Annotated in this window: 39 protein-coding genes; 26 read left to right on the top strand and 13 right to left on the bottom strand. The window is 71.0% G+C overall.

Translation table 11 applies throughout. The features are described 5' to 3' along the window. Nucleotides 1-1,398 (bottom strand): HAMP domain-containing protein (locus tag ACFY9I_RS03085; RefSeq protein WP_390995891.1); only part of this gene is annotated, 1,398 nt, incomplete at its 3' end. A gap of 133 nt (nt 1,399-1,531) precedes the next feature. Between ACFY9I_RS03085 and ACFY9I_RS03080 the strand changes: the two genes are divergently transcribed. From ACFY9I_RS03080 to ACFY9I_RS03070, 3 genes are all read left to right on the top strand, one after another. After that, nucleotides 1,532-4,027 carry a SpoIIE family protein phosphatase gene (locus tag ACFY9I_RS03080; RefSeq protein ID WP_390995888.1) on the top strand — a complete coding sequence of 832 codons (2,496 nt, stop codon included), beginning with the start codon at nt 1,532-1,534 and terminating at the stop codon, nt 4,025-4,027. Between the two features lie 52 nt (nt 4,028-4,079). Further along, nucleotides 4,080-5,312, top strand: a complete 1,233-nt coding sequence (gene hemW, locus ACFY9I_RS03075) for a radical SAM family heme chaperone HemW (RefSeq protein WP_390995885.1) — start codon at nt 4,080-4,082, stop codon at nt 5,310-5,312. Nucleotides 5,313-5,413: 101 nt separating this feature from the next. Then, nucleotides 5,414-5,992 carry a Uma2 family endonuclease gene (locus tag ACFY9I_RS03070; protein WP_390995882.1) on the top strand — a complete coding sequence of 193 codons (579 nt, stop codon included), beginning with the start codon at nt 5,414-5,416 and terminating at the stop codon, nt 5,990-5,992. On the opposite strand, the gene ACFY9I_RS03065 is transcribed toward ACFY9I_RS03070, so the two are convergent. Next, entirely contained in the window at nt 5,970-6,785 is an 816-nt protein-coding gene (locus ACFY9I_RS03065; RefSeq protein WP_390995879.1) for a DUF3097 family protein, read from the bottom strand. The two genes, ACFY9I_RS03070 and ACFY9I_RS03065, sit on opposite strands and share 23 nt — an antisense overlap. Nucleotides 6,786-6,827: 42 nt before the next feature. Further along, the gene (locus tag ACFY9I_RS03060) at nt 6,828-7,583 is read right to left on the bottom strand and encodes an MBL fold metallo-hydrolase (RefSeq protein WP_390995876.1); all 756 of its coding nucleotides are present in this window, start codon (nt 7,581-7,583) and stop codon (nt 6,828-6,830) included. 306 nt (nt 7,584-7,889) lie between these two features. Between ACFY9I_RS03060 and hrcA the strand changes: the two genes are divergently transcribed. The 9 genes from hrcA (at nt 7,890) to ACFY9I_RS03015 (ending at nt 18,823) form a co-directional block, all read left to right on the top strand. Beyond that, complete coding sequence (hrcA, locus tag ACFY9I_RS03055) at nt 7,890-8,906, top strand: heat-inducible transcriptional repressor HrcA (protein WP_184894198.1); 1,017 nt, start codon at nt 7,890-7,892, stop codon at nt 8,904-8,906. Then, on the top strand, nt 8,907-10,040 hold the full coding sequence (gene dnaJ / locus ACFY9I_RS03050; RefSeq protein WP_390995871.1) for a molecular chaperone DnaJ: 1,134 nt from the start codon (nt 8,907-8,909) through the stop codon (nt 10,038-10,040). A 214-nt stretch (nt 10,041-10,254) separates the two neighbouring features. Further along, nucleotides 10,255-11,364, top strand: a complete 1,110-nt coding sequence (locus ACFY9I_RS03045; protein WP_390995868.1) for a nitronate monooxygenase — start codon at nt 10,255-10,257, stop codon at nt 11,362-11,364. Then, on the top strand, nt 11,364-12,113 hold the full coding sequence (locus ACFY9I_RS03040) for a 16S rRNA (uracil(1498)-N(3))-methyltransferase (RefSeq protein WP_390995865.1): 750 nt from the start codon (nt 11,364-11,366) through the stop codon (nt 12,111-12,113). Before ACFY9I_RS03045 ends, ACFY9I_RS03040 begins: the two co-directional genes overlap by 1 nt. 225 nt (nt 12,114-12,338) lie before the next feature. Then, nucleotides 12,339-12,908, top strand: a complete 570-nt coding sequence (locus ACFY9I_RS03035) for a hypothetical protein (RefSeq protein ID WP_390995862.1) — start codon at nt 12,339-12,341, stop codon at nt 12,906-12,908. A gap of 102 nt (nt 12,909-13,010) precedes the next feature. Further along, nucleotides 13,011-16,223 carry a S41 family peptidase gene (locus ACFY9I_RS03030; protein ID WP_390995859.1) on the top strand — a complete coding sequence of 1,071 codons (3,213 nt, stop codon included), beginning with the start codon at nt 13,011-13,013 and terminating at the stop codon, nt 16,221-16,223. 318 nt (nt 16,224-16,541) lie between these two features. Further along, nucleotides 16,542-16,895 carry an HIT domain-containing protein gene (locus tag ACFY9I_RS03025; protein ID WP_390995856.1) on the top strand — a complete coding sequence of 118 codons (354 nt, stop codon included), beginning with the start codon at nt 16,542-16,544 and terminating at the stop codon, nt 16,893-16,895. 6 nt (nt 16,896-16,901) lie between these two features. Continuing rightward, nucleotides 16,902-17,810: a ribonuclease Z gene (locus ACFY9I_RS03020; protein WP_390995853.1), complete on the top strand. Its 909-nt coding sequence runs from the start codon at nt 16,902-16,904 to the stop codon at nt 17,808-17,810. A gap of 20 nt (nt 17,811-17,830) precedes the next feature. Next, nucleotides 17,831-18,823, top strand: a complete 993-nt coding sequence (locus tag ACFY9I_RS03015) for an adenosine deaminase (protein ID WP_390995850.1) — start codon at nt 17,831-17,833, stop codon at nt 18,821-18,823. A gap of 130 nt (nt 18,824-18,953) precedes the next feature. On the opposite strand, the gene ACFY9I_RS03010 is transcribed toward ACFY9I_RS03015, so the two are convergent. Next, nucleotides 18,954-20,066 (bottom strand): PfkB family carbohydrate kinase, encoded by a 1,113-nt coding sequence (locus ACFY9I_RS03010; RefSeq protein WP_390995847.1) that lies wholly within the window; start codon nt 20,064-20,066, stop codon nt 18,954-18,956. A gap of 201 nt (nt 20,067-20,267) precedes the next feature. Next, entirely contained in the window at nt 20,268-21,587 is a 1,320-nt protein-coding gene (locus ACFY9I_RS03005) for an enolase C-terminal domain-like protein (RefSeq protein ID WP_390995844.1), read from the bottom strand. Between the two features lie 214 nt (nt 21,588-21,801). Here ACFY9I_RS03005 and ACFY9I_RS03000 point away from each other — a divergent pair, with 214 nt between their 5' ends. Genes ACFY9I_RS03000 through ACFY9I_RS02980 form a run of 5 tightly spaced genes read left to right on the top strand, consistent with a single transcriptional unit; the run spans nt 21,802 to nt 25,451 of the window. Then, nucleotides 21,802-22,872: a PhoH family protein gene (locus ACFY9I_RS03000; protein ID WP_390995841.1), complete on the top strand. Its 1,071-nt coding sequence runs from the start codon at nt 21,802-21,804 to the stop codon at nt 22,870-22,872. Between the two features lie 14 nt (nt 22,873-22,886). Then, nucleotides 22,887-23,384: an rRNA maturation RNase YbeY gene (gene ybeY, locus ACFY9I_RS02995; RefSeq protein WP_390995838.1), complete on the top strand. Its 498-nt coding sequence runs from the start codon at nt 22,887-22,889 to the stop codon at nt 23,382-23,384. Next, nucleotides 23,381-24,688 carry a CNNM domain-containing protein gene (locus ACFY9I_RS02990; RefSeq protein WP_390995835.1) on the top strand — a complete coding sequence of 436 codons (1,308 nt, stop codon included), beginning with the start codon at nt 23,381-23,383 and terminating at the stop codon, nt 24,686-24,688. Before ybeY ends, ACFY9I_RS02990 begins: the two co-directional genes overlap by 4 nt. Then, nucleotides 24,685-25,044, top strand: a complete 360-nt coding sequence (locus ACFY9I_RS02985; protein WP_390995832.1) for an MmcQ/YjbR family DNA-binding protein — start codon at nt 24,685-24,687, stop codon at nt 25,042-25,044. Before ACFY9I_RS02990 ends, ACFY9I_RS02985 begins: the two co-directional genes overlap by 4 nt. A gap of 53 nt (nt 25,045-25,097) precedes the next feature. Continuing rightward, nucleotides 25,098-25,451 (top strand): cytidine deaminase, encoded by a 354-nt coding sequence (locus ACFY9I_RS02980; protein WP_390995828.1) that lies wholly within the window; start codon nt 25,098-25,100, stop codon nt 25,449-25,451. 30 nt (nt 25,452-25,481) lie between these two features. Here ACFY9I_RS02980 and ACFY9I_RS02975 read toward each other — a convergent pair whose 3' ends face one another. Then, nucleotides 25,482-27,059: an oxidoreductase gene (locus ACFY9I_RS02975; RefSeq protein ID WP_390995825.1), complete on the bottom strand. Its 1,578-nt coding sequence runs from the start codon at nt 27,057-27,059 to the stop codon at nt 25,482-25,484. A 427-nt stretch (nt 27,060-27,486) separates the two neighbouring features. Here ACFY9I_RS02975 and ACFY9I_RS02970 point away from each other — a divergent pair, with 427 nt between their 5' ends. After that, nucleotides 27,487-27,963, top strand: a complete 477-nt coding sequence (locus ACFY9I_RS02970) for a hypothetical protein (protein WP_390995822.1) — start codon at nt 27,487-27,489, stop codon at nt 27,961-27,963. Between the two features lie 83 nt (nt 27,964-28,046). Here ACFY9I_RS02970 and ACFY9I_RS02965 read toward each other — a convergent pair whose 3' ends face one another. Both ACFY9I_RS02965 and ACFY9I_RS02960 read right to left on the bottom strand, forming a co-directional pair. Beyond that, entirely contained in the window at nt 28,047-28,385 is a 339-nt protein-coding gene (locus ACFY9I_RS02965; RefSeq protein ID WP_390995819.1) for a P-II family nitrogen regulator, read from the bottom strand. After that, nucleotides 28,382-29,725 carry an ammonium transporter gene (locus ACFY9I_RS02960; protein ID WP_390995816.1) on the bottom strand — a complete coding sequence of 448 codons (1,344 nt, stop codon included), beginning with the start codon at nt 29,723-29,725 and terminating at the stop codon, nt 28,382-28,384. The genes ACFY9I_RS02965 and ACFY9I_RS02960 overlap by 4 nt, the downstream gene beginning before the upstream one ends. 154 nt (nt 29,726-29,879) lie before the next feature. On the opposite strand from ACFY9I_RS02960, the gene era reads away from it, so the two are divergent. Beyond that, a complete protein-coding gene (gene era / locus ACFY9I_RS02955) occupies nt 29,880-30,842 on the top strand; it encodes a GTPase Era (protein ID WP_390995813.1) in 963 nt (320 codons plus the stop codon). A gap of 362 nt (nt 30,843-31,204) precedes the next feature. Here era and ACFY9I_RS02950 read toward each other — a convergent pair whose 3' ends face one another. After that, entirely contained in the window at nt 31,205-31,969 is a 765-nt protein-coding gene (locus ACFY9I_RS02950) for an SDR family oxidoreductase (protein WP_390995810.1), read from the bottom strand. Nucleotides 31,970-32,154: 185 nt separating this feature from the next. Between ACFY9I_RS02950 and ACFY9I_RS02945 the strand changes: the two genes are divergently transcribed. Beyond that, nucleotides 32,155-32,877, top strand: coding sequence for an HAD family phosphatase (locus ACFY9I_RS02945; RefSeq protein WP_390995807.1), 723 nt, complete (start codon nt 32,155-32,157; stop codon nt 32,875-32,877). Nucleotides 32,878-33,170: 293 nt separating this feature from the next. After that, nucleotides 33,171-33,818, top strand: a complete 648-nt coding sequence (locus ACFY9I_RS02940) for a ScbR family autoregulator-binding transcription factor (protein WP_390995804.1) — start codon at nt 33,171-33,173, stop codon at nt 33,816-33,818. A gap of 621 nt (nt 33,819-34,439) precedes the next feature. Here ACFY9I_RS02940 and ACFY9I_RS02935 read toward each other — a convergent pair. Both ACFY9I_RS02935 and ACFY9I_RS02930 read right to left on the bottom strand, forming a co-directional pair. Continuing rightward, nucleotides 34,440-35,432: a ScbA/BarX family gamma-butyrolactone biosynthesis protein gene (locus ACFY9I_RS02935; RefSeq protein ID WP_390995801.1), complete on the bottom strand. Its 993-nt coding sequence runs from the start codon at nt 35,430-35,432 to the stop codon at nt 34,440-34,442. A 593-nt stretch (nt 35,433-36,025) separates the two neighbouring features. After that, nucleotides 36,026-37,486: a trehalose-6-phosphate synthase gene (locus ACFY9I_RS02930; protein WP_390995798.1), complete on the bottom strand. Its 1,461-nt coding sequence runs from the start codon at nt 37,484-37,486 to the stop codon at nt 36,026-36,028. Between the two features lie 328 nt (nt 37,487-37,814). Between ACFY9I_RS02930 and ACFY9I_RS02925 the strand changes: the two genes are divergently transcribed. Genes ACFY9I_RS02925 through ACFY9I_RS02915 form a run of 3 tightly spaced genes read left to right on the top strand, consistent with a single transcriptional unit; the run spans nt 37,815 to nt 41,103 of the window. Further along, entirely contained in the window at nt 37,815-39,065 is a 1,251-nt protein-coding gene (locus tag ACFY9I_RS02925) for an NAD-dependent epimerase/dehydratase family protein (RefSeq protein ID WP_390995795.1), read from the top strand. Then, nucleotides 39,062-40,381 (top strand): MFS transporter, encoded by a 1,320-nt coding sequence (locus ACFY9I_RS02920; RefSeq protein WP_390995792.1) that lies wholly within the window; start codon nt 39,062-39,064, stop codon nt 40,379-40,381. Before ACFY9I_RS02925 ends, ACFY9I_RS02920 begins: the two co-directional genes overlap by 4 nt. After that, nucleotides 40,378-41,103, top strand: coding sequence for an HAD-IA family hydrolase (locus ACFY9I_RS02915; protein WP_390995789.1), 726 nt, complete (start codon nt 40,378-40,380; stop codon nt 41,101-41,103). Before ACFY9I_RS02920 ends, ACFY9I_RS02915 begins: the two co-directional genes overlap by 4 nt. 58 nt (nt 41,104-41,161) lie before the next feature. On the opposite strand, the gene ACFY9I_RS02910 is transcribed toward ACFY9I_RS02915, so the two are convergent. Next, entirely contained in the window at nt 41,162-42,451 is a 1,290-nt protein-coding gene (locus ACFY9I_RS02910; RefSeq protein ID WP_390995786.1) for an ATP-binding protein, read from the bottom strand. Nucleotides 42,452-42,879: 428 nt separating this feature from the next. After that, nucleotides 42,880-43,560 (bottom strand): ScbR family autoregulator-binding transcription factor, encoded by a 681-nt coding sequence (locus ACFY9I_RS02905; protein ID WP_390995783.1) that lies wholly within the window; start codon nt 43,558-43,560, stop codon nt 42,880-42,882. A 364-nt stretch (nt 43,561-43,924) separates the two neighbouring features. Between ACFY9I_RS02905 and ACFY9I_RS02900 the strand changes: the two genes are divergently transcribed. Both ACFY9I_RS02900 and ACFY9I_RS02895 read left to right on the top strand, forming a co-directional pair. After that, nucleotides 43,925-44,707 (top strand): response regulator, encoded by a 783-nt coding sequence (locus ACFY9I_RS02900; protein ID WP_390995780.1) that lies wholly within the window; start codon nt 43,925-43,927, stop codon nt 44,705-44,707. A gap of 284 nt (nt 44,708-44,991) precedes the next feature. Next, nucleotides 44,992-45,072: biotin carboxylase N-terminal domain-containing protein (locus ACFY9I_RS02895; RefSeq protein ID WP_308434054.1), on the top strand; the 81-nt coding region annotated here is incomplete at its 3' end.

The following is a 45,072-nucleotide window of genomic DNA, read 5'->3' as shown; positions in this document are numbered from 1 at the left end:
CTGGGCGCGGCCGCCGAGGTTGCCTTCGGTGCCGACCTCGCGGGCGACGCGGGTGACCTCGTCGGCGAAGGCGGAGAGCTGGTCGACCATCGTGTTGATGGTGGACTTCAGCTCCAGGACCTCCCCCTTCGCCTCAACGGTGATCTTCTTGCCGAGGTCACCCTGGGCGACCGCCGTGGAGACGAGGGCGATGTTCCTGACCTGGGACGTCAGGTTGTCGGCCATGAAGTTGACGTTGTCGGTGAGGTCCTTCCAGACGCCGGAGACGCCCCGGACCTGGGCGCGGCCGCCGAGGTTGCCTTCGGTGCCGACCTCGCGGGCGACGCGGGTGACCTCGTCGGCGAAGGCGGAGAGCTGGTCGACCATCGTGTTGATGGTGGACTTCAGCTCCAGGATCTCGCCCTGCGCGTCGACCGTGATCTTCTGGCTGAGGTCGCCGTTGGCGACGGCGGTGGTGACCTGGGCGATGTTGCGGACCTGTGAGGTCAGGTTCGACGCCATGAAGTTGACGTTGTCGGTGAGGTCCTTCCAGACGCCGGAGACGCCCCGGACCTGGGCGCGGCCGCCGAGCCGGCCTTCGGTGCCGACCTCGCGGGCGACGCGGGTGACCTCGTCGGCGAAGGCGGAGAGCTGGTCGACCATCGTGTTCACGGTGAGCTTCAGTTCGAGCAACTCGCCGGTCGCCTCGACCGTCACCGTGCGGGTGAGGTCGCCGCGCGCCACCGAGGTGGTCACCAGGGCGATGTCCCGCACCTGCGCGGTCAGCCGGGCGGCCATGGTGTTGACCGCCTCGGTCACGTCCCGCCAACTTCCGGACAGGCCACGCACCTTGGCTCTGCCGCCGAGCCGCCCCTCCGTGCCGACCTCGCGGGCGACGCGGGTCACCTCGCCGGTGAACAGCGAGAGCTGGTCGACCATCTTGTTCACCGCGCGGCCCAACCGGCGCAGATCGCCGCGGAGTTGACGGTTGCCGTCGTGCAGGTCGACGCGTTGGGTGAGGTCGCCACCGGCCACCGCGTCCAGTACCCGGGTGGCGTTGGCGGCCGGAGCGACCAGGGCGTCCAGCGTCTGGTTCACTTCGTCGACCCGGGTCGCCCAGGCGCCCTGGCCGGGACTGGCCGAGATCCGTTCGTCCAGCCGCCCGTGCCGGACCAACTCCCGCCGCACGCGCCGCACTTCGCTGCCGAAGTGCGTACTGCGGTCGATGATCTGATTGAAGAGGGCGCACAGCTCCGCCACCGGCGCGGGGCCCGACTCCGGGACCTTCGTGAAGCTGCCGTCGCGCGCGGCGGTCATCGCCGCCGTCAGCGCACGGAGATCGGATGCCCGGATCAGTCCGTCCGTTCGGCTGCCTTTTTGACCGTCTTCGAGCAGCCGCGTAGCAGTGTTGTCACTCATGGTGGCCCACTTCGGTAACTCGGCGCTTATGGGCGGGGTCAGTCTGTCACTCTGTCCGTGCCGCCTGAGGCCCATTCGTCCGAACTTCTCAGGGAGCCGCTCAGTGGGGGCCATTCCGACACAACGGGAGATCGTGTCCCGTGCTCCTGACGCGCCGGCGCACGCGGGGGCCGGGGCCCTGGCGAGCGCGGGTGTCTGCGCGGGCGCCGACCGGCGCGCGGTGGCGCACGTATCGCTTCCCGGCGGGCCTCTCGCGCCGGGAGCCGCCCGGCGCTTCGTCCGAGCGGCGTTCGCCGAGTGGGCGGAACTGGAGCCGCCCGGCGCCGCCCTCTCCACCCGCCTCGTCGAGGACGCGCTCGTCGTGGTCAGCGAACTGGTCACCAACGCGGTCGTCCACGCCGGTACGGACGTCGACCTGCTGTGCCGGCTGGGCCACGACGATCCCACCGCCTCCGGCTGGCTGGTCGTCGAGGTCTCGGACCACCATCCCTCCCGGGCGGTACGGGACGAGGACGCCGAGCGGCCGTACCTCGTCGAACGGCCCTACGGCACAGCGGAGTACGGTCGCGGCCTGCGCCTTGTCGCCGCGCTCTCCGAAGCCTGGGGGATCACCTACCGGACGGGGATGAAGACCGTCTGGGCCCGGCTGTCGGTCGACGGGGCGATGGCGGTGGAGGACGCGCTCGAGGCGTACGGCGGCGATGAGGGGGGCGTGGGGGCGTACGCCGGTGCGGGGAGCGCCGGGGCATGCGCCGGAGGCGGGCAGGGCCCTGGGGCGGCGTTCGGGGCGTACGGGGGAGGAGCGGGCCGGGATGTGTGGGGCTCCGAGGGTGACGACGGTTGGGATGCGCGGGGCTCCGAGGGTGACGAGGGCTGGAATGCGCGGGCGTACGCCGGTGAGGCCGGCCTCGGACACGGAGAGGGCCATGTCGACCTGCTCGCCCCCGTGCCGCGCGACGGTGGGGAGCGCGACCGGCAGTGGCTGAACCGGGGCGCCCTCTCCTTCCTCGCCGAGGCGTCCGACCTGCTCGCCGGGCAACTGGACGAGGACCTGGTCGCCGCGCTCGCCGGACAACTGCTGGTGCCCAGGCTCGCCGACTGGTGCGCGGTGTGGCTGGAGGACGAGGGGATGGGCTGGCGCGGCGGCGACGGCTCACTCGGGCCCGCCCCGCGTCTCGCCCGCGTCTGGCACGGCAGCGAGAACCGCATCGAGGAACTCCGCCGAGCCCTGGAGAAGACCCCACCCAGACTGCCCGAGTCGGTGCGCTCGCGGCCGGTGCCTGTGCCGTGGCCGTGGGCTGGGGCGGAAACGGGGGCGAGCGCGGCAGGCGGAACGCCTGAGAAGGGGAACGACGAAAGGTCGGCACGGGCCCCGGAGGGCGGGTCGACGGGGCCAGATGACAGGGGACGCCTGCGGCTAGGCGAAGCCGAGGCTGCGGCACCGGGCGACCGTACGACTCCGGAGCAAAGCGGAAGTACCCCGGCGGAGCAATGCGGAAGCGCCCCTCCGGAGCGAGAGGGAAGCGGATTCCCGGAGTGGGGCCGAGGCGGAGCGCCGGAGCAAGACCAAGGTGGAGACCCGGGCCGGGAGGGAAGCGGATCCCGGCAGCACGGTCGAGGCGGGGCGCCTGGGCAGGGGGACGACGCGCCGTCGGACGGTGGTGACGGCGGGGCCGCTCTCGCCTATCGGCTGATCGCCGGCGGGCGCCCGCTCGGGACGCTGGTCATCGGTCGGGCCGGGCTGCCGCGCTTCCCGGACGAGGTGACCGGGCTGGTCGAGGACCTCAGCCGACGGATCGCGCTGTCCATCGGCGCGGCCCGGCAGTACGCCCGCCAGGTCACCATCAGCCGCGTCCTGCAACGCGGACTGCTACCCGGCGCGGTCGCCGAGATCCCCGGAGTGTCGAGCGCGCTCGTGTACGAGCCGTGCGACAAGGGCGGACCCAGCGGCGACTTCTACGACCTGTTCCCGGCGGGCCGAGGCCGCTGGTGCTTCGCGATCGGCGACGTGCAGGGCAAGGGGCCCGAGGCGGCGGTGGTCATCGGCCTCGCCCGCCCCTGGCTGAGGCTGCTCGCCCGCGAGGGCTACGGCGTGGCGGACGTACTCGACCGCCTCAACCAGCTCCTCCTCGACGACGCCACCGAGGCGGCGGACGCCGCCGCACGCGCCCTGGTCACGGCCGGCGACCCCGGCCTCGTCGACCCCGACGGCCCCCAGACCCGCTTCCTCTCCCTCCTCTACGGCGAACTCGTCCCCTTCGACGGCGGCGTCCGCTGCACCCTCGCCTCCGCCGGACACCCGCTGCCGCTGCTGCTGGGCCCCGACGGCGACGTACGGGCCGTGGCCGAGCCGCAGACGCTGCTCGGAGTGATCGAGGACACCGAGTACGTCTCCGAGACGTTCGAGCTGCACCCCGGCGACACCCTGCTGTGCGTGACCGACGGGGTCACCGAGCGGCGCAGCGGCCCCCGCATGTTCGACGACGGGGACGGTCTCACCGGCGCGCTCGCCGGCTGCGCCGGACTCGACGCCCAGCTGATCGCCGAACGCATCCGACGCCTCGTCCACGAGTTCGGAGAACGGCCCCCGGACGACGATCTGGCGCTGCTCGTGCTGCAGGCGGAGTAGGGCGAAACGAGTGCGGAACGAGGACCGGCGGGCGTGCTGGACAATGGAAGGCATGCCTTCCGCACTCCCCGACGGTGAGCCCGTCCCTGACGACGGGGCGCTCCCCGCGCACGCCCTGGCCGACGCGGCCGAGCGTCCCCTCGGGTTCTATCTGCACGTCCCGTACTGCGCGACCCGCTGCGGCTACTGCGACTTCAACACCTACACCGCGACCGAGCTGCGCGGCACCGGCGGCGTCCTGGCCTCCCGCGACAACTACGCGGACACCGTGATCGACGAGATCCGCCTGGCCCGCAAGATCCTCGGCGACGATCAGAGGACCGTCGAGACCGTCTTCGTGGGCGGCGGTACGCCCACGCTGCTGTCCGCCGACGACCTCGTACGGATGCTGGGGGCGATCCGCGACGAGTTCGGCCTCGCGGCCGACGCCGAGGTGACGACGGAGGCGAACCCGGAGTCGGTCGACCCCGCCTACCTGGAGACCCTCCGCGCCGGCGGCTTCAACCGTCTCTCCTTCGGAATGCAGAGCGCGAAGCAGCACGTCCTGCGCGTGCTCGACCGTACGCACACGCCGGGGCGCCCGGAGGCGTGCGTTGCGGAGGCCCGCGCGGCCGGCTTCGACCACGTCAACCTCGACCTGATCTACGGCACGCCGGGGGAGTCCGACGACGACTGGCGGGCCTCCCTGGATGCCGCGCTCGGCGCCGGGCCGGATCACATCTCGGCGTACGCGCTGATCGTCGAGGAGGGCACCCAGCTCGCGCGGCGCATCCGCCGGGGCGAGGTACCCATGACGGACGACGACGTCCATGCCGACCGCTACCTCATCGCCGAGGAGACGCTCTCGGCGGCCGGCTTCGACTGGTACGAGGTCTCCAACTGGGCCACCTCCGACGCGGGCCGCTGCCTCCACAACGAGCTGTACTGGCGCGGTGCCGACTGGTGGGGAGCGGGGCCGGGGGCGCACAGCCACGTGGGCGGGGTGCGCTGGTGGAACGTCAAGCACCCGGGGGCGTACGCGGGGGCGCTGGCGGCGGGGAAGTCACCGGGAGCCGGGCGTGAGCTGCTGGCGGACGAGGACCGCCGGGTCGAGCGCATTCTGCTGGAGCTGAGGCTGCGGGAGGGGTGCCCGTTGTCCCTGCTGCGCGAAGAGGGGCTTGCTGCGGCGGCTCGGGCGCTGGCCGACGGGCTGCTGGAGGCGGGGCCGTACGAGGAGGGGCGGGCCGTGCTCACGCTGCGGGGGCGGTTGCTGGCGGACGCGGTGGTGCGGGACTTGGTGGACTGATCCTCTCCGGAGGGTGAACCGCTACGAAACGGCGGTTCGATCCCTAACCTGGTTCGTAGGCTGCCGCCGAAAAGTACGCGGCGGATATGGAGGCCACGGAGATGACCGCTGTGGACGAACGCGACATGACCAGGTACTTCGAGGAGCTTGAGCCTCCCGAGGGCGTCAAGGTGGAGCTTCTCCGGGGGGTAATCGTGATGATGGCCAGTCCTGACATCGTGCACAACAGGATCGTCGTCGATGTACAGGACCAGATTCCGCGGTCGCGCTGGTCTCGTCTTCAGACTCAGGACGTCGACATCCTGACTGAACCCAGTGAGCCGGTGCCGGATCTGGTGGTCGTCGCGCGAGACCTCTTGCCCGATTCGGGTCGGCTGCTGCCGTCTGAGCTGGTCACCATGGTCGTGGAGGTCGTCTCCAAGTTCAGCGTTCACCAGGACTACGAAGTCAAGAGGTCGATCTACGCAGCAGGCAAGGTGCCCGCGTATCTCATCCTCGATCCGATCATGGCGCAGTGTGTACTGCTGACGAGGCCTGAGGGGGCGGGAGAGGACGCCAACTACTTGACGCAGCAGATCACCAAGTTCGGTGACCCGGTGACGTTGGAGATCCTGGGAGTTGAACTGGACACGAGCGACTTCGGCACCTTGCCCGGCGTCAGGCCTCACCGCTACCCGTGACGAAGTCGATCAGCTCCTCCACCCGCCCCAGCAACTCCGGCTCCAGGTCCTTGTAAGACCCCACCCGCCCCAGAATCGCCTGCCACACCGCCCCCGTGTTCTCCGCGGGCCACCCCAGCGCCCGGCACACCCCCGTCTTCCAGTCCTGCCCGCGCGGCACGCGCGGCCACGCCGCGATACCCACCGCCGACGGCTTCACGGCCTCCCAGATGTCGATGTACGGGTGGCCCACGACGAGCGCGTGCTCGCTGGTCACCGACGTGGCGATCCGGGACTCCTTGCTGCCGGGGACCAGGTGGTCGACCAGGACCCCGAGGCGCGCGTCGGGCCCGGGGGCGAAGTCCGCGACGATCGACGGGAGGTCGTCCACGCCCTCCAGGTACTCCACCACCACGCCCTCGATGCGCAGATCGTCACCCCACACCTTCTCGACGAGTTCGGCGTCATGGCGGCCCTCGACGTAGATGCGGCCGGCGCGGGCCACACGGGCGCGGGCGCCGGGGACGGCGACCGAGCCCGAGGCCGTGCGGGAGGGGCGGGCGGGGGCCGACGACGAGGGGCGAACCAGCGTCACCACCCGGCCCTCCAGGAGGAAGCCACGGGGTTCCAGCGGGAACACCCGGTGCTTGCCGAAGCGGTCCTCCAACGTCACCGTGCCCGCCTCACAGCGGATGACCGCGCCGCAGAAGCCGGTCGTGGGCTCCTCGACGACCAGGCCGGGGTCGGCCGGGACCTCGGGGGCCGGCTTGGGCCTCTTCCACGGAGGGGTCAGATCGGGTGAGTACTGGCGCATTCGGATGACGATAGGAGAAGCGGCGCCCGGAAGCTCCCGGGGTCAGCGCGACACGCCGAAGCGGCGGGCCAGCGCGTCGCGTTGGCCCCGTACGAAGGCCGCGTCCACCACCGCCCCGTGACCGGGGACGTAGAGCGCGTCCTCGCCGCCCAGGGCCAGGAGGCGGTCCAGCGCCGCCGGCCAGCGGGCGGGGACGGCGTCGGGACCGGCCTGGGGTTCACCGGACTCCTCGACCAGGTCCCCGCAGAAGACGACCTCCGGCGAACCGGCGGATCTCGCGGTGGCCGGGGTGCCCGGGACCAGGACCACCAGGTCGTGTGCGGTGTGTCCCGGTCCCACGTTCGCCAGCAGCACCTGGTGACCGCCGCCCAGATCGAGGGTCCACTCGCCGGAGACATGGTGGCCGGGCGGGACGAGGAGTTCGGCGGCCTCGGAAGCCGCCGCCGGATCGAGACCGTGGCGTACGGCGTCCGCGCGGAGAACGTCACGTTCCCGGGTCAGGGCTGCGCCCAGTCCGACCGCACCGAACACCTCCACCCCGGCGAACGCCGCCGCCCCGAAGACATGGTCGAAGTGGGCGTGGGTGAGCGCGAGATGTGTCACACGGCCGCCGCCGAGCAGTCGACGCGCCTCGGCACGCAACCGCGCGCCCTCCCGCAGGCTGGAACCCGAGTCGATCAGCAGGGCCGCGCCGTCCCCGACCACCAGCCCGACCGTGCAGTCCCAGCCCGGCAGGCGGCACCGGCCGACACCGGGTGCCAATCCCTCCCACCCGAGCTCTTCCCAAGTCACCGTCATGCGCCGACGCTAGCTGTAGCGCTCCCCGGACCGCGTGGTCGGGGGAGGGCCCCGTCCCGTGAAAGAGCACCGGCACCTCCCCGCAGAGGTGTCACCACCTTCCCGTCCCGGCCCGTCGGCGCACCTACCCGTCGGTAGGAAGCGGCCCGACATCGCCGGACAGGTCGGTACACGTCGGCATGACATGGCTGGACCGGCCTTGCCGGGGGCGTACCCCACCGCCGTACACTGGGCGGGGAGTGTTGGCACTCGCCCGGGGCGAGTGCCAAGGGGGAGTCACAGGAGAGCGAGCTGGAGGTGTGCGCGGTGCTCAGTGAACGCAGGCTCCAGGTGCTGCGCGCCATCGTCCAGGACTATGTGGGCACCGAGGAACCGGTCGGTTCCAAGGCGCTCACGGAGCGGCACAACCTCGGTGTCTCCCCGGCGACCGTCCGCAACGACATGGCGGCGCTGGAGGACGAGGGCTTCATCGCCCAGCCCCACACCAGTGCGGGCCGCATCCCCACCGACAAGGGGTACCGGCTCTTCGTCGACAAGCTGGCCGGCGTCAAGCCCATGACCCCGCCCGAGCGGCGCGCCATCCAGAACTTCCTGGACGGCGCGGTCGATCTGGACGACGTGGTGGCCCGGACCGTGCGGCTGCTCGCGCAGCTCACGCGGCAGGTCGCCGTCGTGCAGTATCCGTCGCTCACACGGTCGACGGTGCGGCACGTCGAGCTGTTGTCGCTGGCCCCCGCCCGGCTGATGCTCGTGCTGATCACGGACACGGGACGGGTGGAGCAGCGGCTGGTGGACTGCCCGGCGCCCTTCGGGGAAACGTCACTCGCGGATCTGCGCGCCCGGCTCAACAGCAAGGTCGCGGGCCGCCGGTTCACCGACGTGCCCCGGCTGGTCGAGGACCTGCCGGAGGCGTTCGACGTCGAGGACCGGGGGACGGTCGCGACGGTGCTCTCCACCCTCCTCGAAGCACTCGTCGAGGAGAGCGAGGAGCGGCTGATGATCGGCGGCACCGCCAATCTCACCCGCTTCGGACATGACTTCCCCCTCACCATCCGGCCCGTGCTGGAAGCCTTGGAGGAGCAGGTCGTCCTCCTCAAGTTGCTTGGCGAGGCAGGGGATTCGGGCATGACCGTACGCATCGGTCATGAGAACGCCTATGAGGGACTCAACTCCACGTCCGTCGTCTCCGTCGGTTACGGTTCGGGCGGCGAGGCAGTAGCGAAGCTGGGCGTGGTCGGACCTACGCGCATGGACTATCCGGGAACGATGGGAGCGGTACGAGCGGTGGCACGGTACGTCGGACAGATCCTGGCGGAGTCTTAAGTGGCCACGGACTACTACGCCGTGCTCGGCGTGCGCCGCGACGCTTCCCAGGACGAGATCAAGAAGGCGTTCCGGAGGCTCGCGCGCGAGCTCCACCCGGACGTCAACCCCGATCCGAAGACCCAGGAGCGGTTCAAGGAGATCAACGCCGCCTACGAGGTGCTCTCGGACCCGCAGAAGAAGCAGGTCTACGACCTCGGCGGCGACCCGCTCTCCCAGGCGGGCGGCGGCGCGGGCGGCTTCGGCGCGGGCGGCTTCGGGAACTTCTCGGACATCATGGACGCCTTCTTCGGTACGGCGTCCCAGCGGGGTCCCCGGTCGCGCACGCGCCGTGGCCAGGACGCGATGATCCGGCTGGAGATCGACCTCGAGGAGGCGGCCTTCGGCACGACGAAGGACATCCAGGTCGACACCGCCATCGTCTGCGCCACGTGCAGCGGCGAGGGCGCGGCCCCGGGAACCACCGCCCAGACCTGTGACATGTGTCGCGGTCGTGGTGAGGTCTCCCAGGTCACCCGGTCCTTCCTCGGCCAGGTCATGACCTCCCGGCCCTGCCCGCAGTGCCAGGGCTTCGGCACGATCGTCCCCAACCCGTGCCCCGAGTGCGCGGGCGACGGGCGGGTGCGGTCGCGACGGACGCTCACGGTCAAGATCCCGGCCGGTGTCGACAACGGCACGCGGATCCAGCTCGCCGGTGAGGGCGAGGTCGGGCCCGGTGGCGGCCCCGCCGGTGACCTGTACGTCGAGATCCACGAGCTGCCGCACCCGACCTTCCAGCGGCGCGGCGACGATCTGCACTGCACGGTGACGATCCCGATGACGGCGGCGGCGCTGGGCACCAAGGTGCCGCTGGAGACGCTGGACGGTCTCGAGGAGGTCGACATCCGGCCCGGGACCCAGTCGGGACAGTCGATCCCGCTGCACGGGCGGGGTGTCACGCATCTGCGCGGTGGCGGGCGTGGGGATCTGATCGTCCACGTCGAGGTGCAGACGCCGACGAAGCTCGACCCCGAGCAGGAGGGGCTGCTGCGGCAGCTCGCCGTGCTGCGGGGCGAGGAGCGGCCGATGGGGCAGTTCCAGCCGGGGCAGCAAGGGTTGTTCTCGCGGCTGAAGGACGCGTTCAACGGGCGCTGACGGCTTGTTCGTCGGGTGCGGGTGAGTGGGGCTTCTCGCGCAGTTCCCCGCGCCCCTGAAAAGCACGGGCTGCGCCCCGTGCTTTTCAGGCCCGCAGGCCTGGTCTTTTCGGGGCGCGGGGAACTGCGCGACCAGCCCCCACTCACCCGCACCCGACCAACAACCCTCCGTCCCCGATTCGGCGATGTCCGGAGGACAGTGGCACCATGCCGTCATGTCCTCCGCGCTGACCGATCTCGTCCCGCTTCCGATCGTGCAGGCCCCCATGGCCGGCGGCGTCTCCGTGCCGCGACTGGCCGCCGCCGTGTCCGAGGCGGGCGGGCTGGGCTTCCTCGCCGCCGGGTACAAGACGGCCGACGGGATGTACCAGGAGATCAAGGCGCTACGGGCGCTGACCGCGCGGCCGTTCGGCGTGAACCTCTTCATGCCGCAGCCCGAGTATGCCGAGCCCGCCGCCGTCGAGGTGTACGCGGAGCAGTTGGCCGGTGAGGCCACCTGGTACGAGGCCGACCTGGGCGACCCCGACAGCGGACGCGACGACGGCTACGAGGCCAAGCTCGCCGTGCTGCTCGACAACCCGGTACCGGTGGTGTCGTTCCACTTCGGCTGCCCGACCCCCGAGGTCGTCGAGTCCCTCGCCCGCAAGGGCACGCTCACCCTGGTCACCGCGACCTCGGTGGAGGAGGCGCAGGCCGTGGAGCGGTCGGGTGCCCACGCGGTGATCGTGCAGGGCGTCGAGGCGGGCGGCCATCAGGGCACCCACCGGGACGACCCCGAGCGGGACTGCGCCGGCATCGGTCTGCTCTCCCTGGTCGCCCAGGTCCGCGAGGCCGTGGCCCTGCCGATGGTCGCCGCCGGCGGCATCATGCGCGGCGGCCAGATCGCCGCGCTCCTCATGGCCGGTGTGAGCGCGGCCCAGCTCGGCACGGCCTTCCTGGCCACCCCCGAGTCCGGCGCGCACGCCGTGCACAAACAGGCGTTGACCAACCCCCTCTTCGTCCGCACCGAGCTGACCCGCGCCTTCTCCGGGCGCCCGGCCCGCGGCCTGGTCAACCGGTTCCTGCGCGAGCACGGCCCCTACGCGCCCGTCGCCTACCCCGACGTCCACCACCTCACCTCGCCGCTGCGCAAGGCCGCCGCCCAGGCCGGGGACGCGCAGGGCATGGCGCTGTGGGCCGGGCAGGGGCACCGGATGGCCCGGGACCTGCCCGCCGGGAAACTGGTCGAGGTGCTGACCACCGAGATCGCCGCCGCGCAGGCCGAACAGGCCTCCGCATGGGTGGGCGGCCGGGCGGCCGGTGACCGTACCGGGAGTGAGGGCTGATGACCGCGCCCGTGTTCGTCGTCGAGTCGCTGGAACTGCCGGACGGCTGCGGCGGCGAGTTCGTGCTCGACGGGCCCGAGGGGCGGCACGCCGTCTCCGTGAAGCGGCTGCGGGCCGGTGAGGACATCGTCCTCACGGACGGGCGCGGGCGGTGGGCCGAGGGGGTCGTCAAGGCCGCCGAGGGCAAGGACCGGCTTGTCGTCATGGACCTGGAGACCGTCCACAAGGAAGCTCCGGCACAGCCCCGCATCACCGTCGTCCAGGCGCTGCCCAAGGGGGACCGGGGTGAGCTGGCCGTCGAGACCATGACCGAGGTCGGTATCGACGCGATCGTGCCGTGGGCCGCGTCGCGGTGCATCACACAGTGGCGGGGCGAACGCGGGGCCAAGGCGCTCGCGAAGTGGCGGGCGACCGCGCGGGAGGCGGGGAAGCAGTCGCGGCGGGTGCGGTTCCCCGAGGTCGCCGAGCCAGCCACCGGTAAGCAGGTCGCGGGGGTGTTGGCGAAGGCGGACTTCGCGGCGGTGCTGCATGAGAGCGGGGACGAGACGTTGGCCACGGCCGAGTTGCCGGTGGCCGGGGAGATCGTGCTTGTCGTGGGGCCCGAAGGTGGGGTGTCGCCGGAGGAGTTGGCGCTCTTCGGGGAGGCGGGGGCGCGGGCGTATCGGCTGGGGCCGAGTGTGTTGCGTACGTCCACGGCGGGGACCGCTGCGGGGGCGTTGTTGCTGGGGCGGACGGGGCGGTGGTCCTGACGGGGTCCCGCTCCCGCCGCCCCTACCCGTTCCCATCAACGTTCCCCTCCCCGGGGGCTGTGCCCCTCCGACCCCCTTGGGCGCCTTGGCCCGGGGGGTTTCGTTGTATGGGCGGGTGCGGGTTCGTCGCGGTTGCTCGCGCGGTTCCCCGCGCTCCTGAGGAGCGCGGTGGATGGCCGCATGCGGTCTTCCGCGCGGCCGTGGGGGGTGGCAGGCTGCCGTGGCATGAAGGCGTCGGGGCGTATCAGGGCGTATCGGGCGGGTGGGCGTCGGCTCCTGGTGGGGGCCGGGCTCGGGGTGAGCGCGGTCGTGGGGCTCACGGCGTGTGAGATGGGCGACGGGCTCAACACCGGCGCGGTCGCGTACACGACGGATCAGACGGGGACCAAGGAGCTGGAGCGGCGAGGGGTAGACGTCCGGTGGCTGAACTGCACGGCGTCGTACGACAGTGACGGCCGCGGCGACAAGTCCTCGTCGCCCTCCTCGTCCGTCGACACCGTCGCGAACGTCGACTGCACGGGTGAGGACGAGAAAGGCCGGGACATCGACCTCACCGGGAAGGTGACCAAAGAGGTCGGCGGCAAGTGCGTACGCGGAGATCTGACCGCGAAGGTCGATGGCAAGGAGCGGTTCCACGTCGATGTGCTGGGAAACTGCGACGCCCCCGACCCGACTCCCAGCGCCGGCCTGCCGAACCCGGACCAGCCGGACCGGCCCGGCCCGACAGTGACGGTCACCGTCACGCAGACCGTCTGGTGCCAGACCGATCCGCAGTGCTGGCCGGAGGGCAAGTAGGCCGAGAGGGGCGAGCAGGGCGAGCAGGGCGAGTGCGGCCCGGGGCGAGGGACGTGATCCAAACCCCTCCCCATCGGACCGAACGCTGCTTACAGTGACCGGGTGACTCAGCTTGCGTATCTCCGGTACCCGCATCTGCACGGTGACCTGGTCGCCTTCACCGCCGAGGACGACGTGTGGGTCGCGCCGCTCGACGGCGGCCGTGCCTGGCGGGTCAGCGCGGACAACGTGCCCGTGAACCATCCACGTATCTCCCCGGACGGCACGACCGTCGCGTGGACCTCCACGCGGGACGGCGCGCCCGAGGTGCATGTCGCGCCCATCGACGGCGGACCGGCCAGGCGACTGACCTACTGGGGGAGTTGGCGGACCCAGGTGCGCGGCTGGACCCCTGACGGACAGGTCCTCGCGCTCAGCACGTACGGGGAGGCCAGCCTCCGGCGGAGCTGGGCGCGCGCCGTCCCGCTCGACGGCGGCCCGGCCGCCACCCTGCCCTACGGGCCGGTCGGCGATGTCGCCCATGGGCCGGCGACCGTCCTGCTGTCGGCGCCCATGGGGCGCGAGGCCGCCTGGTGGAAGCGGTACCGGGGAGGTACGGCGGGGAAGCTGTGGATCGACCGCGCGGACGAGGGCGACGAGGGCGCCGGGGAATTCGTGCGGCTGCACGCCGAGTTGGACGGGAACCTCGAATACCCGCTGTGGGTCGGGGGGAGGATCGCGTTCCTCTCCGACCACGAGGGCGTCGGGGCGCTGTACTCCTCCCTCGCCGACGGCTCGGACCTACGCCGCCACACCCCCGTCGACGGCTTCTACGCCCGGCACGCGGCCACCGACGGCACCCGGGTCGTGTACTCGTCCGTCGGTGAACTGTGGCTCCTGGACGACCTGGACGGGGCCGAGCCGCGCAGGCTCGACATCCGGCTGGGCGGACAGCGCGTCGACCTCCAGCCGTTCCCGGTGAACGCCTCCCGCTGGTTCGGCTCCGCCTCGCCCGACCACACGGCCCGGGGCAGCGCGGTCTCCGTACGCGGCTCCGTCCACTGGATCACCCACCGCTCCGGGCCCGCCCGGGCGCTCGCCGCCGAGCACGGCGTACGGGCCCGGCTGCCGCGCACCTTCCGGGTGGAGGGCGAGGAGTGGGTGGTGTGGGTGACGGACGCGGACGGCGACGACGCGCTGGAGTTCGCCCCGGCGACCGGCGTCGGACCGGGCGCCACCCCGCGCCGGCTCGCCGCCGGACAGCTGGGCCGTGTCCTCGGGCTCACCGTGGCACCCGACGGCAGCCGTGTCGCGGTCGCCGCGCACGACGGCCGGGTGCTGCTCGTCGAGCGGGAGACCGGCGAGGTACGGGAGGTCGACCGGAGCGAGGACGGTGAGGTCTCCGGGCTCGTCTTCTCGCCCGACTCGGCCTGGCTCGCCTGGTCGCACCCCGGACCGCGCCCGCTGCGCCAGCTCAAGCTCGCCAACACCGCCGACCTGTCCGTGACCGAGGCGACCCCCCTCCGCTTCCAGGACTTCTCGCCCGCGTTCACGCTCGACGGCAAACACCTCGCCTTCCTCTCCGCACGCGCCTTCGACCCGGTCTACGACGAACACGTCTTCGACCTTCACTTCGTCAGCGGTGCCCGTCCGCATCTGATCACCCTGGCCGCGACCACCCCGTCGCCCTTCGGCCCGCAGCGCCACGGGCGGCCCTTCGAGGCACCGGAGAAGGACGAGACCCCGGACAGCGAGGGAGCCCCCGCGACCCGTATCGACCTCGAAGGGCTCGCCGACCGGATCGTGCCCTTCCCGGTCGAGGCCGCCCGCTACTCCACGCTCCGCGCCGCCAAGGACGGCGTGCTGTGGCTGCGGCACCCGGTCACCGGCGTCCTCGGCCACTCCCGGGCCACGCCCGACGACCCGGAGCCGAAGACCTCCCTGGAGCGCTACGACCTCGCTCAGCAGCGCCCGGAGTACCTCGCCTCCGACGCCGACCACTTCGCCGTCAGCGGCGACGGCAAGCGGGTGCTGCTGTGGACCGACGGCAAGCTCAAGGTCGTACCGAGTGACCGGCGGGCCTCGAACGACGACGAGAGCGACAGCAACATCACCGTCGACCTCTCGCGTATCCGGCAGACCATCGACCCGGCCGCCGAGTGGCGGCAGATGTACGACGAGACCGGCCGCCTCATGCGGGACAACTTCTGGCGCCCGGACCTGGGCGGGGTGGACTGGGACGGCGTACTGGACCGCTACCGCCCGGTGGTGGAGCGGCTGGCCACCCACGACGACCTGGTGGACCTGCTGTGGGAAGTGCAGGGCGAGTTGGGCACGTCGCACGCGTACGTCACCCCGCGCGGGCGGGGCGGCTCCGGCGACCGGCGGCAGGGGCTGCTCGGGGCCGACATCTCCCGCCACGAGGACGGGGCCTGGCGGATCGACCGGGTGCTGCCGTCCGAGACCTCCGACCCGGACGCGCACGCGCCGCTCGCCGCGCCGGGTGTCGCGGTGCGGGCCGGGGACGCGATCGTGGCGGTCGGGGGGCAGCCGGTCGATCCGGTGGCCGGACCCGGCCCGCTGCTCGTCGGTACGGCGGGGAAGGCCGTCGAGCTGACCGTCCTCCCGGCGGGGGGCGGGGATCTCCGGCATCCCGTCGTCGTGCCCATCTCCGACGAGGAGCCGCTGCGGTACCACGCGTGGGTGGCGGACCGCCGGGCCTACGTCCACGAGAAGTCCGGTGGGCGCCTCGGGTATCTGCATGTGCCCGACATGGTCGGCTCGGGCTGGGCCCAGCTCCATCGTGACCTGCGGATCGAGGTCGCTCGGGAGGGGCTGGTCGTGGACGTCCGGGAGAACCGGGGCGGGCACACGTCGCAGCTCGTGGTGGAGAAGCTGGCGCGGCGGATCGTGGGGTGGGACCTGCCGCGGGGGATGCGGGCGGTCAGCTATCCGGACGATGCGCCGCGTGGGCCCGTCGTCGCCGTCGCCAACGAGTTCTCCGGGTCCGACGGGGACATCGTCAACGCGGCGATCAAGGCGCTGGGGATCGGGCCGGTGGTCGGGACGCGGACCTGGGGTGGGGTCGTGGGGATCGACAGCCGGTATCGGCTGGTGGACGGGACGTCGGTGACGCAGCCGAAGTACGCCTTCTGGCTGGAGGGGTACGGGTGGGGGGTCGAGAACCACGGGGTGGATCCCGACGTGGAGGTGGTGCAGGCGCCGCAGGATTACGCGGCCGGGCGTGATCCTCAGCTCGACGAGGCGATCCGGATCGCGTTGGCGGGGCTCGAGTCCAGCCCCGCGAAGGTGGCACCACCGCTGCCGGAGTCGTAGTTCTCCTCGCCCCCGCCGCCCTTACCCGTCCCATCTCAAGGGGCTGCGCCCCTTCGCCCCCCATGCGCGGGTCCGGTGGGGGCTTCTCGCGCAGTTCCCCGCGCCCCTCAAGGGCCTGCGGCCCTTTCAGGGCCGGGAAAGCACGGGGCGTAGCCCCTGCTTTCAGGGGCGCGGGGAACTGCGCGACCAGCCCCCACCCACCCGCGCATGGGGGTCGAAGGGGCGCAGCCCCCTTGATGGGACGGGTAAGGGCGGCGGGGGCGGAAAACGCTCGATAGCATGCCCACGTAGAGGATCACCGGTGGCTGGGAGGCACGAATGGCTGGGGAGCCGCAGGACGACTGTCTGTTCTGCAAGATCGTGGCGGGGCATGTGCCGGCCACGATCGTGCGGGAGACCGAGACCACGGTCGCGTTCCGGGACATCAACCCCCAGGCGCCGACCCACGTACTGGTGATCCCCAAGGCGCACTACCCGGACGCCGCGGCCCTCGGCACCGCCGCCCCGGAACTCGCCGCGGACGTCCTCCGCGAGACACAGGCCGTCGCGGACGAGGACAAGCTGGAGAGCTACCGCATCGTCTTCAACACCGGCACCGGCGCCGGCCAGACCGTGTTCCACGCGCACGCCCATGTCGTCGGCGGCCGCGGCCTGCAGTGGCCCCCCGGGTGACAAGCCGTGTCCGTACGTGAACTGGTGGTCCTCGGCACCGCCAGCCAGGTCCCGACCCGGCATCGCAACCACAACGGCTATCTGCTGCGCTGGGACGGCGAGGGCCTGCTCTTCGACCCCGGCGAGGGCACCCAGCGGCAGATGCTGCGCGCCGGGGTCGCCGCGCACGACCTGAACCGCATATGCGTCACCCATTTCCACGGCGATCATTCGCTGGGACTGGCCGGTGTCATCCAGCGGATCAACCTCGACCGGGTCCCGCACGACGTCACCGCCCACTATCCGCGCTCCGGTCAGCGGTTCTTCGACCGGCTGCGGTACGCCACCGCCTACCGGGAGACGGTCCCGCTGATCGAGGCGCCGGTCGACGGGGACGGTGGGGCGCTGGCCGTCACTCCCGCCTACACGCTCGACTCGCGCAAGCTCTCCCACCCCGTCGAGTCGTACGGGTACCGGCTCGTCGAACCGGACCGGCTCCGCATGCTGCCCGAGCGGCTCGCCGCGCACGGGATCAAGGGGCCGGACGTCGGCAGGATCCAGCGGGAGGGGGCGATCGGCGGTGTCTCGCTCGACGAGGTGAGCGAGACACGACGCGGACAGCGGTTCGCGTTCGTCATGGACACCCGGCTGTGTGACGGGGTCTACGCGCTCGCCGACGCGGCCGACATGCTCGTCATCGAGTCCACGTTCCTGAACGAGGACATCGAACTCGCCGTGGACCACGGACACCTGACGGCGGGTCAGGCGGCCTCCGTGGCCCGTGACTGCGGGGTGCGGCATCTCGTGCTCACCCACTTCAGCCAGCGCTACTCCGAGCCCGAGGAGTTCGAACGGCAGGCACGGGCCGCCGGGTTCGAGGGGGAGCTGACCGTGGCGCACGACCTGTTGAGGGTGGCGCTTCCGAAACGGCGGTAGAGCGGCCGTACGATGCTTTGATGTCCCTCCCCAAAGCTGAACTGCACCTGCACATCGAAGGAACTCTGGAGCCGGAGCTGGCCTTCGCGCTGGCCGCCCGGAACGGGGTCGCGCTGCCGTACGCGGACACGGACGGGCTGCGCGAGGCGTACGAGTTCGAAGACCTGCAGTCCTTTCTGGACCTGTACTACGAGCTGATGGCCGTCCTCCGCACCGAGCAGGACTTCGCGGACCTCGCCGACGCCTATCTCGCCCGCGCCGCCGCCCAGGGCGTACGGCACGCGGAGATCTTCTTCGACCCGCAGGCCCACAGCGCGCGGGGTGTGGGGATGGGGACGGTCGTCCAGGGGCTGTGGCGGGCGCTGGGGTGGAGCGAGGAGACGTATGGGATCTCGACCCAGCTGATCATGTGTTTCCTCCGGGACGAGTCCGCCGCGTCGGCGCTGGAGACCCTGGAGGCCGCGAAGCCGTATCTGGACCGGATCGTCGGGATCGGGCTGGACTCCGCCGAGATCGGGCACCCGCCGGTGAAGTTCCGCGAGGTGTACGAGGCGGCCGCCGCGCTGGGCCTGCGGCGTGTGGCGCACGCGGGGGAGGAGGGGCCGCCGGAGTACATCACCGAGGCCCTCGACGTCCTCGGTGTCGAGCGCGTCGACCACGGGCTCCGGTGCATGGAGGACCCGGCCCTCGTCGAGCGGTTGGTGCGCGAGCGGGTGCCTCTGACACTGTGCCCACTGTCGAACGTGCGGCTGCGGACCGTCGACACCCTCGCCGACCACCCCCTGCCCGCCATGCTCGACGCGGGCCTGCTGTGCACGGTCAACTCCGACGACCCCGCGTACTTCGGCGGGTACGCCGGGGACAACTTCGACGCCGTACGACGAACGCTGGGTCTCGGCGAGGAACGGCTGCGCGAGCTGGCCCGCAACTCCTTCACGGCCTCGTTCCTGGAGCACGACGAGGAGCGGCGGGCCAGGTATCTCGCCGAGGTTGACGCGTACGAGTTCGGGTGAGCCGAACGGGACCCCGGGACGGGCTCAGGCCGCCGGGCGGTACTCGTGCTGCCGAGTCGGGCGCGGGTGAGTCGGGTGCGGGTGAGTCGGGCTTCCCGCGCCGTTCCCCGCGCCCCTGAAAGCCCAGGCCTCAGGCCGAGCGGCGGAAGCCGATCGTGGGCACGGCCCGCCGCAGCGGCCAGGGGCTGACGTGTTCCTTGGGGAGGAGGTCCTCCAGGAAGGCGTACCGGCGCAGCGCGGCGGGATCCTGCCCGTCCAGGGACTGCACCCGGCGCCACCACGCGGCGATCTCGTACCAGCCGGGGGCCGACAGGGAGCCACCGAACTCCTGCACCGACAGCGCGGCGGTCAGACCCGCGAAGGCCAGCCGGTCGGCCAGCGGCCAGTCCGCCAGGGTGCCGGTGACGAAACCGGCGACGAACACATCACCCGCGCCCGTGGGATCCATGGCCTCCACGGCGATGGCCGGTACCTCCGCCGTCTCACCGGTCCGGCCGTCCACGGCGTACGCGCCTTCCGCGCCCAAGGTGACCACGGCCAGGGGGACGTGGCCGGTGAGGGCGTGCGCGGCGGCCCGGGGGCACTCCGCGCCGGTGTACCGCATCGCCTCCTGCGCGTTGGGCAGAAACGCCTCGCAGTGGGCGAGATCGGCGAGCCCCGCCAGATCCCAGGCACCGGTCTCGTCCCAGCCGACGTCCGCGAAGATCCGGGTGCCCTTGCCCGCGGCCTGGGCGATCCAGGGGGCGCGTACGCCCGGCGTGAGGGAGGCGACGGCGGCCCGCGCATGGGGCGGGCACTCCGGCGCGGACTCCTCCGGGGGTGCCTCGTGCCCGTGCGAGACCATCGTGCGCTCGCCCTCGTACGCCATGGAGACGGTGACCGGGGAGTGCCAGCCGAGGACCGTACGGGAGGGGGAGAGGTCGATGCCCTCGCCCTGCTCCAGGGCGTCCCAGCAGTACTCCCCGTAGTGGTCGTCCCCGAAGGCCGCCGCGAGCGAGGTCCTCAGGCCCAGCCGGGCCAGGGCGGTGGCCATGTTCGCCACGCCGCCCGGGCTCGACCCCATTCCGCGCGCCCAGGACTCGGTCCCGCGTGCCGGGGCGGAGGCGAGCCCGGTGAAGATGATGTCGAGGAAGACGGTGCCGGTGAGGTAGACGTCCCAGGGGGGATCGGACGGGCCGCGCAGGGCCCTGAGCGGGTCGACCTGGGGCCGGTGGTTCGGTCGCTCTCCCTTGAACGCGCTCACGATGTGCTCCCTGGCGTGGTGCGGATCCAGCCAGTCTGCACCAAACGCTCCGCTGGGGGGTGCGGGTCACGCCGGTGCGGGGGCGCGAGCGGGCGTTGGCCGGCGCGGGCGCGTGGGGGCTGGTCGCGCAGTTCCCACGCACCCGCGCCCCTGAAAGCACGGGCCGCGCCCCGTGCTTTCAGGCCCGACGGAGCCAGGGGGCTACCAGCGAGGCACGGACGGCGTCATCCACCCCGGTTCCGCCACGCGCATCGCCGCCGCGTCGTCGCGGTCCCTCAGCGCACCGTCATCGGCCAGCCACCGGCGATGCAGGAGTGCCAGCTTCTCCCGGTCCAGCTCGACCCCCAGCCCCGGTGCGTCCGACACCCGCACCGCGCCGTCCTGGAACGTGAGACGGGAGGTGAGGACGTCCTCCGACTGCCACGGGTAGTGGGAGTCACAGGCGTGGTGGAGGCCGGGGACGGTGGACGCCACATGGGTCATGGCGGCGAGGCTGATGCCCAGATGGGTGTTGGAGTGCATGGACACCCCGACCCCGAACGCACGGCAGACGGCGGCCAGTTCACGGGTGTTGCGCAGCCCGCCCCAGTAGTGGTGGTCGGAGAGGACGACCTGCACGGCGCCCTTGGTGAACGCCTCCTCGATCTCCGCGAAGGTCGTCACGCACATGTTCGTGGCGAGGGGCACATCCGTCCGCGCGGCCACCTCCGCCATCGCGGGCGTACCCAGCGCCGGGTCCTCCAGGTACTCCAGCACGTCGGCCAGCTCGTCCGCCACCTTCAGCGAGGTCTCCACGGACCAGGCGCCGTTCGGGTCCAGCCGGAGCGGATGCCCGGGGAAGGCCTCGGCGAGCGCGCGGATCGCCGCGATCTCCTCGTCCGGCGGGAAGACACCCCCCTTGAGCTTGAACGACGTGAACCCGTACCGCTCCTTGAACTTCCGGGCCTGCTCGACGACCCCGGCCGGGTCCAGGGCCGCCCCCCAGTCGTCCTGCTCGGCGGCGACGCCCTCGGGATGGTCCGCCCACTTGTAGAAGAGGTACGCGCTGTACTCCACCGAGTCCCGCACCTTGCCGCCGAGCAGCGCGTGCACGGGCAGCCCCAGGGCCTTGCCGAGCGCGTCGAGACAGGCGACCTCGAACCCCGACAGGACCGACAGCCGCAGCTTGTCGGCGGTCTGGACGCCGCGCAGCCCGCCCACGTCGACCTGGCCGGAGACCCGTGACCGGTCGACGTCCACCTCGTCGGCGAGGGCGAACAGCCCGTTCAGATCGCTGACCGGGCGGCCCACCAGCTTCTCCGCGAACGGCCGGGCCAACTCCAGGTACTTGGTGTCGCCGTAGGTCTCGCCGACACCGGTCGTCCCGTCGGCGGTCACCACTTCCACGATCAGCCGGGGGGTGTACGGCTGGTGGACCCCCTGTGTGTTCAGCAACGGAGGGTCGGCGACCAGGATCGGGGTCAGCCGGGCCTCGGTGATGGCCAGGTCGCGGTCCCGAGGTCCGCGGCGGGTCCCATCCATCGCATCCCTCTCCATGGACGACGTCTGTATATGAGGATGGAAGCTAAGTATGCGAACGAGCGAGCGTCAAGGGGGCGCTCCACCAGCAGACCTGTGCCGCGACGGGGAAAAGCCCTACGGCACTGTCAGTGCGGCGTCGTACTCTTGAACCACAAGGCAGCCCTCACGGCAGCCAAGCTTCACGAGGAGGACGTGCGGCCTCTAGAGCCGGCCCATGACTCAGACACCCACAGCTCACACCCCCGCGCAGGGCAAGGCGAGAGCACAGTTCACCGTCCCCGCGGCGCACCCCATGGTGACCGTGCTGGGTTCGGGCGACTCCCTTCTGCGCGTGATCGAGAAGGCCTTCCCGGCGGTCGACATCCACGTCCGGGGCAATGAGATCAGCGCGGTCGGCGACGCCCCCGAAGTCGCTCTCGTCCAGCGCCTGTTCGACGAGATGATGCTGGTGCTCCGCACCGGACAGCCGATGACGGAGGACGCAGTGGAACGCTCGATCGCCATGCTGAGGGCGAGCGAGAACGGGAAGAGCGAAGGCCAGGAGACCCCGGCCGAGGTGCTGACGCAGAACATCCTGTCCTCGCGTGGCCGCACGATCCGCCCCAAGACGCTCAACCAGAAGCGGTACGTCGACGCCATCGACAAGCACACCGTCGTCTTCGGCATCGGTCCCGCCGGCACCGGCAAGACCTACCTGGCCATGGCCAAAGCCGTCCAGGCCCTGCAGTCCAAGCAGGTCAACCGCATCATCCTGACCCGCCCGGCCGTCGAGGCCGGCGAGCGCCTCGGCTTCCTCCCCGGCACGCTGTACGAGAAGATCGACCCGTACCTGCGCCCGCTGTACGACGCGCTGCACGACATGCTCGACCCGGACTCGATCCCGCGGCTGATGGCCGCCGGGACGATCGAGGTCGCGCCGCTGGCATACATGCGGGGCAGGACCCTTAATGACGCCTTCATCATCCTTGACGAGGCGCAGAACACCTCGCCCGAGCAGATGAAGATGTTCCTCACCCGCCTCGGCTTCGACTCGAAGATCGTCATCACCGGTGACGTGACGCAGGTCGACCTGCCGAACGGCACGAAGTCCGGTCTGCGCCAGGTCCAGGAGATCCTGGAGGGCCTCGACGACGTGCACTTCTCCCGGCTCTCGTCCCAGGATGTCGTACGGCACAAGCTGGTCGGCCGTATCGTCGACGCGTACGAGAAGTACGACACCACGCACGGCACGGAGAACGGCACGCACAAGGGCGGCCGGGGCAAGGCCGGGCACAAGGGGAAGTAGACAAGCACAGCACCATGTCGATCGACGTCAACAACGAGTCCGGAACCGAGGTCGACGAGCAGGCGATCCTCGACATCGCCCGCTACGCGCTGACGCGGATGCGTATCCACCCCCTCTCCGAGCTGTCGGTGATCGTGGTGGACGCCGACGCCATGGAGCAGCTGCACATCCAGTGGATGGACCTGCCCGGTCCGACGGATGTCATGTCCTTCCCGATGGACGAGCTGCGTCCGCCGTCGAAGGACGACGCCGAGCCGCCGCAGGGCCTGCTCGGCGACATCGTGCTCTGCCCCGAGGTCGCCGAGAAGCAGGGCAAGGAAGCGGAGACGCAGCACTCCATGGACGAGGAGCTTCAGCTCCTCACCGTCCATGGGGTGCTGCATCTGCTCGGGTACGACCACGAGGAGCCCGACGAGAAGGCCGAGATGTTCGGCCTTCAGGCCGCCATCGTCGACGGCTGGCGCGCGGAGAAGGGCCTCACCGGCCCCTCCCCGGCACCGACCGTGTCATGAGCGCGACTCTCATCGGCGGTGCCGTCGCCCTGGTCGTCGTCGCCTGGCTCGCCGCCTGCGCGGAGGCGGGCCTCGCGCGTGTCTCCAGCTTCCGTGCCGAGGAGGCCGTACGCTCCGGGCGGCGCGGCAGCGACAAGCTCGCCCAGGTCACGGCCGATCCGACCCGCTATCTGAACGTCGCGCTGCTGGTGCGCGTGGCCTGCGAGATGGCCGCCGCCGCGCTCGTCACCTACGCCTGTCTGCAGGAGTTCGACGCCACCTGGGAGGCGCTGGTCGTCGCCATCGGGGTGATGGTCCTCGTCAGCTACGTGGCGGTCGGCGTCTCCCCGCGCACCATCGGCCGCCAGCACCCCCTGAACACGGCCACGGCGGCGGCGTACATCCTGCTGCCGCTGGCACGGATCATGGGCCCCATCCCGTCCCTGCTGATCCTCATCGGCAACGCGCTGACGCCCGGCAAGGGTTTCCGGCGCGGCCCCTTCGCCTCCGAGGCCGAGCTGCGTGCGCTGGTCGACCTCGCCGAGCAGGAGTCCCTGATCGAGGCCGAGGAGCGCCGTATGGTGCACTCGGTCTTCGAGCTGGGCGACACCCTCGTACGCGAGGTGATGGTGCCGCGTACCGACCTGGTCGCCATCGAGCGTTACAAGACCATCCGCCAGGCCCTCACCCTCGCCCTGCGCTCGGGTTTCTCGCGCATACCCGTCACCGGCGAGAGCGAGGACGACGTCGTCGGGATCGTCTACCTGAAGGACCTGGCCCGTAAGACGCACATCAGCCGGGACGCCGAGAACGAACTGGTGTCCACGGCCATGCGCCCCGCCGTCTTCGTCCCCGACACCAAGAACGCCGGCGACCTGCTCCGCGAGATGCAGCAGGAGCGCAACCACGTCGCCGTCGTCATCGACGAGTACGGCGGCACCGCCGGCATCGTCACGATCGAGGACATCCTGGAGGAGATCGTCGGAGAGATCACCGACGAGTACGACCGTGAGCTGCCTCCGGTGGAGGAGCTGGGCGACGACCGGTACCGCGTCACCGCCCGTCTCGACATCACCGACCTCGGCGAGCTGTACGGCCTCGACGCCTACGACGACGAGGACGTGGAGACCGTCGGCGGCCTGCTCGCCAAGGCCCTCGGCCGCGTCCCCATCGCCGGTGCCTCCTCGGTCGTCGCCCTGCCGGACGAGCGCGAGCTGCGGCTCACGGCGGAGGCCGCCGCCGGCCGCCGGAACAAGATCGTCACGGTGCTGGTGGAGCCGATCGGCCCCGCCGAGCCGCCTCAGGAGGAGACGAAGCCGGAGTGACACCCCAGGAGCTGCGCGCCTTCTGCCTGTCCTTCAACGAGGCCGTCGAGGACTTCCCCTTCCGCCCCGAGATCTCCGTCTTCAAGGTCCTCGGCAAGGTGTTCGCCCTGAGCTGGATCGACGAGCGCCCCCTGAAGGTCAACCTCAAGTGCGACCCTGAGGACGCGGTCCGGCTCCGCGCCGAGCACCCCGGCCTCATCGCCCCCGGGTATCACATGAACAAGCGGCACTGGAACACCGTGAGGCTCGACGGCGACCTGCCGGACCACCTTGTCAGAGAGCTGATCGAGGACTCGTACGACCTGGTGGTGGCCGGTCTGCCCCGGGCCGAACGGCTCCGGCTCGACCGGGCGTGACGGGACGGACCCCGTGGCATGGTGCGCCGCACCGGTCTCCGTATGCTCGGGGCATGACCGACAGCAGCGCGCTCGACCCCGAGGACCGCAAGATCGTCACCCTGGCCCGTTCCGCGCGGGCCCGCAACGGTGTGCCCGAGGGCGCGGCCGTGCGGGACGAGACGGGCCGTACGTACGTGGCCGGGACCGTGGCCCTCGACTCCCTGCGGCTCAGCGCGCTGCGCACGGCGGTCGCCATGGCGGTGGCCTCCGGTGCCAAGTCCCTGGAGGCGGCGGCCGTGGTGACCGGAGCCGACACGGTCTCGGACGAGGACCGGGCGGCCGTACGGGACCTGGGCGGGCCTGGGACGCCGGTGCTGGTGGCGGGGCCGGACGGGGCGGTCCGGGCGACGGTCACGGCGGGCTGAGGGCGCGGCGGCCGGCGGCCGGGGCACCCCCTAGTTCTTCTGCAGGGTGCGGGTCACTCCCGCGATGACGGCCGTCGTGAGGATCCAGCCGAGGGCGACCAGCGCGTAGGCCAGCCACTGGAGGGTGTCGTCCGTCCAGTACCAGGCCGTGCGCTGGCCCAGGCCGCCGATCGGGATCAGCAGGTCGAGGGTGTAGACGAGCGGCTGGAAGGGCGCGCCCTCGCCCCGTTTCACCGGGGTGGGGGAGTCGGCGTCGAAGGCCGTCGTCCCCAGCAGGAGCAGCGCGAGGAGCCAGACACCGGCCAGCCAGGGGCGGTAGCCGTAGCCGACGGTCGCGTCGAGGAGGTGGCCCCAGGCACGGGCCGGCGGGGAGAGGGTACGGCGCCGGTGGCGTTGCTTGGCCAGGAGCACCCGGCGGGCGTCGTCGTCGTGCCCGACCTTCCGGTACCAGGCCGCGAGTTGCTCGTACGGCTGTGGGCTGTAGCCCGGGCTTCGGCGTATCCACTCCAGGCGGCGGGCCACGGCCGCCGGGCCGCTCACCGCCTCCCGTCGCTCGCCGTCCGCCTCGGCGGCCTTGATCGAGCCGTAGACGAAGCCGTCCAGCTCCACGACCTCCGGCCAGCTGTGCGCGCTCTCGTGGAGGTAGGACACCTGGGCGCCCCGTAGGTCCACCGTTCCCGCCGGCCGCCGGGCCAGGGCGAAGTCGAAGTCGGCGGCCTGCATGAGCATGGCCACCAGGGCCGGGTGGCCGGTGCCCTCGACGTCCTCGGGTGTTCCGTTCAGGACGGCGCCCTCGAAGGTCAGGTTGTCCGTGATCTGGGCGCCGCGCAGGCGGACGGTGCCGTGGGAGACGAATCCGTCGGAGCAGTCGACCGTCTGGGCGGTGGCGTTGTCCAGGGCGAGGGTCACCCCGTGCGGGCCGGGCCGTTCCAGACGGGCCCCTTGGAGGAACAGTCCGCCCGGCAACTGGGCGCCCAGCAGGCGGATCTCACCGTCGGCGACGAATCCGCGCCGGCAGAAGAGGCCTCCTTCGACGACCAGGCCACCGGCGGCCATCGCCCATCCGTCAGGGGCGATCAGCCGGGCCCTGTTCAGCATGATGCCGCCGGCCACATGGGCGTTGACGAGCGACAGGGCGGTGCTCGCACGGTGGAAGGGGGAAGAGGGCGGCCCCGATTCCACCTGGGTGCCGTGCAGGTCGAGACGTCCTCCGATCCGGCTCGCCCCGGCCTCCAGCCTGGGCACCCGGCTGCTCATGATCGCGACCGTCCGTGTCTCCGCCCCGTAGAGGTTCACCTCCTGCTCGAACCAGCACTCCTCCAGCCAGAGGGGATGCTCGATCCGGGCGCCGGCCAGGTCGAGACGGCCGGAGATCAGCGCGCCGGCGAGAGAGAGCGAGCCGACCGCGCCGGGTCGCTGGGCGGCGTTGGCGCCCAGCAACAGCGCCGCGATCACCGCCGCCCGCACCGTGCGCTCAGGCCCCCATCCCCCGCCCCCGGCGATCCGGTCCTCCTCCGGCGTCCCCGTCCGTAGATCGACCCGCCGCCCCTCCGGAAACGCGTCCCACAGCTCACGCTCCGGCCCCGTCAACTCGTCGTAAGTGAGCACCCGTACAGGGTAGTGATCTTCGGACACGCGGTCCCGGAGTACGCTCGCGGCATAGTGTTACGGCCGGTAACAGCCCTCCGAGCTGCTTGAAAATCTTGCGCGGGCGAGTGGACACCCGGGCCGGTCCACCGGTGAAACCGTGCGGCGAGGGACAGATCACCTCGATGCCCCGCCCCTGTCGACGAGTTGACCGGCGCCCCCGGCGATCGGCTTCGGCCACTTTCGTCGACACCTGGTGCATCCGGCAGAACATCTCTTGCAATCTCGGGCCGCTCACGTCTCAATAGAGCCGTTCTCTTGGCGGACCGTGACATTCCGCCGCGCGGCCGCGCAGTGCACCGCCCCCACAAGGCAACGCCCGTAACGGGCCGTACGAGGCGCCCCCAGGCCTTGTACGCACCCCGTACCAGGGAAGGGAATTCGCTCCATGAAACGCACACGACTCGGAGTCGGCTCGGCGCTCGCGGCAGGGGCGCTGGCCGTCACCGGCCTCGCGTTCGCCCCGACCGCCCTCGCGGTGACTCCTCAGACCGCGACCATCAACGCCAGTTGCACGATCGGCGGCTCCGGCGCGGCCACGCTCACGGCCACGCAGAGCGGTACGACGGCCACGGTCACCCTCTCCTCCGAGGAGATCACCGCCCCGATCGCCCTCGGTGAGGACTCCATCCGCTCCACGCTCACCTTCGTGAAGGCGGGCGGCGGCACGACGTCCTTCACCGGCACCGAGAACCCGGCCCTGGCCGCCGGTGACGGCATGGTCGTCGGCCCGCTCACCGGTACCGTCGCCCCCGGTGACAGCCTGGAGGCGTACGGCGGCTCCCTGCAGATGGTGGTCTTCGGCATCACCGTGAGCTGCACGGCGAGCGGACCGCAGTCGCCGGGGCCGTTCGTGTTCGACTGATCCGCCGTCCCACCGCACCTGAGCGAACGGGTGAGGGGTGGTACCGCGATCCGGCGGTACCACCCCTCACCCGACTCCGTGTCTCACAGCGCGTCGGGGCCCCGCTCGCCCGTGCGCACCCGCACGACCGTCTCCACCGGCAGCGCCCACACCTTGCCGTCGCCGATCTTCCCGGTCTGGGCGGCCTTGACGATCGTCTCGATGACGGCGTCGGAGTCGGCGTCCTCGACGATGATCTCGATCCGGACCTTGGGGACGAGGTCGACCTGGTACTCGGCGCCCCGGTAGACCTCGGTGTGGCCGCGCTGCCGGCCGTAGCCGCTGGCCTCGCTGACGGTCAGTCCGTGCACGCCCGACTCCTGAAGGGCGGTCTTGACCGCGTCGAGGCGGTACGGCTTGACGATCGCGGTGATGAGCTTCATGCCTGGGCCTTGGCCTTCTGCGTGGAGGGAACGGGGGACGAGGTGACCGGGGCGCCGTGGCCCAGGACGCCGTGATCGTATGCCGTCTCGGCGTGCACCGTAAGGTCGAGGCCGGTGTGCTCGTGCTCCTCCTCCGCGCGGAAGCCCAGCACCTTGTCGATCGCCTTGCCGATGCCGTACGTGACGAGGAAGGCGTACGCCCCGACGGCGGCCACGGCCACCAGTTGCCTGCCGAGCTGGGCGAGCCCGCCGCCGTACAGCAGGCCGTCGGCGCCGCCGGTCATCGACCTGACGGCGAAGACGCCGATCAGGACGGTGCCGATGACGCCGCCGACCAGGTGGACGCCGACGACGTCGAGCGAGTCGTCGTAGTTCAGCTTGAACTTCCAGCCGACGGCGTAGGAGCAGACGACACCGGCGGCCAGGCCGATGACCAGCGCGCCGAGCAGCGAGACCGAGCCGCAGGACGGGGTGATGGCGACGAGGCCGGCGACCGCGCCGGAGGCCGCGCCCAGGGTCGTCGGATGACCGTCGCGCCTCTGCTCGACGAAGAGCCAGCCGAGGAGACCGGTGCAGCCGGCGGCGAGGGTGTTGAGGAACGCGGCGGCGGCCAGGGCGTTGGCGCCGAGCGCGGAGCCGGAGTTGAAGCCGAACCAGCCGAACCAGAGCAGGCCGGCGCCCAGCATCACCATCGGCAGGTTGTGCGGCCGCATGGCGTCCTTCTTGAACCCGAGCCGCGGTCCGAGGACCAGACAGAGCGCCAGGCCCGAGGCACCGGAGGTGACCTCGACGGGCAGACCGCCCGCGAAGTCCAGGGCGCCGAGGTCGCTCAGGATCCAGCCGCCGGGTCCCCACACCCAGTGGGCGATCGGAACGTATACGAGCAGCGCCCACACGGGCACGAAGACCAGCCACGCCCCGAACTTCGCCCGGTCCGCGATCGCACCGCTGATCAGCGCGGCCGTGATGATCGCGAAGGTCAGCTGGAAGGTGGCGAAGAGAAGGGTGGGGACCGTGCCGTGGACGCTCGCGAGCCCCACCTCGCTCATGCCGAGGTGTTCGAGGCCGCCGATGAGACCGCCGAAGGCGTCGTCCCCGAAGGCCAGCGAATACCCGGCGGCCAGCCACACCACCGTGACCAGCGCGATCGAGACGAAGCTCATCATCAGCATGTTGAGGACGCTCTTGGTCCTGACCATGCCGCCGTAGAAGAGGGCCAGGCCCGGGGTCATCAGCAGGACGAGAGCGGTGGCGGCGAGCAGCCAGGCGGTGTCGCCGGTGTCGACGGCCTGTGAGGCCAGGGGGGTGGCGAGTGGCGCGGCGGGGGTCACGGGCGGCACGGCCTTTCTCCAACGGGGCGGGGGCTCGTCAGAGGGTGATCGGCCTGCGTTTCCGGAAGCGTACGCATGTGTTTCCGTGACGTTTCGTTGCGTGGGGGTTTCGGAAAGCTCACGTTCCGTGGTGGGTGCGGCGGGGCTTCGGCGATCAGGGAGAATGGGCGCCATGAGCGTCCGTACCCAGTCATCCGAGCAGCCGGCCGAGGCCGCCCACCGTGCCGGCTTCGCCTGCTTCGTGGGCCGCCCCAACGCGGGCAAGTCCACCCTCACGAACGCTCTGGTCGGCCAGAAGGTGGCGATCACGGCGAACCAGCCGCAGACCACCCGGCACACCGTGCGGGGCATCGTGCACCGCGCGGACGCCCAGTTGATCCTGGTCGACACCCCGGGCCTGCACAAGCCGCGCACCCTGCTGGGCGAACGGCTGAACGACGTGGTCCGCACGACCTGGGCCGAGGTGGACGTGATCGGCTTCTGCCTCCCGGCCAACGAGAAACTGGGCCCCGGTGACCGGTTCATCGCCAAGGAACTGGCGTCCATCAAGAAGACGCCGAAGATCGCGATCGTCACCAAGACCGACCTCGTCGACAGCAAGGTGCTCGCCGAGCAGCTGATCGCCATCGACCAGCTCGGTAAGGAGCTGGGTTTCGAGTGGGCCGAGATCGTGCCCGTCTCGGCGGTCGCCGACAAGCAGGTGGATCTGCTGGCCGACCTGCTCGTTCCGCTCCTCCCGGAGGGTCCCGCCCTCTACCCCGAGGGCGACCTCACCGACGAGCCCGAGCAGGTCATGATCGCGGAGCTGATCCGTGAGGCGGCCCTTGAGGGTGTCCGCGACGAGCTCCCGCACTCCATCGCCGTCGTCGTGGAGGAGATGCTGCCCCGCGAGGACCGCCCCGCCGACAAGCCGCTCCTCGACATCCACGCCTTCGTCTACATCGAGCGCCCCAGCCAGAAGGGCATCATCATCGGCCCCAAGGGCAAGCGCCTGAAGGAGGTCGGTATCAAGTCCCGCAAGCAGATCGAGGCACTGTTGGGCACGCCGGTCTTCCTCGACCTCCATGTCAAGGTCGCCAAGGACTGGCAGCGGGACCCGCGTCAGCTCCGGAAGCTGGGGTTCTGACGGGCGCGGCGCGGGTCGCCGACCGATCGCCGGTCGTTCCACGGCCGGCACCGGACGAGCGGGCCGCCCGAGGGGGTGCGCGCACGCCGCGTGGTGTGGTCCACCGTGGGGCTGTGGTCACCCCCTGAGGCGTGGTCCACCGTGGGGCTGTGGTCACCCCCTGAGGCCTGGTCCACCGTGGGGCTGCGGTCACCCCCTGAGGCCTGTCGTCACCTTCCCGTCCGCCCCGCGACGCCTGGCCCTGGGTCCACGAGGACCGCGAGGGTGGGCACACCGTGGCCGGGCCGGTGAGGCCGACCGTGGTCGCCGAGGGGCATGCCGGTGGGAACCCGGTCCCGGGTGGCCGAGCCTGCGGCGCCGGCTCACAGGCCCGTGCCGCCGGACGCGTCGATGCACTGGCCCGTGATCCAGCGGGCGTCGTCCGAGGCGAGGAACGCCACGATGTCCGCGACGTCCGTCGGCTGTCCCATACGGTCGAACACGGAGAGCGCGGCGTGGGCGGCCTCGTCCTCCGGCGTGGACCAGCGCCGCCTGTTCAGGTCTGTTTTGACGAAGCCCGGTGCCACGGAGTTCACCGTGATCCGCCGGGCCCCCAACTCTTTGGCGAGCGTGCGGGTGAGGGCGTCGAGGGCGCTCTTGGCCATGGAGTACGCGAGGGAGGAAGGGAAGCTCACACGGGTGGCCGCTGAGCTGATGTTGATGATGCGGCCTGCCTCTCGCAGCCGCCGCAGACCCTGCTGCACCAGGAACAGGGGCGCCTTCGCGTGTACGGCCATGAGCCGGTCGAAGTCCTCCGCGCCGACGTCGGCCACGCCGCCCCGGATGTTGAAGCCCGCATTGTTGACCAGAATGTCCAGGGCTATCGGCTCGCCCAGTTCCTCGAGACCGGAGTCGAACCGCTCGTAGAGCCCGCGGATGTCGTGGGGCACCCCGAACAGGGCCTGCACGGGGAAGGCCCGCCCACCGCCGTGGGTGATCTGTTCGACGGTTTGACGGGCCGAGGCCTCGTCGCTTCCGTAGTGCACGGCGACCAGCGCGCCGTCAGCGGCCAGGCGGCGGGCGATGGCCCGGCCGATGCCCCGCCCCGCACCCGTCACCAGAGCCGTTCTGCCGTTCAGTGCTGCCATCGTCTTCCCCCGTGTTCTCTCGTGTTCCCTCGAGTTCCGTCGTGCCGAGGTATCTCCGTCGGCCCGGTCCGCCGGGCCGCGTCTTGAAAAAACCGCATGCCCGGTTTAATAATAGCGGTGGTGATGATCCTCGTCGCCCGAACACCAGCTCCCGCATCCGTGCGGCTCGACCCAAGGTGGTCCCGGTGGCATTCCGGCATGTGCGTCTGATCGCGGTGAACATCGACGGAGTTCTGTTGAACGACACCTTCAGCCCGGTCATCCACCGGTTCGTGGTCGGCCGCGGCGGCCGCTACACGGCCGAACTGGAGCGGACCGTGCTGTCGCAGTCCCAGCTCCGGGCCGCCGCGGCACTGGGTGTGGCGGGCGCGACGCCCGAGGAGGTCGTGGAGGCGTACTTCGAGGAGCGGGAGGAGTACCTCAAGGAGCATCCCGTGCGGGTCCTCGAGGGCGCCGACAGGCTGCTGGAGCGGCTGCGCGCCACCGGTGCGTCCCTGGTGTGCTACGGCGGCCTGCAGCGCGCCCACTTCGACCGGTACCTGGCCCCCCTCGCCGCCTGTTTCGACGGGCCCGGGTACGTGTGCACCAACGCGTTCCGTCCCGGGGTGCGGGAGATCGCGGAGGACGTCTTCGGGCTCCCGTGCGACCGCGCGCTCTTCATCGACGACGTGGCCCGTGTGGCCGAGGTCGCGCGGACACTGGGGGCGGCCTTCATCGGGCATCCGACCACCTACGTCCACAGTTTCCAGCGGCAGTTGATGCACGAGGCCGGGGTGCGACACATGGTCGGCTCTCTCGACGCGATCGACGAGCAGATGCTGCGGACCGTCGACGACGAGGCCGCCCACGGCCGACTGTGGCGCTCCGACACCGAACCTTCCGGCCGACTTGTCCCCGTGATGGCGTGACACGGCCGGGCCCGATGGCCGGCCGGCTGCGGAAACCAGCACTCCGGATGTTTTGGCGCGCCTCGCGGTTCTCCCTGGTGGCAGGGGTGCGCCGTGCTTCGACAGGCGGCGTCGGGCCCCGCACCAGCGTGGTTCTGCCAGGGCGGAGAGGGGGCGCGCATCCGGGCCTGCGAAGTGTGAAGAGAGTAAGAGCCGCCGGGGATGCTGGTAGAGCCCTTCAACCATGAGTACAGTACCTCCTAGACGGTTTTTTCTTCGCTAATGCGGAGTACGTCGAGTGGAGGAGGAAGCCAGTGGCCCAGCAGGAGCGAGCTGTCCGGACCCGCCAAGCCGTGCTGGAGGCCGCCGCGGCGGTCTTCGCGGAGCACGGATACACGGCGGCGACGGTCGCTGACATCCTCAAGATCGCCGGAGTGACCAAGGGCGCGCTCTACTTCCACTTCGACTCGAAGGAAGCACTGGCCAGAGGAGTTCTGGAAGTCCAGACGAACCAGCGAGTGCCCGAACAGGACATCAAGCTCCAGGAGATGGTGGACGTCGCCATGTCGGTGGCCCACCGGCTGCGGCTCGATCCCGTTCTGCGGGCCGGTGCCCGGCTCTCCGCCGACCCCGCCGGCCGCAGGCACTACGGAAGCGCCTGGCCGCTGTGGGTCGGCATGCTGACGGACATCCTGACCCAAGCCCACCAGCGGGGTGAGACCCTGCCCCACCTGGTGCCGCGCGAGGTCGCCGAGCTGGTGGTCGGCGCGTTCAACGGGGTTCAGCTCTATGCCCAGCTGGAGACCAGCCTGGACGACATCGAGAACCGGGTCTCGGTTCTGCTGCAGCATCTGCTGCCCTCCATCGCCTCGCCCGCGGTCCTGATGCGGCTGGACGTGGCCGCAGACCGCGGAGAGCGCCTCATCCGTGAAGCGACCGCCCTGGTGCCAGCGCCGGCCTGACGCCGTGCGGTCGGTGCCCCCGCTCTTTGCCGGGTGCTCTAGGGGGTGTTTTGAAAGTCCACCGCGGGTGCTGTGCGGGACTTTCAAAACACCCCCTAGGTCGCCGGAGAGAGCACCCGGGCCGGACCGGTGTCGGCCTGTGCACGGTGTTGGAAGCGACGGAAACGACGCGGGTTCCGACAGGCATCCGCGTCGCGATGTCCGACGCAGCGACCCGCGACCGGCGACCGGCGACGCGCGGCCGGCGGTCGGCTCCGGTCACTGTCACACGTCGGCCTCGCCCTCGCCCTGGCCCGATGCCTCACTGTTTACCGGCACCGCGTGCCCGCGCGTCTGCCGTGAGTGCCCTCCCTTTCCCCGGCCCCGTGACCCACGCCCGACGGTTCGGCGGACGACCGCTGTCAGCCGCCGAGCACTGCGGGGCAGGGCACTTGGCGAGAGGCGCCGCCCTCCGCGCGCGTCCGGCTGAACACCGGCGGACAGGGGGAGAGGCGGCGCCTGCGGAACCGGTGGAGCCGTGCGCCGGCCCGGAGCGTGGGGTGTGCCGCTCCGGGGGAGCACGGTCGGATCCCGGGGGCGGCCCGGGCGCACTGCCCGAAGCCATGGGAACGGCCGACCCGTTCAGCCCGAGGCAGGCGCCACGGTCACGGCGGAACTGAACACGAGTTTGCCGTCCTGGTGGCCGGTGACCAGCACGCGTTCCCCGCCGTCCGAGTGCCGTGGCAGGGAACACACCTCGATCAGGCAGGGGGCGTCGAGTTCCGCGTAGCGGATGAATTCGGTGGTGATGCCGACCGGCAGGCAGGCGCGCCCCAGAAACGCCGACGTGGCCTGCCGGGCGGCCTCCAACAGCGCCATGCCCGGCACATGGTCGACGGGATGGTCGAAGAGCACGGGGTGCCGGGTGTCCACGCGCAGCTGCCAGCAGTCAGGCTCCGGCACCGGGGACAGGACGACATCGGTGGGAGAGAGCCGGCCGACGGTCTGCGGTGCCGTCGGGCTCGTCAGTGGAAGTGCCACGGGGACACCGTCCTTGATCCGGGCGCCACGCAGGCGCCGGTAGACGGCCGGGGAAGTGCAGGTGAAGGTGGCGGCTCCGGTCGCGGCCACCTCACCGTCACGACGGATCACGGCCTTGAAGTGACACCCCGAAAGACTGGCGCCCCGGCGCTTGATGTTCATGCAGGAGATCGCGATGTCGAGGGAGGCCGGCGTGGCCCCGACGAGCATGTGCTCGGGCCTGACGCCGACTTCGAGGTCCCACATCAGGAACTGGTGGTCGAGCGGAACGCCGAACTCCGCGTGCGCCAACAGGATCCCGGCCTGACGGATCGTTTCCGCGATGAGCAGCGGGTCGTGGCAGCCGTCGATGGTGTCGAAGAAACCGTGTCGGCGGGGCCACTGGGCGGCCACGGTGAACTGAGTGTCGTCCCTGCGCTGCCAGTCGGTGAGCATCACCTCGGCGACGCTGGCGCGATGTACCAATTCCTTGGGAACAGTGCTGGTCAGGGTAGGAAAGTGCGGCACGGCGACGCGCGCCGACGTCACGTCGCCCTCCTCGGTGGGACGTGCGCCGGGTATCGGATGTTCGACGCGGAAGGTACTCGCAGACATGTTGTCTTCCCCCTGGGTCGCGACGTGCGACGTAGATGTGTGGGTACCTCAGGTCTGTGAAGATACATACCACCCGGTTTAATTTCTAGCGGTATCAGTGATTCCGGGCCGTGCGGGACGGCGAACGGCTTGTTCCCCGTAGGCGGCAGTCCTGTGCCTCGGCTCACACACGGACGGTTTGACCTCTGGATCCTCCATGAGGCACGGCTGGTGCCAGGCCGCCCGCCTCGCTGCGAAACGTGCGTTTTCAGCCGTGCGGAGGGTCGGGGCGGTGCGGGTCGGGCACGGCCTCCCTTGGGCTCGAAGCCGTTGAACGCCCTGGTCGCGCCTCCCTCGAACGCCGAACAGGGGGCTGCCCGGACGGGTCGTACCGAGGCTCCGCTTCGAGTGGGGCGCGAGGTGCGCGAGCACGCGAGCGGGAGAGGGCTGCCGCTCTTCGGGAGGTCTCCCGAGCTGCGGCGGAGCGGTCGAAGGGGAAGCGTGTGCGGGGCTGTGCGGCGCCCGGCGGCTTGGCGCTGATCCGCCCGTAGGCAGCGCTTACTAAACCGTCCATTCGGTTTGTTGGCAAGGGGTGGGCCACTTGGCCGCGCCCGTCACGGAGCCAGCGCTGCCAGTACCTCCTTCAGCCACTGCTCGGGAGGCAGGGCGACCGCCCCCTTGCGCAGGCGCTCCAGCCGCACCGCCCGCTCGGCCGCAGGCAGAGCGAGGCCCTCGGCGATGGCGTTCGCCAACTCCTGTATGTCGAAGGGGTCCACCACCGCACACCCCTCGGCGAGGTCGTCGACCGCGCCCGTGTGCCGGGACAGGACCAGTGCCAGATCGCGTCGACTGAGCACGGCGGCCTCCTTGGCCACCAGGTTCATCCCGTCCCGCACAGGGTTGACCACCATCACGTCGGCCAACGCCATCGCCGCCAGTCCGCGACCGAAGTCGTTACGGGTCTCCAGCACGATCGGCTGCCAGCGGTCCGTGCCGAAGCGCTGGTTGATCCCGGCGGCCAGCGACTCGACCCGCGCCGCCAGGTCGCGGTACGCGGCCACCTCACCGCGCGAGGCATAGGCGAGCACGAAATGCACCACACGTCCGTGCCGCTCGGGATGCTGCTCGAGAAAACGGGCGTACGCCTCCAGGCCGCGCTCGATGTTCTTCGACGGCTCCATCCGGTCCACCCGTACCACCAGTTGGGCATCGCCGACCAGGGCACGCAACCGCCGCTCGTGCTCGACCACATCGGGCGCCGCGGCCCGACTCCGCAGGGACGCCGCGTCCACGCCGACCGGGAAGCAGCGCACCCGCGACCACCGCCCGTCCGGACCGCACACCACCTGCCGCGCACGGTCGACACGCAGACCCAGCCGCTCGCAGCAGGACATGAACGCCTCGGCCCAGCGCGGCACGAGGAAGCACACCAGGTCCGCGCCGAGCAGGCCGTTCACCAGCTCACGCTGTACGTCGTCCGGGAGCCGGGCGAAGTGCGAGGGATCCGCCCACGGCGTCATCGTGCAGTGCGCGCTGCGCAGATCCGGGCGCAGCTCCCGCAGCCGCCGTGCGGCCAGTGTGAGGTGGTAATCCTGCAGCAGCACGGTGGAGCCGGGCGCGGCGGCCTCGGCGCACGCGGTCGCGAACGCGTCGTTGACGCGGCGGTACGCGTCCCAGTGCGCCCGAAGCTCCGCGTCGAAGGTCATCGGTGTCCCACCGGGGGACAGATGATGCTGGAGAAACCACAGCAGTTCGGTCGAGACCGTGCGGTAGAAGCCGGCGAAGTCGGCAGGATCGAAGTCGATCAGGCGTACGCCGATCGGCCCCTCGGGCAGGTCGACCACGTCGAGACGCCCTTGTGCGCGCAGTTCTCGGGCGGTGGCCCGGTCCTCGTCGGTGAGGGCGGCTGCCACCCACACCCCGCCGTGCGAGGCGAGCGCCGGGCCGAGCACGGCGATCAGCCCGCCGGATCCCCGGTGCGCCGCCACCCGCCCGTCGGCGTCCGTGCGCCGTTCGACCGGGCCACGGTTGGAGGCGATCACCAGCTCGGCGTGGCCCCGCTGTGTTGTGTCCATCGTCTTGGTTCCCCTCCGGTCGGATTCCCCCCGGCCGCTGACCACGCTCCGTACCGCGATGACGTCGCACGTGGTGCGGAGGGTCTGGGGTGAGAGTGTAGGCAGGCTCAACAGGCCTTGTGGGAAGTGGAGTTGACAGAGGAAGGACAAGAATCATCAGAGATTCGACCGGGACGTTCAGGGCCTGGGAAGGTCCATGGCGGGCCGCCCCGCGTCGCCTCTACGCTCACCTGCGTTCGGAGCACAGCTCCCCACAAACGCGAGGTGCCGCATGGACCCCATGGTCGACTCCACGGGTGACCGACTGGACCCGGTGGACCCTGATGACGTGTCTGCGCAGAGCCTGTCCGCCTTCCAGGACTATCTGGCCGTACGCCAACGGACGATCCGACTGCCCGATGAAGCCCTGCGTCGGCGAATCGGTGACCGCACCATCCTGGTCACCGGAGCGGCAGGCTGCATCGGCCGGGCGCTGCTGCGTGAACTCCGCCCCTACGCCCCGGCTCGCATCGTCGGCGTGGGCCTGGAGGAGCGGCCCCGCTTGCCGGATGCCACCGAGTACCACCGCCTCGACATTCGCGACGGCTCCGCGCTGACCGCGCTCCTGCGCCGGGTCCGGCCCGACCTCGTCTTTCACCTGGCGGCGCAGCGTGACCCTGGCCTGGCCGAACGTGAGGCCGCGCTCACCATCACCACCAATGTGCTCGGCACCGCACATGTCATCGAGGCATGTGCCGCCGCGGGCACCGGACAACTGGTGTACGCCTCCACAGGAAAGGCCCTGCGGCCCTACACCAGCGACGTCTACGCCCAGAGCAAGCGCACCGGGGAATGGCTCGTCGCCGACGCGGCTGCGCGCGGAGTCCTGCCGGGCGCAGCCGTCCGCTTCACGCACGTCGTCGACAACGCGATCGTCCTCTCCCGCTTCCGTGACTGGTGCAGCAGGGGCGAACCGCTGCGCCTGCACGGCAGGGACACCTCCTTCTACGTACAGTCAGCGCGCGAGTCGGCCCAGTTGCTCCTCACCGCCGCGCTGGCGCCCGCCGACGCGGAGTTCCGGCTGTACGCCATCCATGACCTGGGCTGGCCCGTGAGCCTGCTGGACCTGGCACTGGGAACAGTGGCCGAACAGGGCAGGGCCGTGCCCGTGCGGGTCGTCGGATACGAGCCCGGCTACGAAGAGCAGCCCTACCCCGGCCTGTACGACCCGCACTACTCCGGTGATCTGAGCCCCCTGATCAACAGTCTGGAGGCGCCGAACGCGCACTCCGAGCCCGGCGGTGACGTGGACTGCGCCTCCGGCCGGCCGCAGCTCACTCCCGAACTGCGCGCGGGCTTCGAGCGCCTGGCCCGGCTGTGCGCCCACTCGACCGTCGAGGACGAGATACGAGGTGTCTTCGACGCGCTGGGCTGGGGCCTGCTGAACCACGCGATCGCCGGCGCGGCACCGGACTCGGTGCGGCGCATCACGAGGCTCACCGAGCCGTACCGCGCCGGCATGACGCCCGAACACCTCAGGATCGACGACCTGTTCCGCAAACACGCGGCCTCCTTGCAGACGGCGGGGGAGGACCTGTGACGACCCGGTGGACCGGGCCGGCGGGCGACGCACGGCGGTCGGCCGCGGCCGCGCCCGACATCGCCGCCGAACGGATGGCGCCGGACGGAACACGGGCACCGCGCGTCTCCAGGGCTCTGCTCACCGCGCAGGCCGTGGGCGCGCTGGGACTGGCAGCCGGAGGAACGGCCGGAGCGCTGACAGCCGAGGACGTACTGGGTTCCGCGGCCTATGCGGCGCTGCCGCTCGGACTCCTGGTACTGGGATCCGCCCTGTCCGCGCCGCCGCTCACGGCGTCGATGCGCCGGCACGGACGGGCCGCGGGACTGGCCGCCGGATACGCCCTGGCCACAGCGGGCGCCGGTCTGGTGATCGTCGCGGCCGCTCTCACCAGCCCCACAGCGCTGCTCCTCGGCAGTCTGCTGCTCGGCACCGGCAACAACGCCGTGATGCTCGGCCGGTACGTGGCCGCCGACAGCGCGCCCGCCGGACACACCGCACGCGCCATGAGCACCGCGATGACCGCGGTCACCGTCGGGGCGGTCGGCGGTCCTGCGCTTCTGGGCCCCGCGGGCGCCGTGGCGCGAGCCCTGGGACTGCCGGACATCACGGGCCTGTACCTGCTGGCCGCCCTCGCCTTCCCGGCCGCTGCCCTCCTGACCCTGCGGCTTCACTTCCGGCTGTCGAACGCCGCCTCACGGGCCGCCGAGCACGTCCCGGACGGGGGTGCGTCGGCGCCGGATCGCGCCGCCGGGGCGGACGAGAACACGGCTTCGGACGGCCGTCGAAGGGGTGCGGCGGTTCCCGTACTGCTGCTGTTGGGCGTGGCGAATCTGGTCATGGTGACAGCGATGGGCGTCGCACCGGTACACCTGCACGACCGTGACTGGCCACTGGACACGGTCGGCCTGCTGGTGGCCGGTCATGTCGCGCTGATGTTCGGCCCGTCGGCCCTTTCGGGCCGACTGTGCGACCGTGTCGGCGCCGGGAGCGTGGCGCTGCTCGGCACCGGCGTCCAACTCCTGGCCCTGCCGCTGATCGCACCCGCGGGCACCAGCAGCAGTTGGACCGCCGTGCCGGGACTTCTGCTGCTGGGCCTGGGCTGGAATCTCCATCTCATCAGCGGCAGCGCGCTGATGATCCAGCGCAGCCGAGGCGCGGGCCGTCACCGGGCGGAAGGGATCGGCGAATCGGTCATGGGTGTGGGCGCGGTCGCCGGGACGCTCGGCCTTGCCGGCCCCCTGCTCACGGCCGGTGGGTTGCCCCTGTTGTGCCTTGTGCTGGGCGCTCTCGTCCTGGTGGCCTCGCTGCCGCTGCTCAAGGAGTTCGGCCGGTGAGCGCGTGGGCCGCACGGCACGGCATCGCACGGCGGCCCACGCGGGCCGTCCTCTTCGACTTCTCCGGCACACTGTTCGACGACACCTCGGTGATCACGGCCGACCGCCTGGTCGCCCGATGCGCCGTACGTGACCGGAAGCTGGGTACCGCACGGGCGCGGGAGCTGTGCGCGGGCATCCTGGCGGCCGTCGACTCGCCCGAAGGGCAGGCGCGGCGCGCGAGGGCGGACCTGTCGGCCGAGCGGCACCGCAGGGTGTGGACCGGCCTTGCCGCATCGGCGGTGGGCGGGGACACCCTGATCGCGGAGGCGTTCTACGACTGTGTGATCGCGGCGGACGGCTGGCGTCCCTACCCCGACACCCCCGGCGTGCTGAGCGCACTGCACGAGGCGGGCATTCCGACGGCCGTGGTGAGCAACACGGGCTGGGACATACGCGGCTCCTTCGCCCGGTCCGGTCTGACCGGTCTCGTGGCGGACTTCGTCCTTTCCTGCGAAGTGGGTATCCAGAAGCCGGACACGGCGATCTTCCGCGCCGCCTGCGACCGACTGGGGGTGATGCCGGGCGATGCCCTCATGGTGGGCGACGACGCGGCACGGGACGGCGCGGCCACGGCCGCGGGCATCCCCGCGTACATCCTCCCGGCCGACCGGAGCCCGTACCGTCCACGCGGGCTGGCCGCGGTCCTCGACCTGCTCGGGAGGGATGACGAAGCCCTTTGAGCGGCTTCGGGTTCTCGTCACACCGTGTTCTGGGGGCGGCCACGGCGCGCCGAACTCCTCAGCACCCCGAACCGGGGGCCGACCGGCATGACGTGCGGTCGTCGTGGCCCGTCACATGGGACGCCTGACGTATCCGGGGCCGTAGGTGGAGCGGCAGATGGATGTCGATGCTGGTTCCCTCGCCGGGCACGCTGTCGACCGTGATGCGCCCGCCGATCTCCGCGATGCGGTCTGACATACAGCGCAGTCCGTTGCCGTCACGCATGAGCGAGCCGATGCCGCCGGCGTCGAAACCCGTGCCGTTGTCCTTCACTCGGACATGGGTCCAGCGGCGCGTGACACGGCTGGTCACCGTGATCTCGTCGGCCCCCGCGTGCTCGAAGCTGTTGCGCAGGCATTCGCGTACGGCGAGGAAGAGCTGACGCCGCGAGGCATCGGGTACGAGACGCTCGGCGCCGGTGGCGGAGAAGGTGACTCGGACCGAGTCGGGCGCCGCCTGCGCGGTGAAGGATTCGACCGCTTCTCCGAGCGGCGGGACCGCGGTCTCCTCGCGCAGGCCGGTGACCAGGTCCCGCGCATGGCCAAGTGCCGCGCGCAGACAGCTTCCGGCGGCGGCGAGATGCCCGTCGGGGTCGTCGTCGTGTTCCGCCCGGAGTTCGAGGCGGCGCAGTGCCACGGAGAGATTGGTGTCGAGCCCGTCGTGCATCTCACGGGCCAGCCTGCGCCGTTCGTGCCACAGGTCGCCGTCCGAGCCGGCCGGCACGGACGGGGCGGCGCTCAGCCTGCGGACGGCCCTGCCGATCGGCTGGATCAGCGCGATCGCGCGGGTGACGGCTTGCGTGGAGTGTGTGTCCGCCAGGAGGTGGAGCAGTACGCACTCGGTCAGCAGGCTGCCCGCGGCGGAGGTCAGTTCCGGGGTCGGGGCCGTGGAATCAGGGTCATGGGGTGCGGGTTCGGCGGCTGCCCCGGCGACCTTCACCCCGGCGTCCTCGAGGATCCGCTGAGCGCAGGCGATCAGTGCTGCCCGTACCGCGAAGGTGTCCAGTGCGAGTTCCCGGTCGAACTCGAGTGCCGAGTGCAGCCGGTGCTCGAAGAGGCGAAGGATCGCACCGGCCTCATGGGGCAGCAGCACACCGTGGGGCAAATCCTCTTTGCACACGTCCTGTTGGGTGAGACCGCGACGCTCCAGTGGCTCGAAGCGGCGTCCGGTCCCGCTGTGGAGGGCGGGAACATATGGCGAGACGGACCGTCTCAAGCCGTCCTGCAGAGCGGCCGCGAATCCCCGGCCCACGAAGGATTCCAGCATTCCGATCCCGGACTGGTCGGCCGGAAGAGGTCGTATCTCCATGATCAGCCTCGTTCGAGTATGCCGACGGAGGTCTCCGCGGACTGAGGTTGAGGGAGCGGGCACGGGAAAATAACAAACCGGCGTGCCTGTTTGTCAAGCTTCCGCAGCCCAGGGGCGTCAGGGTCCGCGCGTCGCGGGCCAGCCGACCTGGGGAGGAGTCACCCTTGACCGAAACCGGTTGGCCGGTTTTGCGGAGGCCTGATGGGTACCTCGTCCTCCGCTGTCCGATGGGGTGGATGCCTCGAAGCCGACTGCGGCGGTCCTCTTCGTCGAAATCGATGCCGACGCGCTGGTCATCGATGCCGGGGTGCTGGTCCGCGGTCACCGTGCTGGTCTGTGGTCACAGTGCTGGTCTGTGTCACCGTGCTGGTCCGCCCGCGGTCACCGTGCGCGGGTTGCCAGAGCCCTGTGGGGGAGGGCCCTGGCCGTCAGCGAGGTTGCGCGTCGATGACGGGTGCGTGGTGCCCTGCCGTGCTCGGCGTGCCGTCGCGTACCGCGTTCGAACCGCTCGGATCGAGCTCGCCCAGTGCGCGCTGCGCGGCTACCGCCGGCAGCAGCAGCTGCCAGAAACCCGTGAGCGAATAGTGGGACAGCCAGTTTCTGTCGCCTCTGTTCAGCACTTCGAGTCCGGTGGTGGCGGCCACCACGAGGGCGACGAATCGCTCTTGTGACACTCCCGTCGCGAGCGCCTTCTCGCGCGCGGCCCGTGCCACGAGTCTCTGCACACATCGCTGCCACTGCCGACGAAGGCTGAGGTCGGTGTGGAGTCCCGCGTCGCAGTTGAGTTGGAATCCGGCGCGCACCACCACCTCCCTGTGCAGCAGGTGTGCCAGTGCGTGCGAGAGGTCCACGAGCGCCTGCAAGGCGTTCACCTGCAACAGCCCGGCATCGTCTGCCGCCCGGCGTAGAGAGAGGGCGGCGGCCGTCTCGACGGCGTCGGCCACGGCAGCCTTGTTCGCGAAGTGGAAGTGCAGGGCGCCGCGGCTCACCCCGGCGCCCGAACTGATCTCGTCCAGACTGGCTTTGACATAGCCGTGCCGCTCGAACAGCTCGGCTGCCGAGTGGATCAGAGTGTTGCGGGTACGGGCGGCCCGCTCCTGTTTGCTCACTGGTTGGCTCCCGTTGCGAACGTGTTGCCTAGGGAATATATGAAACCAGCATGCTGGTTTTATTGCCAGTGTGGGGCCGCATATTCCCGAATGGCCGAGTGTCGATCATTCCGCTTGGCGGAACGCGAGGTCAAACCGGGTGAGCGGTGGGGCTGGCGGAGGGGTGTACGAACAGCCGGGAAAACAGGGGCAAATACATCGTTTCTGTCGTGATTCGAGCGAGGGTGATGGCAAAGTTCAGGCGGGGTGCAGGTGGGGCACAGGTGAGACACAGGACGTTGACAAACCGCCGACGCGGTTTGTAATCTTCCATTCGAACGTCTAGCTTGGGATGCGCCTGGTGCGCTGACATGGGGGAGACACGATGGATGGGCAGCCGACCGACCTGCTGGCACCGCGGATACCGCGCAACCACGACTCCGCGACCCTGACGGGGGCGGCCCCCTCCGCACCAGTGTCGGAGCCGGTCGCCCGTCCCCGCCGGGAGGCGCTGCGGATCCTCGTGGTGGAGAACGAGAACCGAGCCGCCGACTCCCTGGTGCTCGGCCTGCGCCGGCACGGTTACCGGGCGGAGAGTGTCGCGACCGGCGCCAAGGCGCTGCAGGCACACCGGAGCGCGGACCTGATCCTGCTCGACCTCGATCTGCCCGACCTGGACGGGCTCGAGGTCTGCCGCAGTATCCGGGCCACCTGCGACACTCCGGTCATCGCCGTCACCGCTCGGGACTCCGAACTCGACCGGGTGCTGGGCCTGCAGGCCGGCGCGGACGACTACATGGTCAAGCCGTATGGTTTCCGCGAACTGATGGCCCGGATGGAAGCGATCATGCGCAGGGTCAGGCCGCAGCCCCTCGAACAAGTCATCCTGCGCGGTCCGCTCAGGATCGACGCCGGCACTCGTGAGATCCGCCTCGACGGCCGGTCCGTCGAGGTGACGCGCAAGGAGTTCGATCTGCTGCACCTGCTGGCCTCCCAGCCCGAAACGGTCATCTCCCGCAAGCAGTTGATGACCCAGGTCTGGGACGACTCCTGGTCGCGGCCAGGGCGCACCATCGACACGCATGTCAGCAGCCTGCGCAGCAAGCTGGGGGCCAGCAGCTGGGTCATCACCGTGCGAGGGGTCGGCTTCCGGCTCGGCCATCCCTGAGCGTTCGCCGCGGCCCGGCCAGGCGTCCGTACCGCCGGTCGCTGTCGCACCTCGACCGCGCCTGAAACCGACCGATGCTCCTGAGGCAACCGACTGTCCGCTTCGCCGTCGGGTCCGTCGGGTCCGTCGGTTCCGTCGGGTCCATTGGGTCCGTCGGCCCGGCCGGCTCGCCGACCGAAACGGCAAGGAAATTGACCGAGGTCTGTACTCAAGGGCGTTGATCCCTGAAGCGCGCTCCGGTGAGGGTGAGCGAAGGTATCCGGACTGTCTGAGAGGGAGCCATCGTGCGCAAGGTGTTGATCGCCAACCGAGGCGAAATCGCTGTCCGCGTCGCCCGGGCGTGCCGGGACGCCGGGATCGCGAGC

It is taken from the genome of Streptomyces sp. NPDC012510 (genome assembly GCF_042955065.1).
Lineage (GTDB): Bacteria > Actinomycetota > Actinomycetes > Streptomycetales > Streptomycetaceae > Streptomyces.
The sequence above is the reverse complement of the archived record's forward strand: the minus strand, read 5'-3'. Positions and strand labels throughout refer to the sequence as shown.

Excerpts from the sequence above, each read along its gene's own strand:
- ACFY9I_RS02965 (WP_390995819.1), bottom strand. The coding sequence starts at position 28,385 with ATGAAGCTCATCACCGCGATCGTCAAGCCGTACCGCCTCGACGCGGTC.
- era (WP_390995813.1), top strand. The coding sequence starts at position 29,880 with ATGGGCGCCATGAGCGTCCGTACCCAGTCATCCGAGCAGCCGGCCGAG.
- ACFY9I_RS03070 (WP_390995882.1), top strand. The coding sequence starts at position 5,414 with ATGACCGCTGTGGACGAACGCGACATGACCAGGTACTTCGAGGAGCTT.
- ACFY9I_RS03065 (WP_390995879.1), bottom strand. The coding sequence starts at position 6,785 with ATGCGCCAGTACTCACCCGATCTGACCCCTCCGTGGAAGAGGCCCAAG.
- ybeY (WP_390995838.1), top strand. The coding sequence starts at position 22,887 with ATGTCGATCGACGTCAACAACGAGTCCGGAACCGAGGTCGACGAGCAG.
- ACFY9I_RS03045 (WP_390995868.1), top strand. The coding sequence starts at position 10,255 with ATGTCCTCCGCGCTGACCGATCTCGTCCCGCTTCCGATCGTGCAGGCC.
- ACFY9I_RS02935 (WP_390995801.1), bottom strand. The coding sequence starts at position 35,432 with ATGTCTGCGAGTACCTTCCGCGTCGAACATCCGATACCCGGCGCACGT.
- ACFY9I_RS03005 (WP_390995844.1), bottom strand. The coding sequence starts at position 21,587 with ATGGATGGGACCCGCCGCGGACCTCGGGACCGCGACCTGGCCATCACC.
- ACFY9I_RS02900 (WP_390995780.1), top strand. The coding sequence starts at position 43,925 with ATGGATGGGCAGCCGACCGACCTGCTGGCACCGCGGATACCGCGCAAC.
- ACFY9I_RS03035 (WP_390995862.1), top strand. The coding sequence starts at position 12,339 with ATGAAGGCGTCGGGGCGTATCAGGGCGTATCGGGCGGGTGGGCGTCGG.
- ACFY9I_RS03015 (WP_390995850.1), top strand. The coding sequence starts at position 17,831 with ATGTCCCTCCCCAAAGCTGAACTGCACCTGCACATCGAAGGAACTCTG.
- ACFY9I_RS02950 (WP_390995810.1), bottom strand. The coding sequence starts at position 31,969 with ATGGCAGCACTGAACGGCAGAACGGCTCTGGTGACGGGTGCGGGGCGG.
- ACFY9I_RS03025 (WP_390995856.1), top strand. The coding sequence starts at position 16,542 with ATGGCTGGGGAGCCGCAGGACGACTGTCTGTTCTGCAAGATCGTGGCG.
- hemW (WP_390995885.1), top strand. The coding sequence starts at position 4,080 with ATGCCTTCCGCACTCCCCGACGGTGAGCCCGTCCCTGACGACGGGGCG.
- ACFY9I_RS03040 (WP_390995865.1), top strand. The coding sequence starts at position 11,364 with ATGACCGCGCCCGTGTTCGTCGTCGAGTCGCTGGAACTGCCGGACGGC.
- ACFY9I_RS02910 (WP_390995786.1), bottom strand. The coding sequence starts at position 42,451 with ATGGAGATACGACCTCTTCCGGCCGACCAGTCCGGGATCGGAATGCTG.
- ACFY9I_RS03000 (WP_390995841.1), top strand. The coding sequence starts at position 21,802 with ATGACTCAGACACCCACAGCTCACACCCCCGCGCAGGGCAAGGCGAGA.
- ACFY9I_RS03060 (WP_390995876.1), bottom strand. The coding sequence starts at position 7,583 with ATGACGGTGACTTGGGAAGAGCTCGGGTGGGAGGGATTGGCACCCGGT.
- ACFY9I_RS02980 (WP_390995828.1), top strand. The coding sequence starts at position 25,098 with ATGACCGACAGCAGCGCGCTCGACCCCGAGGACCGCAAGATCGTCACC.
- ACFY9I_RS02930 (WP_390995798.1), bottom strand. The coding sequence starts at position 37,486 with ATGGACACAACACAGCGGGGCCACGCCGAGCTGGTGATCGCCTCCAAC.
- ACFY9I_RS02990 (WP_390995835.1), top strand. The coding sequence starts at position 23,381 with ATGAGCGCGACTCTCATCGGCGGTGCCGTCGCCCTGGTCGTCGTCGCC.
- ACFY9I_RS02970 (WP_390995822.1), top strand. The coding sequence starts at position 27,487 with ATGAAACGCACACGACTCGGAGTCGGCTCGGCGCTCGCGGCAGGGGCG.